At 59.3% G+C, this 57671-nt stretch carries 48 protein-coding genes and 2 pseudogenes (1 of these 50 running past the window's edge); 22 read left to right on the plus strand and 28 right to left on the minus strand.

Annotation, left to right across the window (positions count from 1 at the left end; translation table 11 throughout):
- Positions 1-691 precede the first annotated feature (691 nt).
- Both ACPF7Z_RS14670 and ACPF7Z_RS14675 read right to left on the minus strand, forming a co-directional pair.
- Positions 692-1075 (minus strand): annotated as a pseudogene (locus ACPF7Z_RS14670) (transposase); the annotation flags it as partial.
- Between the two features lie 9 nt (positions 1076-1084).
- Positions 1085-1726: pseudogene (locus ACPF7Z_RS14675) on the minus strand (tyrosine-type recombinase/integrase); the annotation flags it as partial.
- 309 nt (positions 1727-2035) lie between these two features.
- On the opposite strand from ACPF7Z_RS14675, the gene ACPF7Z_RS14680 reads away from it, so the two are divergent.
- Positions 2036-2614 (plus strand): phage integrase N-terminal SAM-like domain-containing protein, encoded by a 579-nt coding sequence (locus ACPF7Z_RS14680; protein ID WP_425193998.1) that lies wholly within the window; start codon positions 2036-2038, stop codon positions 2612-2614.
- A gap of 231 nt (positions 2615-2845) precedes the next feature.
- Here ACPF7Z_RS14680 and ACPF7Z_RS14685 read toward each other — a convergent pair whose 3' ends face one another.
- From ACPF7Z_RS14685 to ACPF7Z_RS14705, 5 genes are all read right to left on the minus strand, one after another.
- The gene (locus ACPF7Z_RS14685; protein WP_425193999.1) at positions 2846-3844 is read right to left on the minus strand and encodes a cyclodeaminase; all 999 of its coding nucleotides are present in this window, start codon (positions 3842-3844) and stop codon (positions 2846-2848) included.
- A gap of 44 nt (positions 3845-3888) precedes the next feature.
- Positions 3889-5361 (minus strand): sodium:proton antiporter NhaD, encoded by a 1473-nt coding sequence (gene nhaD / locus ACPF7Z_RS14690; protein ID WP_425194000.1) that lies wholly within the window; start codon positions 5359-5361, stop codon positions 3889-3891.
- A gap of 170 nt (positions 5362-5531) precedes the next feature.
- Entirely contained in the window at positions 5532-6536 is a 1005-nt protein-coding gene (gene eutB / locus ACPF7Z_RS14695; RefSeq protein WP_425194001.1) for a hydroxyectoine utilization dehydratase EutB, read from the minus strand.
- A 126-nt stretch (positions 6537-6662) separates the two neighbouring features.
- A complete protein-coding gene (locus ACPF7Z_RS14700; RefSeq protein WP_425194002.1) occupies positions 6663-8066 on the minus strand; it encodes an aminotransferase in 1404 nt (467 codons plus the stop codon).
- A 174-nt stretch (positions 8067-8240) separates the two neighbouring features.
- Positions 8241-9710: an NAD-dependent succinate-semialdehyde dehydrogenase gene (locus ACPF7Z_RS14705; RefSeq protein ID WP_425194003.1), complete on the minus strand. Its 1470-nt coding sequence runs from the start codon at positions 9708-9710 to the stop codon at positions 8241-8243.
- Between the two features lie 252 nt (positions 9711-9962).
- Here ACPF7Z_RS14705 and ACPF7Z_RS14710 point away from each other — a divergent pair, with 252 nt between their 5' ends.
- Both ACPF7Z_RS14710 and ACPF7Z_RS14715 read left to right on the plus strand, forming a co-directional pair.
- Positions 9963-10916 carry a DnaJ C-terminal domain-containing protein gene (locus ACPF7Z_RS14710; protein ID WP_425194004.1) on the plus strand — a complete coding sequence of 318 codons (954 nt, stop codon included), beginning with the start codon at positions 9963-9965 and terminating at the stop codon, positions 10914-10916.
- A 3-nt stretch (positions 10917-10919) separates the two neighbouring features.
- Positions 10920-11237 (plus strand): chaperone modulator CbpM, encoded by a 318-nt coding sequence (locus tag ACPF7Z_RS14715; protein WP_425194005.1) that lies wholly within the window; start codon positions 10920-10922, stop codon positions 11235-11237.
- Between the two features lie 12 nt (positions 11238-11249).
- Here the strand turns inward: ACPF7Z_RS14715 and ACPF7Z_RS14720 are convergent, their stop codons facing one another.
- From ACPF7Z_RS14720 to doeA, 7 genes are all read right to left on the minus strand, one after another.
- On the minus strand, positions 11250-14039 hold the full coding sequence (locus tag ACPF7Z_RS14720; RefSeq protein WP_425194006.1) for an aminotransferase class I/II-fold pyridoxal phosphate-dependent enzyme: 2790 nt from the start codon (positions 14037-14039) through the stop codon (positions 11250-11252).
- Between the two features lie 113 nt (positions 14040-14152).
- On the minus strand, positions 14153-15151 hold the full coding sequence (locus ACPF7Z_RS14725; protein WP_425194007.1) for a C45 family autoproteolytic acyltransferase/hydolase: 999 nt from the start codon (positions 15149-15151) through the stop codon (positions 14153-14155).
- 30 nt (positions 15152-15181) lie between these two features.
- Positions 15182-16648, minus strand: coding sequence for a biotin carboxylase (locus tag ACPF7Z_RS14730; RefSeq protein WP_425194008.1), 1467 nt, complete (start codon positions 16646-16648; stop codon positions 15182-15184).
- Positions 16649-16708: 60 nt separating this feature from the next.
- Complete coding sequence (locus tag ACPF7Z_RS14735; RefSeq protein WP_425194009.1) at positions 16709-17578, minus strand: carbon-nitrogen hydrolase family protein; 870 nt, start codon at positions 17576-17578, stop codon at positions 16709-16711.
- A gap of 190 nt (positions 17579-17768) precedes the next feature.
- The gene (locus tag ACPF7Z_RS14740; RefSeq protein WP_425194010.1) at positions 17769-18239 is read right to left on the minus strand and encodes an Lrp/AsnC family transcriptional regulator; all 471 of its coding nucleotides are present in this window, start codon (positions 18237-18239) and stop codon (positions 17769-17771) included.
- Positions 18240-19256, minus strand: coding sequence for a N(2)-acetyl-L-2,4-diaminobutanoate deacetylase DoeB (doeB, locus tag ACPF7Z_RS14745; protein WP_425194011.1), 1017 nt, complete (start codon positions 19254-19256; stop codon positions 18240-18242).
- A gap of 30 nt (positions 19257-19286) precedes the next feature.
- Positions 19287-20486 (minus strand): ectoine hydrolase DoeA, encoded by a 1200-nt coding sequence (gene doeA, locus ACPF7Z_RS14750; protein ID WP_425194012.1) that lies wholly within the window; start codon positions 20484-20486, stop codon positions 19287-19289.
- Positions 20487-20779: 293 nt separating this feature from the next.
- Between doeA and ACPF7Z_RS14755 the strand changes: the two genes are divergently transcribed.
- The 3 genes from ACPF7Z_RS14755 to yejK all read left to right on the plus strand — a co-directional run bounded on the left by ACPF7Z_RS14755 (position 20780) and on the right by yejK (position 24507).
- On the plus strand, positions 20780-22414 hold the full coding sequence (locus ACPF7Z_RS14755; protein ID WP_425194013.1) for a methyl-accepting chemotaxis protein: 1635 nt from the start codon (positions 20780-20782) through the stop codon (positions 22412-22414).
- A gap of 135 nt (positions 22415-22549) precedes the next feature.
- A complete protein-coding gene (locus ACPF7Z_RS14760; RefSeq protein ID WP_425194014.1) occupies positions 22550-23479 on the plus strand; it encodes a 2-hydroxyacid dehydrogenase in 930 nt (309 codons plus the stop codon).
- A 23-nt stretch (positions 23480-23502) separates the two neighbouring features.
- Positions 23503-24507, plus strand: coding sequence for a nucleoid-associated protein YejK (gene yejK, locus ACPF7Z_RS14765; protein WP_425194015.1), 1005 nt, complete (start codon positions 23503-23505; stop codon positions 24505-24507).
- A 9-nt stretch (positions 24508-24516) separates the two neighbouring features.
- Here yejK and ACPF7Z_RS14770 read toward each other — a convergent pair whose 3' ends face one another.
- The gene (locus tag ACPF7Z_RS14770; protein WP_425194016.1) at positions 24517-25281 is read right to left on the minus strand and encodes an NAD(P)H-dependent oxidoreductase; all 765 of its coding nucleotides are present in this window, start codon (positions 25279-25281) and stop codon (positions 24517-24519) included.
- A gap of 94 nt (positions 25282-25375) precedes the next feature.
- Between ACPF7Z_RS14770 and ACPF7Z_RS14775 the strand changes: the two genes are divergently transcribed.
- The 3 genes from ACPF7Z_RS14775 (at position 25376) to ACPF7Z_RS14785 (ending at position 27592) form a co-directional block, all read left to right on the plus strand.
- Positions 25376-26260, plus strand: coding sequence for a LysR family transcriptional regulator (locus tag ACPF7Z_RS14775; protein WP_425194017.1), 885 nt, complete (start codon positions 25376-25378; stop codon positions 26258-26260).
- A 102-nt stretch (positions 26261-26362) separates the two neighbouring features.
- Positions 26363-26950 (plus strand): hypothetical protein, encoded by a 588-nt coding sequence (locus ACPF7Z_RS14780; RefSeq protein WP_425194018.1) that lies wholly within the window; start codon positions 26363-26365, stop codon positions 26948-26950.
- Positions 26951-27592 carry an RES family NAD+ phosphorylase gene (locus ACPF7Z_RS14785; RefSeq protein ID WP_425194019.1) on the plus strand — a complete coding sequence of 214 codons (642 nt, stop codon included), beginning with the start codon at positions 26951-26953 and terminating at the stop codon, positions 27590-27592.
- 2 nt (positions 27593-27594) lie between these two features.
- Here ACPF7Z_RS14785 and ACPF7Z_RS14790 read toward each other — a convergent pair whose 3' ends face one another.
- Entirely contained in the window at positions 27595-27927 is a 333-nt protein-coding gene (locus ACPF7Z_RS14790; RefSeq protein WP_425194020.1) for a cupin domain-containing protein, read from the minus strand.
- A gap of 97 nt (positions 27928-28024) precedes the next feature.
- Here ACPF7Z_RS14790 and ACPF7Z_RS14795 point away from each other — a divergent pair, with 97 nt between their 5' ends.
- Positions 28025-28666 (plus strand): LysE family translocator, encoded by a 642-nt coding sequence (locus ACPF7Z_RS14795; RefSeq protein WP_425194021.1) that lies wholly within the window; start codon positions 28025-28027, stop codon positions 28664-28666.
- A 4-nt stretch (positions 28667-28670) separates the two neighbouring features.
- Here the strand turns inward: ACPF7Z_RS14795 and ACPF7Z_RS14800 are convergent, their stop codons facing one another.
- The gene (locus ACPF7Z_RS14800) at positions 28671-29186 is read right to left on the minus strand and encodes an N-acetyltransferase family protein (RefSeq protein ID WP_425194022.1); all 516 of its coding nucleotides are present in this window, start codon (positions 29184-29186) and stop codon (positions 28671-28673) included.
- Positions 29187-29302: 116 nt separating this feature from the next.
- Here ACPF7Z_RS14800 and ACPF7Z_RS14805 point away from each other — a divergent pair, with 116 nt between their 5' ends.
- The 4 genes from ACPF7Z_RS14805 (at position 29303) to ACPF7Z_RS14820 (ending at position 33240) form a co-directional block, all read left to right on the plus strand.
- Positions 29303-29509: a DUF6494 family protein gene (locus tag ACPF7Z_RS14805; RefSeq protein WP_425194023.1), complete on the plus strand. Its 207-nt coding sequence runs from the start codon at positions 29303-29305 to the stop codon at positions 29507-29509.
- Positions 29510-29605: 96 nt separating this feature from the next.
- A complete protein-coding gene (locus ACPF7Z_RS14810; protein ID WP_425194024.1) occupies positions 29606-31498 on the plus strand; it encodes an ABC transporter ATP-binding protein in 1893 nt (630 codons plus the stop codon).
- 57 nt (positions 31499-31555) lie between these two features.
- Entirely contained in the window at positions 31556-32482 is a 927-nt protein-coding gene (locus ACPF7Z_RS14815) for an ABC transporter ATP-binding protein (RefSeq protein WP_425194025.1), read from the plus strand.
- The gene (locus ACPF7Z_RS14820; RefSeq protein WP_425194026.1) at positions 32479-33240 is read left to right on the plus strand and encodes an ABC transporter permease; all 762 of its coding nucleotides are present in this window, start codon (positions 32479-32481) and stop codon (positions 33238-33240) included. Before ACPF7Z_RS14815 ends, ACPF7Z_RS14820 begins: the two co-directional genes overlap by 4 nt.
- Here the strand turns inward: ACPF7Z_RS14820 and ACPF7Z_RS14825 are convergent.
- Positions 33230-34558, minus strand: a complete 1329-nt coding sequence (locus ACPF7Z_RS14825; RefSeq protein WP_425194027.1) for a sensor histidine kinase — start codon at positions 34556-34558, stop codon at positions 33230-33232. The two genes, ACPF7Z_RS14820 and ACPF7Z_RS14825, sit on opposite strands and share 11 nt — an antisense overlap.
- Positions 34555-35241, minus strand: a complete 687-nt coding sequence (locus ACPF7Z_RS14830; protein WP_425194028.1) for a response regulator — start codon at positions 35239-35241, stop codon at positions 34555-34557. The genes ACPF7Z_RS14825 and ACPF7Z_RS14830 overlap by 4 nt, the downstream gene beginning before the upstream one ends.
- A 185-nt stretch (positions 35242-35426) precedes the next feature.
- Between ACPF7Z_RS14830 and ACPF7Z_RS14835 the strand changes: the two genes are divergently transcribed.
- Positions 35427-36014 carry a Spy/CpxP family protein refolding chaperone gene (locus ACPF7Z_RS14835; protein ID WP_425194029.1) on the plus strand — a complete coding sequence of 196 codons (588 nt, stop codon included), beginning with the start codon at positions 35427-35429 and terminating at the stop codon, positions 36012-36014.
- Positions 36015-36115: 101 nt separating this feature from the next.
- On the opposite strand, the gene ACPF7Z_RS14840 is transcribed toward ACPF7Z_RS14835, so the two are convergent.
- From ACPF7Z_RS14840 to ACPF7Z_RS14850, 3 genes are all read right to left on the minus strand, one after another.
- Positions 36116-37414 carry an NTP/NDP exchange transporter gene (locus tag ACPF7Z_RS14840; RefSeq protein WP_425194030.1) on the minus strand — a complete coding sequence of 433 codons (1299 nt, stop codon included), beginning with the start codon at positions 37412-37414 and terminating at the stop codon, positions 36116-36118.
- Positions 37415-37418: 4 nt separating this feature from the next.
- On the minus strand, positions 37419-38366 hold the full coding sequence (locus ACPF7Z_RS14845; protein WP_425194031.1) for an aldo/keto reductase: 948 nt from the start codon (positions 38364-38366) through the stop codon (positions 37419-37421).
- Positions 38367-38510: 144 nt separating this feature from the next.
- On the minus strand, positions 38511-39071 hold the full coding sequence (locus ACPF7Z_RS14850; protein WP_425194032.1) for a DJ-1/PfpI family protein: 561 nt from the start codon (positions 39069-39071) through the stop codon (positions 38511-38513).
- A gap of 149 nt (positions 39072-39220) precedes the next feature.
- Between ACPF7Z_RS14850 and ACPF7Z_RS14855 the strand changes: the two genes are divergently transcribed.
- Together ACPF7Z_RS14855 and ACPF7Z_RS14860 are read left to right on the plus strand one after the other, a co-directional pair.
- A complete protein-coding gene (locus ACPF7Z_RS14855; RefSeq protein ID WP_425194033.1) occupies positions 39221-39925 on the plus strand; it encodes a hypothetical protein in 705 nt (234 codons plus the stop codon).
- Positions 39926-40006: 81 nt separating this feature from the next.
- On the plus strand, positions 40007-40933 hold the full coding sequence (locus tag ACPF7Z_RS14860; protein WP_425194034.1) for a lysine exporter LysO family protein: 927 nt from the start codon (positions 40007-40009) through the stop codon (positions 40931-40933).
- Positions 40934-40940: 7 nt separating this feature from the next.
- On the opposite strand, the gene ACPF7Z_RS14865 is transcribed toward ACPF7Z_RS14860, so the two are convergent.
- Positions 40941-42902: a methyl-accepting chemotaxis protein gene (locus tag ACPF7Z_RS14865; protein WP_425194035.1), complete on the minus strand. Its 1962-nt coding sequence runs from the start codon at positions 42900-42902 to the stop codon at positions 40941-40943.
- A gap of 283 nt (positions 42903-43185) precedes the next feature.
- Between ACPF7Z_RS14865 and ACPF7Z_RS14870 the strand changes: the two genes are divergently transcribed.
- Entirely contained in the window at positions 43186-44667 is a 1482-nt protein-coding gene (locus tag ACPF7Z_RS14870) for an ATP-binding protein (RefSeq protein WP_425194066.1), read from the plus strand.
- Positions 44664-45362: a response regulator gene (locus ACPF7Z_RS14875; RefSeq protein ID WP_425194036.1), complete on the plus strand. Its 699-nt coding sequence runs from the start codon at positions 44664-44666 to the stop codon at positions 45360-45362. The genes ACPF7Z_RS14870 and ACPF7Z_RS14875 overlap by 4 nt, the downstream gene beginning before the upstream one ends.
- A 29-nt stretch (positions 45363-45391) precedes the next feature.
- Here the strand turns inward: ACPF7Z_RS14875 and ACPF7Z_RS14880 are convergent, their stop codons facing one another.
- Both ACPF7Z_RS14880 and ACPF7Z_RS14885 read right to left on the minus strand, forming a co-directional pair.
- On the minus strand, positions 45392-46147 hold the full coding sequence (locus ACPF7Z_RS14880; protein ID WP_425194037.1) for a phosphatase PAP2 family protein: 756 nt from the start codon (positions 46145-46147) through the stop codon (positions 45392-45394).
- Between the two features lie 118 nt (positions 46148-46265).
- A complete protein-coding gene (locus tag ACPF7Z_RS14885; RefSeq protein ID WP_425194038.1) occupies positions 46266-47576 on the minus strand; it encodes a D-alanyl-D-alanine carboxypeptidase in 1311 nt (436 codons plus the stop codon).
- Between the two features lie 418 nt (positions 47577-47994).
- Between ACPF7Z_RS14885 and ACPF7Z_RS14890 the strand changes: the two genes are divergently transcribed.
- Entirely contained in the window at positions 47995-49260 is a 1266-nt protein-coding gene (locus tag ACPF7Z_RS14890; RefSeq protein ID WP_425194039.1) for an HD-GYP domain-containing protein, read from the plus strand.
- Positions 49261-49437: 177 nt separating this feature from the next.
- Positions 49438-51111: a methyl-accepting chemotaxis protein gene (locus ACPF7Z_RS14895; RefSeq protein WP_425194040.1), complete on the plus strand. Its 1674-nt coding sequence runs from the start codon at positions 49438-49440 to the stop codon at positions 51109-51111.
- Between the two features lie 94 nt (positions 51112-51205).
- On the opposite strand, the gene adhP is transcribed toward ACPF7Z_RS14895, so the two are convergent.
- The 3 genes from adhP to ACPF7Z_RS14910 all read right to left on the minus strand — a co-directional run bounded on the left by adhP (position 51206) and on the right by ACPF7Z_RS14910 (position 55750).
- A complete protein-coding gene (adhP, locus tag ACPF7Z_RS14900) occupies positions 51206-52234 on the minus strand; it encodes an alcohol dehydrogenase AdhP (protein ID WP_425194041.1) in 1029 nt (342 codons plus the stop codon).
- A gap of 66 nt (positions 52235-52300) precedes the next feature.
- On the minus strand, positions 52301-53821 hold the full coding sequence (exaC, locus tag ACPF7Z_RS14905; protein WP_425194042.1) for an acetaldehyde dehydrogenase ExaC: 1521 nt from the start codon (positions 53819-53821) through the stop codon (positions 52301-52303).
- A 132-nt stretch (positions 53822-53953) separates the two neighbouring features.
- Positions 53954-55750 (minus strand): NAD(P)-binding domain-containing protein, encoded by a 1797-nt coding sequence (locus ACPF7Z_RS14910; RefSeq protein WP_425194043.1) that lies wholly within the window; start codon positions 55748-55750, stop codon positions 53954-53956.
- 334 nt (positions 55751-56084) lie between these two features.
- Between ACPF7Z_RS14910 and ACPF7Z_RS14915 the strand changes: the two genes are divergently transcribed.
- A protein-coding gene (locus ACPF7Z_RS14915) for a sigma-54-dependent Fis family transcriptional regulator (protein WP_425194044.1) crosses the window boundary here: on the plus strand, positions 56085-57671 show its 5' portion. 369 nt of this gene lie beyond the right edge of the window; 1587 of the gene's 1956 nt are visible here — the first part of the coding sequence; it begins with the start codon at positions 56085-56087; its stop codon lies off the right edge, out of view.

Genomic DNA, 57671 nt, shown 5'->3' on the forward strand with positions numbered 1-57671 from the left:
GCTTTGACTTTGAACTCAGTGCTGTACTGCTGAGTTTTCTTCCCCGTGATCATCTCCGGCATCGGTGTTCTCCTGTTGCGGAGTTATCGATGCGTGTCTACTAGATCGGGGGAAGTCCAGCATCCGGTGCATGGCCTGGTTATGCGCTCTCACGGATAGCACGGATATCCTCGATATCCACTGGACGTGAAAGAGCAGATTTATACTTGACCAGATCGTCCTTCAGCATAAGTGGAAGCTCAAGATCCAGCAACGGCACGGTCGCGTAGCGAGAAAAATCTATGTCGAGTGGAACCCAGGTCTCGCTACCTGCATCGAAGATTTTGGGACCGTCAGCGCTACCTACCTCGACTTTGATGCCTTCATATTGGAACTGGACGTAGGTTAGGTCCCAGCCTTCCTCTTGGCGGTGAGCGGCAGCTTTGGATACAAATTCCTTACCGGCCTGAACCACCAACGAGAAGTGTTCACCAGGGACGAAAAGGTCAATGTCATTTAGTTCGCGCCCAGAGCCATACCCCTTTGAGGCGAGTCCTCCACAGATTAAAAAAGGGATGTTCCTTTCTCTCAGTAACCCCACAATCCATTGGGCTGCTTTATGGTGCACGCCTCCTCCTTTTGCGCATAACTGTTCAGCATTTCTTCGCCGTGCGGAGCATGGCGTATAAATGTCTGTTGGACTAAGAATTTGTCCGTAAATAATATTCACCTTAAGCGGTACCTTCCGAAAGGCGATAATGGCCGCCGACAACTGGTTAAGGGCTCGAAAGCTGCGCTCCAGCTTTTCGTAACGCACCAGGAGCTTGCGAAATCGGTTGAACCAGCTGTGAGCGACTTCGACGATCCAGTGCCGGGCTCGTTTACCAGGGCACTGCTTGAGCTGTTGCGCTTCATCATGCCGTCCCTGGACATGCGGGATGTACCCATGATCCAGAATTGCCGTCATGGCTGCCTTTCCTCGGTAGCCGGCATCGGCACACAGATGTTTGGAACGGCGAACAGGCGGGTTGGGGCGTTTGACCTGAATCGCTTCGAGCACGGCCTCGATCTGGGTAACATCATGCCGGTTCGCGCCGGCCCCCGCCTGGCGCTTGGCCTGGGTAAAGGCCCCCTGCGGCGCGCTCGGGTGCAGCGCGCGGTCCGGGAACAGGGCGCTCGGAAACAGCCATGTCGGCGGCCGATAGGCACGCCAATAATCACGCAAGTGATCGAGTAGTGTCGCCGGCAACAGGACCATGCGATCCTTCGCCCCTTTGCCCTGCGCGACACGGAGCTGACCGCGCTGGCCGTCGATATCACTGACCCGCAGGTGGCAGACCTCGCTCACGCGCAGTCCGCAGCCGTAGCACAGTTCGAGCATCACGCGATGCTTGGGGTTTCGGCACGCGGCCAGGATCCGCCGGACCTCGTCGCGAGTCAGCAGTTCCGGAATCCGTTGCGGTGTCTTCGGCACCACGGGGGATACCTCAACCGACGGCCAGTGCAACACCTGCAGGTACAGGAAACGCACGCCGTGCAGATAGACGCGGCAGCTGGCAGCGGACAAGCCGCGCTCCTGGACCAGATGATTGAAGAAGCGTTGCAGGTCATCGGTGCTCAAGGTGTCTGGCGGCCGGTGGAAATAGCGCGCCAGGTCCGTGATCACCCTCAGGTAGGTGGTGTGGGTGCGTTGCGCGAAGCCACGTTGACGCATGGCCTCGATCATTGTCTGTCGTAAGGCAGTCATCGTCGTCACTCCTGTTCGTTGACCCAGGTGGGTCAACGAACAGTGTGGTGCGATGAGGCGAAAGACGTGATTCGACGACAGCTACCGCGGAGCGGTTTAGTTCAACAGGTATTAGACGGAACGCTCTGACATTGAATGAACGCGCTGGCATGTCCAATAATGTTATCTAGCACGTATTTCTTCACCTAAGCCATTGATATCAAAAATTACTAAGAATAGCTCGGCAGCCTATGCAGAATGCGCGCGCTTGCGCGTTTTGCCCGGACCAATAATACAGTATGCATATCCATACATTGTGAGAAGCGCCATATGGATACGCACAGCAGACCGCCGAAGCTGATGGATCGGGTAAAGGCCACCATGCGAGTGAAACGCTACAGCCCACGTACCGAGAAAACCTACTGTTACTGGATACGCTTCTTCATCCGCTTCCACGGCATGCGGCATCCCGCCAGCATGGGAGCTCCCGAGGTAAAGGCTTTCCTGGAACATCTTGCAGTGGAGCGCCGTGTGGCGGCGGCCACACAAAATCAGGCCCTGAACGCCCTCGTTTTCCTCTACCGCCACATCCTCGAACAGCCCTTGGGAGATATCGGTGAGTTTTCGCGCGCCAAACGCCCGCGCCGGCTACCGGTGGTGCTTTCCCACGAGGAAGTGACGCGCGTACTATGCCATCTATCAGGCCCCATGTATTTGATGAGTGCGCTAATGTACGGCTCGGGGTTGCGACTCCTTGAAACGTGTCGTCTGCGAGTCCGGGATATCGACTTCGAACGCCAGGTTATTACGGTGAGAGCGGGCAAAGGCGATAAGGACCGCACTACCTTGCTCCCGACCAGCTGTATCTCCTACTTACAGCAGCAGATTTCCTCTGCTAAAAGAGCCTAGAAACCACCCAGATCTATACGCATGTGCTGGGCAAGGGCTTTGCCGGCGTGCGCAGCCCCCTCGGGTAACGGAATCGGGATGTCGGTGCCGGGCACGCTACCGCCCCTATCTGCCCGTGCATGATAGTGATTTCCAACGCTTCAGAGTCCAAGCTGCTCTATTGCATGAGGATGCACTTGCCGCGTAATGCAGTAGGCCGCTATTTTCCACTTTTATGGATTTGCACCCCATTCACCCCATCAAACGCCCCAGCGCAAAGTTGGCGATCGCCGTGTCCTGCACGCCGGTGCCGGTCAGGTCACAGACCGTGATGCTGGCATCCGAGAGGCGCAGGCGCTGGCCTTCAGCGATAATTCTTCCCAATTCATAAACCTTGAACGGTGGCTTTCCATCGGCGCCGAAGTCCGCCGGGCCGCTCGATGCTCTCGAATCCGAACGCGCGCGCCGGGAAAAGATCTTGAGTTCGCCGTTGGTTTCGCTCTGGGCACGAGTATCGCAGACGAAGGCATCGGCGCGAGTCATCAGCGATTCATCCAGCTCGCGTTTGTCGGGGCTGTCCGAACCCATGGCGGTGACATGCGCCCCTTCCGGTACGTCCTGGGCGGTAAGAATGGGAGTTCGTGCGGGGGTGGTAGTAACGATGATGTCGGCCTGGGCACAAGCGGCCTTGACGCTGTCATGTACGTTGACCTCAAGACCTAGGGTACGCATGCGCTCGGCGTAGGCCTCAGCGGAGTCGCGCTTGCGCGCCCAGACATCGACGGTGTCGATATCGCGCACCAGTTGCAGCGCCCTCACCTGCAATTCAGCCTGTTCGCCGGCGCCAAGAACCGCTACTCGGCGGCTGTTTTCCCGGGACAGATGCTTGGCAGCGATGGCGCCGGCCAGGGCGGTGCGTATCGCAGTGAGATAGCCTTCATCGAAAAGCACCGCATCCACCAGCCCGGTCTTGGCGGAGAACACCATCATCAAGCCATTCAAACTCGGCAAGCCGAGCTTGGGATTGTCGAAGAAACCAGGGCTGACCTTGATGGCAAAACGCTCGAAGCCGCGAATGTGCGCGGTCTTCACATCGACCTCGCCATTGGACTCCTCGATGGCCATCGACAGGATGGGCGGCTGGACCACGTCACCGCGGCCCAGCGCCCGAAACCCCTCCTCTATTGCCGCCAAAGCGTCACGGTCAAGTGTGACAGCACTGCTGATGGCATCGCGATTGAAAAGCTGCATGAAGAAGACTCCTGATCATGTCGATGTCTCTCCATTGTCGCCAATCAACCGCTGATCGCAAAACTCCCCGCATTCAGCCACAAATGCGTCAGGATGCTGGCAACGTAGCCCAGGAAGATGGCCGGCGCCCATTTCAAATGTCCCATGAAGGTATAGGAGCCCCGAGCATGCCCCATCAATGCCACGCCCGCGGCGGAACCGATGGAGAGCAGGCTACCACCGACCCCGGCGGTCAGAGTGATGAGCAACCAATGACCATGAGACATGTCTGGCTGCATGGTGAGTACGGCGAACATCACCGGGATGTTATCGACCACCGCCGAAGCGAGCCCTAGAAAGACGTTGGCCCAGGTGGCATTCCATTCGGTATAGAGTAGCTCCGAAAGCATCGATAGATAGCCTAGAAAACCCAGGCCACCCACACACATGACCACGCCGTAGAAAAACAGCAAGGTGTCCCATTCGGCGCGCGCGACACGGCTGAACACATCGAAAGGCACGACGCTACCCAGCCGCTCAAGCCGCTCCTGATCGCCCCGCCGCGAATAACGCTCCCGCTTGCGCTCCAGGGAGCGCGGCAGACTCTGGCGCAGGTAGTAACCGAAGAACTGTAGATAACCGAGCCCGGTCATCATGCCCAATACCGGCGGCAGCCCCAGAAATGTATGACACGCCACCGCGGAAGCGATGGTCAGCAGGAACAAGGCAATGATACGTTTCCAGCCACGCTTGAGATCGACAACGTCATCCTGTGCTTGTGGCCGACGTTTTTTCACGAACAGGTTCATGATGATTGCCGGTACCAGAAAGTTGACCAGCGAGGGCACCAACAGCTCGAAGAACTCGTAAAATTTGATCAGGTCGGCCTGCCAGACCATCAGGGTGGTGATATCACCAAATGGGCTGAAGGCGCCCCCAGCGTTGGCGGCGACCACGATGTTGACACAACACAGATTGATGAAGGCTCGATCGCCCTCGGCGACCTTGATCACGACGGTGCACATCAAAAGCGCAGTAGTCAGATTGTCCGCCACCGGGGAAATGACAAAGGCCAGTATGCCGGTCAACCAGAACAGGCTGCGATAGCTGAACCCCCGATCCACCATCCAGGCGCGCAAGGCGTCGAATGTCCTCCGCTCATCCATGGCATTGATGTAGGTCATCGCCACCAGCAGGAACAACATCAGCTCGGCAAATTCCAGGAAGGTCTCGCCGAAAGCCTCTTCAGCGGCATGCGGCATGCCTGCCTGAACGTACACCCAACCGATCAGCGCCCAGATGATCCCCGCCGCCACCAGCACCGGCTTGGACTTGCGCATGTGGATCTTTTCTTCAAGCATCACCAGGGTGTAAGCCAAGACGAACACTACCAAGGCTATCATACCCACCATCGAGCCGGTCATATCCAGCTCGCCGCTGACTGCTAGCGCGGCGGGAGAAACCAGCCATAAGGTAAGTAACGACAACAACCAGAGAAGAGAGCGAGAGCGGGCAGGCACAAATAAGCAACGAGTCATGGGCACATTCTTACGCCAAGGAGAAGGAAGACGCTATCTTGCCCAAGATACTAACAAGCTGAAATACCATGAAAGTTGATGATGATCACTCTTTTCCTACTTTTGTTCATCGTCGTTCAACAAAATTGACACGCCCTCGGCAACGCTCATGGCCACCGAAGGCATACGAATCAAGCAGTTCCAGCCAAGGTGCGCGCTCTGTCGAAGGTCTCGAGCGATACACCATTGCCCGACACGATCAGCGCCACCTTCTGGCCCTGCACGTTCACTCCGTGCTCCTCGATGGCTGCAAGACCGATAGCGGCGGCACCTTCAACCAGCATCTTCTCGTGCTCCAGCATGTCGATCATGGCCCGAGCGATGGCCGGCTCGGAGACCTGATAGTGATTGTCCATTACCTCGGAGACAAGATCGAAGGTATAGCGATTGCTCAGACCAATGCCGCCGTTGAGGGAATCTGCCAGACTGTCGCTTTCCTCGACATCGACCGGGCGCCCCGCTTCGAGGCTTTCCCACATTGCCGCTCCCTGAGATAAGCTCACACCGGTCACCCAGGTATTGGGGCGGATCGCCTTAAGCGCTGCTCCGATACCCCCCAACAGACCACCCCCCGAGAGTCCGACGATCACCCGGTCGAGATAGGGTTGATCTTCCAACAGCTCCAGGCCGATGGTGCCTTGACCGCTAGCGATCAACGGATCATCGAAGGGCGGAATCAGCGTCATGCCCTGCTCCTCGACCAGTCGTGCGACTTCCTCGAAGGCATCATCCTGACTTTGGCCAACACGCTTCACCTCGGCCCCCAGTGCTTCGATGGCGTGCACCTTGTTGTCTGGCACCCGTTCCGACAAACAGATCACCGCCGGCACTCCCAGGCGCGCCGCGGCAAACGCCACCGCCCGGCCGTGATTGCCGGTGGAAGCGGTCGTCACACCCCGGCTAAGTGAATCCTTGCCATGCTTTTCGATCAAGGCGGCGATCATGTTGGTCGCACCGCGCAGCTTGAAGGCGCCGGTCGGCTGGCAGTTTTCCAGTTTTAGGAATATCTCGGCATCGAAACGCCGGGATAACTCCATGGAGCGAATCAAGGGCGTGCGAACTACCTGCCCGGCGATCCGCGCACGGGCCTGATAGATCGCCTCCAGGGTAACGTGATGATGACCGGAATCGGGCATGAGCAACTCCTTTTCTTATAGGCGCTATGTTACTGCCATAGTAGCGTCGGAAACGGTAAAAAAGCCAAGCCCTCTTGAGGACTTGGCTTTCGAAAGCCTGACTTTTAATCGCTGAAAGAATGTCGCTTATTTCAGATCGCCGGAACGGGTTAGCTCGTCGGTGACCTTGTCCACGGCGCGCTTGGCCCGGATGATGATCTCATCGACCTCGGTACGGCTGACCACGAGCGGCGGCGCGAAACCAAGGATGTCGCCATGCGGCATGGCCCGGGCGACGAGGTTTTCCTCCATTGCCGCGGCACTGATGCGCGGGCCAACCTTGAGATTCGGAGCGAAGTGCTCGCGGGTCGCCTTGCCGGGAGAGAATTCCAGCGCCGCGAGCAGACCGACGCCGCGCACGTTGCCCACCAATGGATGATCGGCAAACGTTTTCTGCATCTGCTGCTGCAGATAAGCACCGGTCTCGGCGGCGTTCTGGGTCAAGCCTTCACGCTCGATGATGGCGAGGTTGGCAAGCCCCGCAGCGACGCCCAGCGGGTGGCCGGAATAGGTCCAGCCATGGCCGATCGGGCCGTATTCGCCGGTGCCTTGCTCGAGTACCTGCCACACCTTGTCGCCGACGATTACGCCGGACAGCGGCTGGTAGGCACTGGTCAGGCCTTTGGCCACGGTGATCAGGTCCGGCTTCATGCCGTAGAAATGCGAGCCGAAATCGGTACCGATGCGTCCGAAGCCGGTCACCACTTCATCGGCGATCAGCAGCACGTCGTACTTGGCCAGCACCTTCTGAATCTCTTCCCAGTAACCCTCCGGCGGCGGCACGATACCGCCGGTCCCGAGTACCGGCTCGCCGATGAAGGCGGCGACGGTGTCCGGCCCCTCATGGAGGATCATCTCCTCGAGCTTCGCCGCGCAGTCCTTGGCAAACTCGCGTTCGCTCATATTGGCCTGGGCATCGCTGCGCCGATAATAGTACGGCGCCTCGGTGTGGCGAATGGTCTCGATGGGCAGATCGAAATGATTATGAAAGGTCGGCAGCCCGGTCAGCGAACCGGAGGCGATGCCGGAGCCGTGATAGCCGCGGCTACGTGAAATGACCTTCTTCTTCTGCGGGCGGCCGAGCACATTGTTGTAGTAACGCACGATCTTGAGCTGAGTCTCGTTGGCATCACTGCCGGACATGCCGTAGTAGACCTTGGACATGTTCATGCCGGCGAGCTTGAGGATCTTTTCGGAGAGCTCGATCAGCGGCTCGTTGGAGTGGCCCACATAAGTGTGATAGTAGGACAGCTCCAGGGCCTGCTTGTAGATCGCCTCGGCCATTTCGGTACGGCCATAGCCGATGTTCACGCAGTACAGGCCGGCAAAGCCGTCGATCATCTCGCGGCCATCCTTGTCGACGATGTTGATCCCCCTGCCGCCGGTAATGACACGGCCCGGCGCATCGCCGTGAGCAAAATCGCGCAGATGAGTGGACGCATGGAACGTCACCTTGCGATCGCGATCGATCAGATCCTGATGGCTACTCATCAACTTCTCCCGAATAATCTTTTTAACTAATCAGTTATGAAAAACAATATTCTCTGACATGAAGAGCTCTGCGAGCGAAGACTAGACCAGGCGGACTTTGACTAGAGCAGCGGAGTTTACTGTTGTAAATGAGCATGCTCGAGTCAAAGTCCAACGCCGTATAGTCGAGCGCAGCTAGCTCCCGGATACAGAGCCGAGGCCGCCGAGGCAGTAGTACTTCGTCTCCAGATACTCCTCGATGCCCGTGGTGCCTCCCTCGCGGCCCAAACCGGACTGTTTCACGCCACCAAAAGGCACCGGGGGACCGGTCATCTTCACCGTGTTGATCGCCACCATGCCGTTCTGCAAGGCGCGCAGCATCTTCCAGATGCGACGGATATCGTGGGTAAACACATAGGCCGACAGGCCATACTCGGTATCGTTGGCCATCTCGATGGCTTCATCGTCGCTGGCAAACTTGGTGATCCCGGCCACCGGTGCGAAATTCTCTTCCCGCCAGATTTGCATGTCACCGGTCACATGGGTCAGTAGCGTCGGCATGAAGAAATTCTCATCCGGTGCCATGGACTGATCGCCATGAATCAAGGTAGCGCCCTTGGAGAGCGCATCGTCGACGATGTTGGACGCCTTCTCGACGGCCCGCTGATGAATCAGCGGACCGATATCGATCTCGCTGACCAGACCATTGCCGACCTTGAGAGCCTTCATGCGCTCGGCGAAGTACTCGACGAATTCGTCATGCACATCTTCATGAACCAAGATGCGATTGGCCGCTAGACAGTCCTGCCCCGCAGTCTGGAACTTGGCCGCCACAGCGGCAAGCGCAGCCTCCTTGGGATCAACGTCAGGGCCGACGATAAACGGTGCGTTACCACCGAGTTCCAGCGAGACTCGCTTGACGGTGCTGGCGCATTGCTCCAACAACAAGCGTCCGACCGGCGTGGAGCCGGTGAAGGACAGCGCCTTGACCCGTTCTTCCTTGCACAGCACCTCGGAAACTTCGGCGGCTTCGCCAAGCACCACGTTGAACACTCCCGCGGGAATGCCGGCACGCTCGGCCAGTTCCGCCAGCGCCAGTGCAGAAAACGGCGTCTCGCCGGCCGGCTTGACGATCACTGGGCAACCGGCCGCCATGGCTGCGGCGGCCTTGCGAGTGATCATCGCCAGCGGGAAGTTCCAAGGCGTGATCAATGCGGCTACACCGATCGGCTCCTTGAGGGTCCCGAGCGCCGCGTTTGGAATATGACTGGGAATGGTCTGGCCGAAGGTACGCTTGCCCTCTTCGGCGAACCAGCGCACGAAGCTGGCACCGTATTCGACCTCGCCCCGCGCATCGGGCAACGGCTTGCCCTGCTCGTGGGTCATGATGATGGCGAGATCCTCGCGGTTGGCCTGGATCAAGTCATACCAGGCCAGCAGGCGCTCACAACGCTCGTCGGCGCGTAATGCGCGCCAGTGGACGAAGGCGTTGTCGGCCGCCTCGATCGCGCCGCGAATCTGCTCGGTCTCGAGCAGGGGAATATGCCCCAGGGTCTCGCCGGTGGCCGGATCGATCACGGCCGTCTCGCGGCCGGCGTCGCCGTGGGTCCATTTGCCATCGATGTAGGCGTACTGGCGTAAAAGACGCGGATCGTCGAGTTTCATGCATGCCTCCTTGAAACGAAAAGCAGGCAGCGACCTGCCTGAACACAAGACACAGGATAGGGCCTGTCGCGGGCAGATACTTTTTGTCCCTGGCGGTTGCGACACGAGGTTTTTTTTGGAATCGCACGCCTGTCTTGCAACATTTTCTGGCGACACCTTGACGCAGCCGCGATGCTGACAAGCCGCCGCACTGGACAGACAAGGCAAAACAAGCTTGGATGCTGTTTAAGTAGGTTGAGAGGCCGCAAGCAAATGGAGTTCAAGGACTACTACCAGATCATGGGGGTCGCCCGGGACGCGACCCAGGACGAGATCAAGCGCGCCTATCGCAAGCTGGCGCGCAAGTACCACCCGGATGTCAACAAGGAGGCAGATGCCGAGACGAGGTTCAAGGAGGTAGGCGAGGCCTACGAGGTGCTCAAGGACCCGGAGAAGCGCGCCGCCTACGACCGGCTTGGCGCCGACTGGCAAGGCGGCCAGGATTTCCGCCCACCACCGGACTGGGACGAGGGATTTGCCTTTCACGGCGGTGGGTTCACCGATGCCGATTCAGAGCAGTTCAGCGACTTCTTCGAGAGCCTGTTCGGGCGCGGGGGATTCGGTGGCGGCCATGGACGACACACACAGCGTGAATTTCACATGCGCGGTCAGGATAGCTACGCCAAGGTGCTCATCGACCTGGAAGACGCCTATCACGGCGCCACCCGCAGCTTCACCCTGACCCAGACCGAGCTGGGCAGCGACGGTCGACCACGAAGCCGCGAGCGCACCTTGAGCGTCAAGATTCCCAAGGGAGTGCGCCAGGGCCAGCATATCCGCCTGGCTGGACAGGGCGAGGCCGGCCTGGGGAAGGGTGACCCCGGTGACTTGTACCTCGAAATCGAGTTTCGCCCCCACCCCTTCTACCATGTCGAGGGCAAGGATGTGTTCCTGGATCTGCCTGTCGCGCCCTGGGAGGCGGCGTTGGGCGCCACCGTCAAGGCACCCGTGCCCACGGGCTCGGTGGATCTCAAGATACCGGCCAGTTCGGCAGCGGGACGCAAGTTGCGGCTGAAGGGACGCGGGCTGCCCGCAAAATCGCCGGGGGATCTCTATGTCGTATTGAAGATTGCCCTGCCACCTGCGCAAAACGATGCCGCCAAGGCCGCCTATCGTGAATTCGAGAAGGCCTTCAAGTTCAACCCGCGTGCGCACCTGGGGGGATGAACCGTGACGAACAGAAAACTAGAGACGTTATTGTCCGGCGAAGTGCTGGAAGAGGACATCGAGCTGACCCTGGCGGAACTGTGCCGAGCCTGCCAGTTGCCGGCGGAACAGATCGTCGACCTAGTCGACGAGGGCGTCATCGACCCGGTGGGCCGCGACCCCGCACGCTGGCGCTTTTACGGCGTCAGCGTGCGCCGGGTACGCTGCGTACAGCGGCTCAGGCAGGACCTGGGGATCAACGCCGCCGGCGCCGCCCTGGCACTCGAGTTGCTCGAGGAGCTGGAGCAACTGCGTGCACGGCTGCGACGGCTCGACGACTAGCCGGGCCAGCCGTCAATCGATGCACTCGCCGGTGGCCTGAAGCGCCGCCTCGGTAAACACGAGCAGCCCGAGCTCCGGACGGTAGCCATGGATTTCCTTGACGTCCAGGGCCTGGAGAAAATGCAGGATCTCCTCGCTGATCACCTGGCCCGGCACCAATACCGGGAAGCCCGGCGGATAGGGAATCACGAAGGTCGCCGAGACCACATCGCGGCCCTTGTCCATGGCGCGCTGCAGTTCGCCATTGTCGAAGCGCAGATATTCGGTGTTGTCCTCGTCGTAGCTCAGGAAATAGGCACGGCGAATGTCGCCGTCCGGAGTGCCCTCCGACGCATGGGGTCGGAAGGCGGCATGGAAGCGGCTGAAATCCGGTAACGGCGGCAGGTCCTGGGTCAGCGACCTGATCTGGTGCTCGATGATCTTGCGCTCGGGGCGACTGCTTTCCTCCCAGCGGCGATCGAAGGACTTGGCCAACTTGATCAACACATCGAGCAGGTAGGCGATCGACCCACGGCTGGTGCCGATGTTGGTCATGAACAGCACGGTGTTGCGCGAGGTCTTGTTGATCTGGATGCCGAACTGGTTCATCAGGTAGTCGTTCTTGAAGGCATCGCCATCGATCCCGGTCTTGCCAATCGACATGGTGATGCGCGTCGGGTCGACCACGAACTCATCGTGGGCCCAGGCCTCCTCCATCTTGTTCCAGCCGCTGTTGGCGTCGTAGAAGGTCTCGACCCCGGACTGGCGGTACTCGGCGGGCACCAGATCGCTGTTCTTGAGTATCTCGAAGTACTTCTGCAGCAGTGGATTGGTGTAGAGCTGCTCACGCAGCGACAGCGCCGCCTCGACCTGGGCATGAACAAGCTCGAAGCCTTCCATCTCGGCCTGCATGCGTCCCACGTCCAGCGATGCCAGGATCTGGTAGTTCGGCGAGGTCGAGGTATGGGTCATGTAGGCTTCATGGAACGGCGCCTCGACCTTCTGGCGGAAGTCCTGGTCGTAGACATGGATCATCGAGCCCTGACGCAGTGAGGTCAGGGTCTTGTGGGTCGAATGGGTGGCATAGGCGCGCACCCGCACCGCCCCGGGATCCGGAAGCAGGCGACGCTCCAGCCAGGTGGCGTCATCGTCCGGGTCGAGCTGTTCGAACTCGGCCTTCCAGGCCGCGTACTCCCTGGCATACTCCTCGCTGCGGTAGCGATCTCGAAGATGGCGCGCGGCGTGCATCGCGGTGCGCGGCCGGTAGGTCGGGTTGAAGGTGGCGAAGGCAAACCAGGCCTCGTCCCACAGGAAGACCAGGTCGGGCTTGATGGCCAGGCACTCCTCCATGACTCGGCGAACGTTATAGACTACGCCGTCGAAGGTGCAATTGGTCAGCAACAGCATCTTGACCTTGTCGAGCTGACCCGAACGCTTGTAGGCCAGCAGGGTCTTCTTGATCTCCTTGAGCGGCACGGCACCGTACATGGAGTAATCGTTGAGCGGATAGGAATCCAGGTAGGCGACATGGGCGCCGGCCAGCACCATGCCGTAGTGGTGCGACTTGTGGCAGTCGCGGTCGACCAGCACGATGTCGCGGGGCTTGACCAGGGCCTGGACCACGATCTTGTTGGCCGTTGAGGTGCCATTGGTGACGAAGAAGCTCTGACGCGCCCCGAAGGCACGGGCGGCATACTCTTGAGCCTTCTTGATCGGCCCGTAGGGTTGCAGCAGCGAATCCAGGCCGCCGGAGGTCGCCGAGGTCTCGGCAAGAAAGATGTTGATGCCGTAGAAGTCGATCATCTGCCCGGCCCAGTGAGAGCGGGTGACCGACTTGCCCCGGGAGATCGGCATGGCATGGAAGACCCCGGTGGGCTTCTTGCTGTATTCGCGCAGGGCATCGAAGAACGGCGTGCGGTAACGATCGTCGATGGCACGCAGGATGGTGTGATGCTGCTCGATGTAGTCGGTTTCGCGATAGAAGATCCGGTTGAAGTGGCGAATGTCGCCGCTGGCCGTGGCCTCGACATCGCCGCTGGTGACCAGGAACTGGTCGATCTCGGGGCGAATCTCGCGAATCATGGAACTGAGCAGCAGGCTGCGCTCGGCCTCGGACTTGGTCTCCAGCTCGGCCTCCGAGATTCCTTCCAGGTAGTTGCGCAGGGCACTCAGGTTGTACTTCGACTTGTAGGGGAACTCATAGCGGATCAGGCAGGCCTGAATGTTGGGATTGACCAGGATGGCGATCAGGGCATCCTCGAAGCTTCTCACCGTGACCACGTCATAGACGAAGCGATCCTCGGGGCGGCGCAGGTTATGAAAGGCCTCGCGCACCACTTCCTCCTCCTGGGTCGACATGGCGTCGACGATCAAGAGCTCGAAGTAAGGCTGCGATGAACTGTTGGAGGCCGGGTGGCCCCGCCGAAGCTGGGCCAGGGCGTCGAGGGCCTCCAGATCTTCGGCATCGGCGTCGGTCTCGCTGAGATCGACGTTTCGGCGGCGATAGGATTCGCTGATCAGCGCGCGCACCAGGCGCTTGACCACCTTCTCGAGCAGCGCGAATTCCTCGCGATCGAACAGCGACCAAAGATGGCGAAAGTCCTCCTTGGACGGAAAGGCATGGTAATCCTCGATAATCTCCAGCCGCGTCAGCTTGACGTCGATGGACTTGACCAGGTTGCGCACCTGCCCTTCGTTGTTTACCCGTACCAGCCGACCCAGATCGCGTTTCAGGGCATTCCAGGTATCCGCTCGAAGCTGTGAAATCTTGTGATAGAAGCCCAGCGCTGTATACGGCGTTTCCGATCCAGTCTTTTCGTTCATGTTGTCACCTGGTTCTGCCGTTCGTTGTTATCAGTATATCGTGCTTGTGCTGCCTGCCAGCCGTTACCCACCAAGTGGCCGACAAGGGGAAATCGCAGTGTCACATCCTGTCATCAGGCCGTGTGGGTGACCCGACTGGTGTAGTGAATGCCAAGCGTGGTCTCCTCGAAATGCGTGAAGGAAAGGTCCAGGTACTGGCAGGGCCAGCGAAACTGAACACGGCCCTGACGTGGCCAATAGACCGAGGTATAGATCGTGCCCAGGCCACGTCGGTAATCGCTGCGATACAGCGGTGGTGCCGCAAAGGCCGAAATCAGGCGCGACTCGGTGGTGGTATCGTCGCTGACCAGAATCGATAGCTGCCGCTCGCGGATCAGGGTCTCCGAAGCCAGCGCATGGGCATACCACTCGATCTTCCGCTGATGATTGGTGGCCACCTGCACCCGGCGGATGGACGCTGGCCGATCCGGAGCGATCATGGCTGTGATGTAGCGACCCTGGGCATCGGTGACGGTGATATTGTAAGCCATGTGGGTGGGCACTCGAGCCAGCACCTTGGCTGCCTCGGGGGTGGAGTCGCAGAACTCGAGCAGGTACCGCAGGATGATCGGTGCACCGAAGCCGTCACCCACCACCGTGCGACCACCGAAGGCCAGCGATACCGACAGACCACTGTCGTTGATGCCATCGAGCACCCCCCACAGGCAGTCGGTCATGGCGATGACCCGCCGCTCGTTCCAGTGGCTATAGAGGATGGTGCCCTCGCAGAGCTCCGGCGGGTAATCGTAGTTGCGCACCAGCAGATGGGCATCGGCTCTGGCCAATACGGCCTGCGAGCAACCGGTGATGTAGGCCGGCGGGCGATAAAGGCTCAGCATGCGCGATGCCAGATCACCGCCGCCGGCCAGCCTGCACAATCGCTCGTAGGTGGGTATCAGCTCGGGCATGTGCCGCTCGAGCGCATTGTAGCAAGCCAGATACCCCGGGCGCTCGCGCTCACCTTCCGACAGATACCAACGCTCGTATGCCGGCCAATGCAAGTCGAAGAGCGACTGCCATTTCTCGCCTGCCACGGGCTCATGTACGGCACGAAATACGAGCTGCTTGTCCATGTGTCTGCCCCGCCCCGGCGGGTTTTCTCCTTAAAGGATCTTGAAGTTGCCGCCGCCGATTGCGTGACTGACCGCTACCTCTTCGACCACCGGGTCCTGCAAGGCCTGACCGGCGAACTGGCCGCGAATGCCCTCGATCCAGGCCTTGGCGCGCGGCGTAAGCTGGAAGTCATCGTCCATCAGGCGGCCTCGAGTGATCAGGATCCCCAGATCTGCGCCCTCGTAACGGAAGTCGCCGACGCCACTGATACGCAGGAAGAAGGCCTCCTGCTCACTCTCGGCGGCATGCGGGTGCGGATCGTAATGGCCGTAGGCGATGCTGCCGTCTTCGGCCATTCGCCAGACACCGGACTGTGGCGCCTGGGTCAGCAGGTCTACCGATTCTTCGGTGTACTTGATCACCAGTTGGCTCCAGCTGTCGATGCTGTCCGGATGCGCCCAGCGATCGTTGATATCCTCGATGTCAAGATCGAAATCCTGATCGGAGAATTCCAGCAGATGAAACAGGAACAGCGGCACATCGGAATGAGCGAAGGCCGCCACGTTGGTCAGCGAACTGGCACCGGTGACCCGTGGATTGAGTTCGCCCAGGTAGACATCCTGAGTATCCATGTCGATCAGGAAGTCGAGCTCGAAGTAACCGCGATAGCCCTCCTCGCGCAGCGCTTCGCCGAAGAGGAAGGTGTACTCGCGGGCCTTGTCGCGCACCTCCTGGGAAAAGGCACCGGCGAACATCTCGTTGCCGCACCAGCCGCCCTTGTAGGGGGTCAGCGACTTGAAACCCACCAGTTCGGTCATCAAGGGGCCCACCACGGTACCACAGCGGGTCGAACAGGCCTCGATGGCGGACCCGCGGCAGTTGATGCGCTTCATGATCTTGACCTCGGGTTCGGCCTCGATCTCCTCGGCGTACTTGTAGTACTCGCTCTCGTTGGACACGAAGAAGGTGGTATGACCCGAGTCCCCATAGGCCGACTGGATGACCAGATCCTGGGTTCCCAGTTCCTGGCAGACCTCAAGCAGATGTTGATAACTGTCGACCTTGGCGAGTACGTTGGGCACGCTCGGCACCCCCACCTTGTTGCCGATGCGTACCGTCTCGATCTTGTTGTCCATCCGCGAGCGAAGCTTCGCCGGGGGAAAGGCCACCCGCAGCCCCAACTGCTCGCAGATCTCCTCGGTATGCTCGTCGAACATCAGGAAGGTGGCGACGCCCTTGCCGCCCCGCGACTTCAGGTAGTCGATCACTTCCTTGTGTTCCAGCAAATAGTTGTTGATGTCCTCGATACTTTCGAAGTCGCGAGGAAACTTTTCCCTGGGAACGAAGACGTTCTTCTGACGCCGATCGAAGCAGTCGATGTAATTGATGTGACGAAAGTTCCCCACCCAGTCGCCAATGCCCAACAGATTGAAGTTGGTCGCCGAGATGAAGTAGATAGGCTCCTTGTTGTTGTGAAAGTAACGCCTTACGTCAGAAATGCTGGTGATCTTGTTCATGTTATCCACTCCTGTCGTGTTGCATTCCACCGGCTGTGTCGCTCCACTCGAGCCAACGGTTCAGAACGGCTCGATATTCTGCCTGACCGGTTTGGCCAAAGGACCCAGGGTATCGAGGAAGGGGCTGGAGCCGGTCTCGCTGCGATACAAAGAGAATTCTACCTGGCGATCACGGAAGCTCTTGAGCGGCTGGCCGAGCCCGCGCAAGCCAGTCTCCCGCTCGCGCCGCACGCGCTGCAGGTCGATCTCGATGGGAATGATTTCCTCGCCGATGCCCGCCTGGTGAATGACATCGCCGGAGGGGCCGACCACTATCGAACAGCCGTTGCCCATGGCGCCGGCACCGTTGATATCGAAGAAGTAGCACTGGTTGATGACGGCGTTGGTTCGGGCGATCGACAGCTCGATATCGCGATCAATGGTGTCGGTCATGGTGGGGTGCAGGATCACTTCCGCACCCATCGCAGCGAGGGTGCGAGTGGTCTCCGGGAACCACATGTCGTAGCAGATCGAGACCCCGAAGCGGCCGATATTGGGCACGTCGAAGACCACGAACTCGCTGCCGCCCTCCACTCCCTCTTCATAAGGCCGGAACGGGAACATCTTGCGAAAGCGGGTGACCACCTGACCACTGGGATCGATCACACTCGCAGTATTATAGATCCTGTCCCCGACTCGCTCGAACATCGAGCCCGGAATCAACCAGATACGATACTGTGCAGCGATCTGACAAAACATCGCCTCCAGGGCACTCGGCATCGACTGGGCGTGCTGGGTTGAGGCCCCATTGGCCACCAGTTCGCTGAACAGCACCATCTGTACCTGCGGAAAACGCGCCATCAGCACATCGATGCGATGGCGCATGGCGTCGGTGTTGTCACCATGATGCAGAGCCTGCAGCTGGACACCGGCGATCGTGAAATATGACATTTATAACCTCTAATATGCGATAGCCTACTCTTTCATTGGCTGCATCGATTGCTGCCAAAACATCAAACATAGGCGATATCGCCATCCGCAAGCGCGCCATGGCATCAGCTTATGTCAAATTGGCATCCGTTGAAATCCGTGGCACCAGTTTGGCGAAGAAAGCGAGGCCATGAACCACCGGCAGAGCCGGTCAGTAGCCATCCAGCCGGATCGGCGGCACCCTGTCCTTGACCGTCTTGGTGACGATGTAGGTGAAGTAGCGCTCGATGCCCAGGTCGGACATCAACCAATCGTCGATCAGGCGCTGGTAGGCGTCGATGGATTCCGTCTCGACCTTGACCAGATAGTCCACGCCGCCTCCGACCGCCACGCATTCGGTGACTTCGGGGGTATCGAGAACCGCGCTCTCGAAGCGCATGAAACTTTCCGCACTGTGCTGTTTCAGTTCGATCTGCATCCAGACCGGCGTACGCTTGAGCAACACCCGCGCATTGATCCGCGCACTGTAGCCTTCGATGATGCCGGCCTTCTCCAGACGCTTGACCCGTTCCCAGCAGGGGCTGACCGAGAGATTGATCGCCTCGGCCAGACGCGACTTGGTGATCCGGCCATCCTTGGCCAGAATCTCCAGAATCTTGATGTCGTAACGGTCGAGCTTCATTCAGCCGTCCAATGAATCGACCACCTCGGCGATCACCGCGATGGTATCGCCCATGTTGACCTGGGCCGGAAAGCGACGCGCCACCAACAGCCCACTACGACTGGCACGATACTCTACCGGTGCGGCACCGGTGCGGGTCATGTCATAGACCCGAGCGATCACATCACCCTCGTTCACTTCGTCGCCGATGGCCAGCGTCAGTTCCAGCAGCCCGGTGTGTTCACTCTGCACGTAGCAGGAGGCATCGGGCATATCGACATAGATCTGGGGCGATTCTGGCCCCTCCAATTCGCCATCGATCAAACCGTAATGTATCAGGAAGTTGCGCACTCCCCGTTCGGCGATCGCCAAGCGTTCTGGCGTGGTGGTGCCCCCGCCGCCCAGTTCGGTGGCGACGAAAATCTTGCCCTGGCTCTCCACCGCCGTATCGAACAGCTTGGCGGCATCGAGTTCGAACATCAGCATCGCTGTCGGTGCGCCGAAGGCCTTGGCACCCTCCACGGCACGACGCTGCTGTTCCTTGTCATCCAGCAGGTGCGAGGCGGCAAACGGTATGATATCCAGGGTACGGCCACCGGAGTGCAGGTCCAGCACCACGTCGACCAGCGGCACCAGTGTGCGGGTGAAGTAATCGGCGATCTGTTCGGTGACGCTGCCATTCGGGTCACCGGGAAAACTGCGATTGAGATTGCCACCGTCCATCGGCGAGGTGCGCCGCCCAACCTGAGCCGCCGGCATATTCATCATCGGCACGATGATCACCCGACCCTGTACGTCCTCGGCCTTGAGTGTGTTGGCCAGCTTCATCAGCGCGGTGATGCCCTCGTACTCATCGCCATGATTACCGCCGGTGAGTAAGGCGCTGGGACCATTACCGTTCTTGACCACGGTGACGGGAATCATCACCGCGCCCCAGGCGGAATCGTCGTTGGAGATCGGTAGCTTGAGGAAGCCGTGCTGCACGCCATCGGCATCAAAATCGACGGTGGCGGAAATTGGGCTGGGCCGCTTGCTCATGACAACTCCTTGTTATGTGACGAACACGTGTTACTTGACGAACAGCTGGCGCGGGAAGTTTGCCAGCGGCTCGGCGCCTCGCTCAGTGATCAGAATGCTCTCGGTGATTTCGAGCCCCCAATCGTCCATCCACATTCCGGGCATGAAATGGAAGGTCATGCCAGGCTCGAGTATCGTCTCGTCCGAGGGGCGCAAACTCATGGTGCGCTCGCCCCAGTCCGGTGGATAGCTGATGCCGATGGGGTAACCACAGCGCGCCCCACCCCGGTCGAAGCCGTATTTATCCATGGCCATACCCAGCGCCATGGCAATGTCCGCGCACCGGTTACCCGGCTTGGCCACCGCCAGACCGTTCTCGATCCCTTCAAGCAGTGCCGATTCACCGCGCACGAATTCCTGAGGCGGCTTGCCGAGAAAGATAGTGCGCGACAGGGGCGCATGATAGCGCTTGAAACAGCCGGCGATCTCAAAGAAGGTACCCTCGCCTTCGCGGAACGGCGTATCGTCCCAGGTCAGGTGCGGTGCGGCGGCATCTGATCCCGTCGGCAACAAGGGCACGATGGCCGGGTAATCACCGCCATGCACTACCCCATCCGGCGCCGTCCAGCCCTCAATACCCACCCGATAGATTTCCGACACCAGCTTGCTCTTGGCAAGCCCGGGTTCGATCATTTCCAGGATACGCGAATGCATGCCTTCCACGATCTTGGCCGCTACCCGCATGTACTCGATTTCCTGGGGCGACTTGATCGCACGGCACCAGTTGACCAGGGCATTGGCATCCTGAAACCGCGCATGGGGTAATTCACGCAACAGGCTCTGATAGGCCTTGGCGGAGAAGTAATAGTTGTCCATCTCCATACCGATCACCCCGAGATGCCAGCCGCGATCCGGCATGATCGACTGGGCCAGGTAATCCATGGGATGCATGTCCGGATTCTGTACATAGTAATCCGGGTAGTAGGTGATGTTTTCAGGGTCGATCCAGCAGGTACGCAAAGCGCCGTTGCTGTCCTGACGCCGCCCGTACCAGACCGGCTCCCCTTCCAGGCCCAACAGCACACACTGATGCACATAGAACGACCAGCCGTCGTAGCCGGTCAGCCATGCCATATTGGAGGGGTCGCTGATAATCAACACGTCGATGCCACGAGTGGCCATCGCCGTACGCACCTTCAACAGGCGCTGAGCATATTCTTCACGCGTGAATGGCAGGGCAACCTGAATCATCGGTCTCGTTCCACCAGAAAATCACAAAACCGGCCATCCGCTTGCCTACGGATAAAGTCCGGACGTCATCATGAGCATTTATTGCATCAACTAGCGTTACTGTCGTTACTCGCGCTCATCATCTGAACTCGTTCCACTATTTATCAGTGTTCGTGGATCGATACTAGCACTCGTCAAGCATACAGCGTCAAAAGCGACTCCTGTCGCCAGGAATTGATGCTCAAGTGTTCAGCGGCATCGCCGATGTAGAAATTGGTAAACAACAACCCCAAATCAGCCACGAAGATAAGACAATGCTAAATAGTTTCCGAATCGGTACTCGCCTGGGCGTCGCCTTCGGCATTGTGTCGCTCCTGCTACTGGCCGCCATAGGAGTCGGATTGTATGGCCTTCAGGCCGTAAAGAATACTGCAGACAAGGCGCTGGACATGGATGCCGCTATTGCCCTGAACGCCTCATTGGTACAGCGTCTTGCTCTACAGGAGAGACGCTACGAAAAAGACACCTTCATCAACATCGATAATGTCGACAAGGTGCTCTCCTACCGGGAGAAATGGGACAAGGTACGTCTCGAATTGGCTGAAGCGTTCAGCGTCGGTGAAGCATTGACATCGAGCGCCGAATTGCGTGATTTATACTCTCAAGCAAGTGGCGCGCTGGAAGACTATGCAGCGGGCTTCACCGCGGTCTACGAGCGGATACGCAGCGGCGAAATTACTCAAACGGCTCAGGCCAACAAGGCCCTCGGTCAATACAAGGCGGAGGTTTATCGCTTGGCGGAACTGGCCGACGCCATCAGCGAGATCGCCGAAGCACGTATGACGGGCGCAGGCCAGACTATTGTCGATCAACATCGCACCGCCCTGGCCGGACTGCTCGGCTTTGCCGCCATCGCGCTGGCTCTGGCCATCATCCTGGCCTTCACCATCACCCGTAGCATCGTCGTGCCGCTGCGTCGTGCGCTGGATGTTGCGCAACAGGTTGCCCAAGGTGACTTGCGACAGGAGATTACCGTCACCAGCAAGGATGAAACCGGGCAGCTATTGATCGCCATGAACGAGATGAGCCGTTCGCTTTCCACCTTGGTGGCATCACTGCGAGGTTCCAGCGAAAGCGTCTATCTAGGCGCCAACGAGATCTCGCTGGGAAGCCAGGAGCTCTCTGCTCGTACCGAGCAACAGGCGGCTGCCCTGCAGCAGACCGCTTCCAGCATGGAAGAAATGACCGCGACGGTCAGACAAAACACCCAAGCGACCAAAGAAGCCGACAAGCTTGCTTCCGCCGCCTCCCAGAGTGCCCAAAGCGGTAACGCCGACGTTCAGCGCAGCATCGCGTTGATGCAGGAAGTCGCTGCTGGTTCCAGCAAGATGAACACGATCATCGAAACGATCGACTCCATCGCCTTTCAGACCAATATTCTGGCACTCAACGCTTCGGTGGAAGCGGCTCGGGCTGGGGAACAAGGACGCGGCTTTGCCGTGGTCGCTTCTGAGGTACGCAACCTGGCCGGGCGCAGTGCCTCTTCCGCCAGCGAGATTCGCGCCCTGCTCGATGAGATGCGCGACAAGATCACCGCCTCCGCCGAGCAGGCTGAACGCAGTGGCCGTACCATCGGCGATACCGAGACCTCCATTCAGCAGCTGGCCAGGCTGATGAACGACGTTGCCGTCGCCACCAATGAACAGATCGGCGGTATCGAGCAGATCAATACGGCGGTGTCTCAAATGGACGCCGTCACTCAGCAGAATGCCACTCTCGTTCAGGAATCCAGCGCCGCCGCTGCGTCCTTGGAAGACCAGGCTGGGTATCTCAAGAAACTGGTCGCTACCTTCCAGATCGATGAAACAAGCAGTGACTCTGAGCCGACGCAAGGAGAATCAACGACAACCGAGGAAATGAGCGAGATGGACGCTCAAATGACAGCATGATTGCCGCTTCTTGAAGGTCCAAGATGGCTGCCCAGTCGGGCAGCCATTTTACACTCAACACCTGTCATCCTTGCATCGAGTGACGCTTCCCGCCTAGCGTATCCTCAAGCCAATTTCATGGAACGAGGAAATCACATGCGCGTATTGGTGCATATTGATGACGCCGACACCTGGCGCGAGGCGTTGACCAAGCGCCTGCCGAATGCCGAAATCGTCACCAGCCAAGCTGACAGCACTACGCCGGCGGACTATCTGGCCGCCTGGAAGCCCCCCGCCGAGCTGCTCGAAAAACAGACACATTTGAAAGGCATCGTCAATCTGGGTGCCGGTGTCGATGCCCTGCTCAATAACCCCGCCCTGCCGAAAGATGTACCCATCGTCAAACTACGCGATGCAGGCATGGGGCCGTTGATTGCGGATTACGTGCGCTTTGGCGTGCTCTATTTTCAGCGGGATTTCGATCGCTATTTCGCACAGCAAGCCAATGCGCAGTGGCACGAATACCCATTGATCGACAAGGCGGACTGGCCGGTGGGCGTACTAGGGCTCGGCGCGATTGGTTCCCATGTGGCCCAGGCGTTGGCCGCGGACGGCTTTCCAGTTCACGGCTGGAGTCGTTCGCCCAAATCCTTGGAGGGCGTGACCTGCCACCATGGGGATGACGGCCTTGCGCAACTGCTGGGCAAGGTACAAACCCTGGTCACCCTGCTACCGAATACCGCCAGCACTCGCGGCATCATCAATGCGGACACGCTCTCCCAGTTGCCCGAAGGCGCCAGCCTGATCAATCCCGGTCGCGGTGCGCTGATCGACGAACAGGCGTTGCTCGATGCGCTGGGTCAGGTTCAATCATCAGGCCGATTGCGTGGTGCTTTGCTTGATGCCTTCGATGAAGAACCGCTACCTGCCGACAATCCGCTCTGGTTACATCCACGAGTGCGCATCACCCCGCACATGGCCGGGCCAACACCAGTGCGTGATGCCGCCGATCAGGTAGCCGAATTGATCAAGGCCATGGAGAATGGCGATCCTATCGATACCGTCGATCCTAAAGCCGGCTACTGACTCATCATTTCTAGCGACTACCTATGCCTATAAAGCGCAGCATCGTTCATCTCATCGACAAACAGCCCGACGGCCAACCCGCCACTCTGCACGCTCGGGACAGCGCCTTGCCCAACTCCTCTACTATGGAAACACTGCTGGACGAATTGAACGACAGCTACAACGCCAAACAGAAGGCCTGGGGCTTCTTCAATGCCGACCAAGAGACCTACCCGTTCAGCAACTGGCTGGGCCAGTACCTGGAAAGCAAAAAGGATTTCGTCGCCTTCACTCGCCAGGCCGCGGAGCACTTGAAGACGTTGATGGAAGGCAACAATCTTTCCGTGGGCGGGCATGTGCTTTTCGCGCACTACTCTCATGGTGACAGCGACTATCTGGCCATCGCTTTGCTGCATCACAGCGAGGGCGTAAGCGTCACCGACTCGCTGGAACTGACCCCGGCCCGCCAGCTCGATCTCGGCTCGTTGCATCTGGCGGCGCGCATCGATCTTTCCGATTGGCGCGGCGGCGAACCGTCGCGTCAGTACATCTCCTTCATCAAGGGCAAGGGTGGCAAGCGTATCGCCGACTATTTCCGCGACTTCATCGGCTGCGAGGAAGGCGTCGATGCGCCCAGCGAGACCCGCACCCTGCTCAAGGCCTTCAGCGACTATGTCGAAAGCGAGGACTTTGCCGAGGAGCAGGCCCGGGAGAAGACCGACACCTTGATCGACTACGCCAACAACCAGGCGCGATCAGGCCAGCCGATCACCCTGGATGAGCTTTCCGGGCTGGTCGACGACCAGAAATCCAAGGCCTTCTACGACTACATTCGCAACCAGGATTACGGCCTCGGCGCCGAGATCCCCCCGGACAAGCGCACCCTGCACCAGTTTCGCCGCCTGACCGGCCGCGCCAACGGCCTCTCGGTCAGCTTCGAGAGCCACCTGCTGGGCTCTCAGGTCGAATACGACGAGACCCAGGATCAACTGATCATTCACCAGATCCCGACCTCGCTGCGGGATCAGATCAAGCGGCGCAGGGAGTGATCAGTGACGTCAGGGATGCGCGCGAATGAAATAGTCATATCCCTCTACACCAGGCCTGAGGACACCGCGCTCATCCCAGTCATCCCAGCCAGTGAACGGAATTGGAGTGCTCTCTTCGAGCGTTTCCAATCGCCGGGCCCAGCCCGCTTTATAAGTCTCGAGCTGTGCCTTGAAGGCGTCCTGAGCCTGGTAGACTGGGCCACCGCCCTGAATGCCATGCGCAAGGAACGGCGGCAAGACGTCATAACCCATGTAATAGAGCGAATAGTGCATGGGCCAGAGGAGCAGGTTGATATCGCCACCGCGACCGTTATGGGCGAAGGTCGCCGCTGGCCCACCGGTGGTCACGCAGCAGATCGCCCGCCTGCCACGGAAATGCCCCCGGTCGTAGCGGCGTTTCCCGGTATACAGCCCGCCGTAAACGAACACACGATCCATCCATCCCTTGAGCATGGCCGGCTGGGCATGCCACCACAGGGGGAACTGGAACACCACCAGATCCGCGCGCTCCAACCGCGCGATCTCGCGACGTACATCCGGTGGCAAGCTCCCTGCCTCGCTGGCATGGCGCTGTTCGGTCAGGGCCGTGAATACCTCCGGATTCGCAGGCGCCCGATAATGACCCGGACCTTCCGCGGGATCAAAGCCCTCGGCGTAAAGGTCGGACACTTCTACGGTATATCCAAGCCGCTGCAGGGTTTCTACGGCCATATCCTTGAGAGCGGCATTAAAGGAGCGTGGCTCGGGATGACAGTGAACGATCAGTACGTGCATGGCCGGTTCCTCTTGTGAGTTAAATAGAGAGCACCGAGACTATGACCCTTGCAAAAAAGAACGAACATTCCCTATTCATGAAAGCCGACTTTGCATGAATGAAAAGAACATTCAATGGGACGACCTAAGAATCGTCCTGGCAGTCGCCCAGGAAGGCACTCTATCAGGAGCGGCACGCCAGCTGGGCGTCAGTCATGCCACGGTCTTCCGCCGCCTTGCCGATATCGAGCGGCGCCTGGGCACCCAGCTATTCGAACGGGCGCGCAGCGGGTACTCGCCGACGCCGGCTGGCGAGGATATCGCGGCGGCGGCACGACGCGTCGAAACCGAGGTACTCGCCGTCGAGCGTCGTATCGCAGGGCAAGATCTTCGACCCTCGGGGACGGTACGCGTCACCACAACGGATACCCTCCTGCTAGGGCTGCTATCGCCGATCTTCGCGGCGTTTCGAAGGTCTTATCCCGAGATAGAGTTGGAAGTCGCGGTTTCCAATCAGCTTTTCAGCTTGACAAAGCGTGAGGCAGATATCGCTATCCGCCCCTCGCTTGCTCCCCCTGAGAGCCTGGTTGGACGTAGGATCGGGACCATTGCCCAGGCAATCTACAGGGCAAGCATTCAAGACTCAGACACTGCGGATTGGGTCGGACCGGATGAACGCATGGCGTATCGAGCACTAGAAATCTGGATGGCACAATCCGGCCACGACTCGCGCTGTCACTATCGGATCGATACGCTGCTGGGGATGCTGGCGGCAGTGCGTGACGGCATCGGTCGAGCGGTGCTGCCCTGCTATCTCTGCGATGACGATGAACGACTGGTCCGAGTCGGCGAGCCGATTCCCGAGCTGGCCACCGACCTGTGGTTGCTGACTCACCCGGACCTGCGCCGGGTCGCCCGAATTCGCGCACTGATGGAGTTTGTCGCGCAGGCAGTCAGCAATCGGAGTAAACAACTTCTGGGAAATAATTCTCCGCCATAGCGACTCAAAAAACTGAATAGTGAAATGCCGCGAACAGCGTTATAGTGACGACATTAACGGTCACTATTTTTTCAAGCCAAAGCAAGTCGCGAGGTGAATGCGATGATTTCTCGGGACGATATGCACGTGCTGGAAAAGGCAGGTATTCCCGATATCGAGAGCCTTGCGGCGAGTGCAGCTGAATTCATTCGTGAGCACCCGGTATATGAACAGGCCAACCCGACCAATGCCTTGTCTGTAGATGAGGAGCGCCTTCTCATGGCAGGAGGCGCCGAGGGAGTTGGTGAGCCGAACCGCATGGCATCGCAGTACAATCTGCGCTCGGCGGTCGCGCAGTATGCCCAACTGGTCAAGCGTGCTTATCGCCAGAGCGAGGTCGCCACATTGCTGGGGGTCACGACCAGTCGCGTTCGGCAACGCACCGACGAAGGCTCGCTCTATGCGCTGACCTCCGCCAATAGGCGCGTTTATCCTCGCTGGCAGTTTGACGAATCGGCCACCCTGCCCAATCTCGAGCCGGTATTGAACGCCCTCAGTGTCAGCGCTCATCCTCTCGCCGTGGAGCGCTTCTTTCTCACCCCACACCCGGACCTCGAATCGGACCTGCTGGACGCCATACTCAGCCCCCGCGACTGGTTGCTGGCAGGGCATTCCCCGGAACCGGTGATACGGATGGCCCGCGAGTTGTAGATGATCAAGACCGACGAACCGTTGCCGTTGGAAGCATTGCGCGCCCTACTTCCGGTAAAGGCCACTCTGGAAAAAGGCGAGCAGGTCTATCGACTCTTCTTCGCGGGCGGTGAACATCCTACTACCTGGGACGCTTTTCGTCATTTCGGCCCCACCGCCTCGCGCTTCGATCATCACTTACCCGATCGGGACGGTGAGGCGCAGGAGCAGTCTCGGGGCATCATGTACCTGGCGACCGGGGCAGAGGCCATTCCTACCTGTCTCGCGGAAGTATTTCAGACAGCGCGGGTCATCGATACACGATCCCGCGCACCGGTGCTGTGCTGTTTCGCCCTGCAAGCCGATGTGACCCTCCTGGACCTGACCGGCGCTTTCGCCACCAAGCTTCGTGCCTCCACCATCGGAGGTTGCTATCGCGCTTTGGCCCGACGCTGGGCGCAACGGCTCTACGACGCCTACCCTGACACGGACGGAATTCTCTATACCTCCTCGATGTATCCTGGTCGACCCGCCATCGCCCTGTTCGAACGGGGAACATCAGCCATCGCCACACGTCCCCTCTTCCATCGTCAACTGCAGGACGTAGCACTCACCAGCGTCATCGAGCGAACCGCGCAGAAGATCGGTTATCTGGTAGTGTAAAATCAGTCACGCGGGGCCCCAAAAAAGATCACCCAGGTTCTGAAATCGTCGGAAGACTCGATGAAGCGATGCTCTACCCCCGCCGGCACGAAGAAGAAGTCGCCTTGCTCGAAATCGAAAAACTCATCTTCGAGGCAGAAAGTGCCACGACCCGAGGAAATGATATAGATCTCGTCCTGGGCATGGGGTGTTTGCGTATCAACGCCTCGCGGAGAAAACAGCTCGACGGAAACGTCGCCCCGCTCGAATAGAACCGCAAAGGGCTCGGGCAGGCTGGGAAGCAATGCAGCCGCCTCGCTTTCATCGATAAAGTTGACGTTCTTTGTTTGTGCCATAGCCTGCACGCCTCGTTATTGTTGACGGTCGAGAGTAGAGTTCTTTAGTGGACTTTATTCGCCATGACGAAACAAACAAGCGCATGAAGGTATTGCCATGATCGATTTAGGCTACTGGTCCGTATTCCTCGGCGCGGCGATCGTGCTCAATATCTCGCCGGGGCCAGATCTGATCTACATCCTGTCGCGCACCATCGCCAATGGCCGCCGGATCGGCATTGCCTCATCATTAGGCGTATGCTCCGGCGCCTTCGTGCATGTAGTGGCCGCCGCCGCGGGTATATCGGCAATCCTGATGACCTCTGCCGTAGCCTTTATGGTCGTGAAGTACATCGGTGGCGCCTACTTGATCTATCTCGGCATCCAGGCATTGCGCTCCAGCGGGGCGAGCTTCGATGCTGCCCGCGTAAGTAAAAAACCAGTCACCGCCTGGAGAGCCTACAAGCAAGGGGTCATGATCGATGTACTCAACCCCAAAGTCGCCATCTTTTTCATGGCCTTTCTGCCGCAGTTCGTGCGTGCCGATGCAGGGCCGGTGGCGCTACAGCTCATCCTGCTGGGGCTCGCGGTCAATATCATTGCCGTGATCATCGAGTGTTCGATCGTATTGCTGGCGGCACGCACTACCACCTTTTTCCGCAACAGCTCGAGACTGAGCAAGTGGCTCGATCGGGTGCTGGGGACCGTGCTGGTGGCATTGGGCGTGCGTCTTGCACTATCGGAGCGTGTTGCGACCTGAATGCTCATTCATCGGCGAGCGTCCTGGCATAACATAGCTCCCAGAGTGACTGTCCGTTCAGAAAGAACTTTTGCGGCGTTTCCGATTGGCAGACAAACCCCATGGCTCGATAGAAGCCAATGGCCTGCGCATTATCCGCCAGCACCCAGAGTCGCACTGTCTTGAATCCTTGCGCTATCAGATATTCTCGAGCCTGGCACCATAGCTGACGCCTCGCGCCCTTGGACCAGCAGGCTGGTTTGACATAGAGGGACCAGATTTCGCCCTCATCATCTTTCGCTCCTTCATCGCGGCATGGGCCGAAAGCAATCCAACCCACAATTTCATCTTCAATCCGGGCAACCAGTAGCTGAGGAGTTCCGCCAATGATTGCCTTACGCCATACCGAAGCCTTCTCCTCAATCGAGAGAGTGTCAAGATAGTCGGTGGAGACGATGGATCGATAAGCCGCGCGCCAAGCTTCTATATGAATATCAGCAATCGCTCGGGCATCCTCGATGGTCGCAGGTTCAATCTGCATGGAGTTTGCTTCGCCAAGTCAAAGAGATAGTTAAAAGTAATCTCGACGCAGACAAGCGCGCCGTCCAGCGTTAGGCTACTAGGATCATTCACGCCAGTATCTTAAAGGACGTCATCATGAACGAGGAAACCTTCAACCTCAGCATCCGCAAGTTTCTAAAGAAAGTCGGTATAGGCTCTCAGCGCGAGATCGAGCAGGCGGTGGGCAAGGCCATCGAGGAAGGACGCTTGAAGGGTAACGAGAGCTTGCCCGCCCGCATGACGCTGGAAGTCGGCGATCTCAACCTCAAGATCGATTTCGAAGGGAGCGTCGAACTCGAGTAATCGAAACGCGGTAAGCTAACGTCGTCTCCATGTCCACGCCATGGCAAGCTCCTGTCATGGCGCTCTTTTCGTTTCATCACGCCGCTACAGGTTGCCATGTTTCGTTTCTTCGAAAGGCTGGTCGATCCTTACCCCCAAGCGCAGCCCCGGACACCGCCCAAGGGCCTGCTGGCGTTTCTCTACCACTACTCCCGGCCGGTTCTGCCGCTATTGATCCTGATGTCGTTGCTGACGGCGGCGGTTTCGAGCGTCGAGGTGGTCTTTTTCGCCTATATGGGCAATCTGGTCGATTGGCTCAACGATACGCCCCGAGAGTCGTTCTTCGCCGAGTACGGCTGGGAACTCGCGGGCATGGCTGCGCTGGTGCTGGTGGTGTTCCCGCTGTTGGTACTGGCAAGCTCCTTGGTCACCCATCAAGGCGTCTTCGGCAACTATCCGATGATCGTGCGCTGGCTCGCTCATCGCTATGTGCTGGATCAAAGCCTGCCCTTCTTTCAGGACGAGTTTGCCGGACGCGTCTCCCAGAAGATCATGCAGACGGCGCTGGCCATTCGCGAGACGGTGATGAAGCTGATGGACGTCTTCGTCTACATCATCGTCTATTTCGTCGGCGCCCTGATCCTGATGGGCGGCACCGAACCCTGGCTGATGCTGCCGCTGGTGCTGTGGCTGACGGGCTATATCGCCATCCTGGTCTACTTCGTGCCGCGCCTACGCAGGATTTCCATGGCCCAGGCCGACGCTCGCGCCGAGATGACCGGCCGGGTCGTCGACAGCTATACCAATATCCAGACCATCAAGCTGTTCGTCCATACGCGCCGTGAACAGGCCTACGCGCGGGGCGCCATGGACGGTTTCATGGGCACGGTCTATAAACAGATGCGACTGGTGACCCAGCTCACCGTGTGCCTGCAGACCCTCAACTCCCTGCTGCTGGTCGCGATTGGCGCAATCGCCATACTCGCCTGGCATCAGACACTGATCTCCCTGGGGGCGATCGCCGTGGCCATCGGCCTGGTGATGCGCCTGCGCGGCATGTCGGACTGGATTCTGTGGGAGGTCGCCAGTTTGTTCGAGAACATCGGCACCGTGCAGGACGGCATCAACACCATCGCCCAGCCGGTCACGGTCGCGGATGCACCAGACGCAAAGCCGCTGATCATCACTCACAGCGAGATACGTTTCGAGCGGGCTGGCTTCCACTATGGTGAGTCCCTGTCGAGCCAGCAGCCACAGCGCGTCATCGAGGATTTGTCGTTGACCATCCGCCCGGGAGAAAAGATCGGCCTCATCGGCCACTCCGGCGCGGGCAAATCGACGCTGGTCAATCTGCTGCTGCGCTTCTACGATCTCGAAAGCGGGCGCATCCTGATCGACGGTCAGGACATCCGCCAGGTGACTCAGGAATCACTGCGCCGTCAGATCGGCATGGTAACTCAGGATACGTCGCTGCTGCACCGCTCGGTGCGCGATAACATCCGTTATGGTCGCCCCGATGCTTCGGACGAAGACGTCGTCGCTGCGGCCCGGCGCGCCCATGCGGATGAATTCATCGGCGCACTGTCTGACGCACACGGGCGCACCGGTTACGATGCCCATGTCGGCGAACGGGGCGTCAAGCTCTCCGGCGGCCAGCGCCAGCGCATCGCCATCGCGCGAACGCTGCTCAAGGATGCGCCGATCCTGATTCTCGACGAGGCTACCTCGGCGCTGGATTCAGAGGTCGAGGCCGCGATTCAGGAACAGCTCTATACCCTTATGAAGGGCAAGACCGTCATCGCCATCGCCCACCGCCTGTCGACCATCGCCATGCTCGATCGCCTAGTGGTGATGGAAAACGGCCGTATCGTCGAAGCGGGCACGCATGATGAACTGCTGCGTCAGAACGGTCTGTATGCCCGCCTCTGGCGCCGGCAATCCGGCGGTTTCCTGGATGATGTCCCCGATGCTGTCAAAGCGAAGGATTCAACGTCTCATTCATCCGCCTGACTATCCGTGATAAGGCGCCACGGGTTGGTCGCCCTCTGCACAGGACAAGGACACTGCATGTCATCGGTCATTTCCGTCTCGCATCTTTCCAAGACCTACGCTTCGGGTTTCAAGGCCCTCAAGCAGATCGATCTGGAGATTCATCGTGGCGAGATATTCGCCCTGCTCGGCCCCAACGGCGCCGGCAAGACGACCCTGATCAGCATCATCTGCGGGCTGGTCAATCCAAGCGAAGGCACGGTACTGGCCAATGGCCACGATATCGTCAAGGAGTATCGCATGGCCCGCTCCCAGATCGGTCTGGTACCCCAGGAGCTGACCACGGACGCCTTCGAGACGGTATGGAACACGGTGAGTTTCAGCCGCGGTCTGTTCGGCAAGGCGGAGAGCCCCGAGCATATCGAAAAGGTGCTCAAGGATCTGGCGCTGTGGGAAAAACGCGACGACAAGCTGATTACCCTCTCCGGCGGCATGAAACGCCGGGTACTGATCGCCAAGGCGCTCTCTCATGAGCCGCAGATCCTGTTTCTCGATGAACCTACCGCCGGTGTGGATGTGGAACTGCGCCGGGACATGTGGGAGGTGGTGCGTGGGCTTCGCGCCAATGGCGTGACCATCATTCTGACCACCCATTACATCGAGGAAGCCGAAGAGATGGCGGATCGCATCGGCGTGATCAGCAATGGCGAGATCATTCTGGTGGAAGAGAAGACTGCTCTCATGCAGAAGCTCGGCCGCAAGCAACTGACGCTGCAATTACAGGAACCGCTCGAGACCATTCCGGGCAACCTGAACGGCCACGATCTGGAACTTGCTGCGGACGGTCATGAACTGGTCTACACCTACGACTCTCAGCAAGATCGTACCGGCATTCCCGGCCTGCTCGGTGAACTCAATGCGGCGGGCATCCACTTCAAGGACCTGCATACCAATCAAAGCACGCTGGAAGAAATCTTCGTCAGTCTGGTGAGGGAGCGTCAATGAACATTCAAGCCGTGCGATCCATCTATCGTTTCGAGATGGCCCGGGCCCGACGCACCCTGCTGCAAAGCGTGGTGTCGCCGGTGATTTCCACCTCGCTCTATTTCGTGGTCTTCGGTGCCGCCATCGGCTCGCGCATCACCGAGGTCGAGGGGGTCAGCTATGGCGCCTTCATCGTGCCCGGGCTGATCATGCTGATGCTGCTGACCCAGAGTGTGTCCAACGCCTCGTTTTCGATCTTTTTTCCCAAGTTCTCGGGAACGATCTATGAGCTGCTGTCGGCACCGGTCTCCTACTTCGAAATCGTGCTTGGCTATGTCGGAGCCGCTGCCACCAAGACCATCGTGCTGGGTTTGATCATTCTGGCCACGGCCAGCCTGTTTGTGCCGCTGCGCATCGAGCATCCCTTCTGGATGCTGCTGTTCCTGGTGCTCACGGCGCTAACCTTCAGCCTGCTCGGATTCATCATCGGTATCTGGGCGGATACCTTCGAGAAACTGCAACTCGTGCCGCTATTGATCATCACCCCGCTGACCTTTTTGGGTGGCAGTTTCTATTCAGTCAACATGCTGCCGCCGATCTGGCAGACCATCACCCTGTTCAACCCGGTAGTCTATCTGGTCAGCGGCTTTCGCTGGAGCTTCTACGGCATCAGCGACGTCAGTCTGGGCGCGAGCGTGGCCATGATCGTGCTGTTCCTGGGCCTGTGCCTCGGCGTGGTGGCCTGGATATTCAAGACCGGGTATCGGATCAAGCCTTAGAAACTGGAATAGATAATGGCATGATCAGCCTGATCACCAGCCCACCCGAGGTGCTATTGGCTGCCTCGGCGCTCCCTCCATGAGCCGCGAGAATATCCTTGGCGATGGCGAGCCCTAGCCCCCAGCCTTTGCCGCCCCGGGCCTGATCCGAGCGGAAGAAGGGCTCGAACAGCTTGTTCAGGTCCTCATCCGGCACACCGGGGCCTTCGTCGCGAATCTCACAAAGCAGCCGTTGTTCTTCCAGGGTCACCTTGATATGGATCTCTGACCCTGAGGGTGAGTGATCCATGGCGTTTTGCAACACGTTATCCAGGGCGCGATGGATCAGATCGGCGTCACCGAGAATCGTCGCCTCGTCTGCATGCTCCTTTACGCTCAACTGGCAATCTACGCCACGCTGGGCGGCGTAATCCTTCGCGCCATCCAATACCTTCTCCAGCACGCCGACAAAACGCAGCGATTGCCGCTCGATTGTTCCGCCCTTCTCGCTCACCCTATACAGCGTGAGAAGCTGGGCGGTCATTGCCTCCAATCGTTCGTTCTGGCGCAGGATGGTCGCCATCAACTCCGGTTCCTGTCCGCCGTCCACGGCCAGCTCGATGGCCACGCGTTGGCGCGCCAGGGGTGTGCGCAAATCGTGGGAAACATCACGCAGGAGCTGATGCTGGCGGGTCAGCAGCGTGTCCAGGCGCGCCGTCATGGCGTTGAAAGCGCTTGCCAGAGCACCGATCTCGTCACGCCGATCGACGACGGAGGCGCTCACCCGCAGCGAGGTATCGCCCTCGGCAATGGCGCGAGCGGTGGTTTCCACCTGGCGCAGCGGCCGGCTGATGTGACGAGCAATCCACCAGCAGGCGAAGGTAATCAAGCCAAACGTCAGGCCCAATTCAAGCGAACGAAACCAGCGAGGATCGAGCCAGCCCTGGCCACGCCCACCGCGCGGCCAGGCCAATAACTGATATCCTTGGGGCGCGGCGATCACCGCCGGGCGCTGAGGATAGCCCTCTCGACGACTGCGTGGGCGACTCCTCGGACCGATGCCTTCAGTTTCGTCTCCTTCCAGCAGAATCAGCTGCAGTTGCAAACGCTGACCTTCCCGGTGGAGAAACCGCCGAGCCGCACGACGCTGGTTCGAGGTTTCCAATTCGACTGCTTGCTGGGCAAGACGCACGAGGTCTTCGCGCTGTTCGAGCTGGACACGCTCCCTTCGAGCCAACTCGTGCAGCGCCATGTTGCTGGCAAACACGGCGACGATCATGGCGATCCAGATCAGCAGGAAGATACGCCAGAACAGCGGCCAACTCAGACGACGCTTCATGCCGGGCTCCGGTAGCTGTAGCCCAGGCCACGCACCGTCTCGATACGGGATTCTTCCCCACCGTCCAGCTTGCGCCGCAGGTTGCTGACGTGCATGTCCAGGGTGCGATCATGCGGCGTCAATCGCCGGCCCAGGGCCCACTGCATCAGATCGGTCTTGCGCACCACCGACCCGATCCGGCTCAGCAGCACCTGGAGAATCTCATATTCAGTGGCGGTCAGGTCCAGCGGCTGCCCGTTCTGGAATACCCGACGCTGATCCGGTTCAACACGCAGATCGCCAATGGTCTGGGCGCCATCGATATCGGTTTCCCGATCCCAGGCAACGCGTCGCAAGATGGCCTGAATGCGCGCAACCAGCTCCCGCGGATTGCAGGGCTTGGGAATATAGTCGTCGGCGCCGACCTCGAAACCGACAATGCGATCGGTTTCCTCGCCACGCGCAGTGAGCAGGATCACCGGCAGGCGCGTTCTGACGCGCAGGCGGCGCAGTACTTCCAGACCGTTGATATCCGGCAGCATGATATCCAGCACCACCAGATCGACGAAGTCATCCTGGGCAATTGCCAGTCCCTCGAGACCATTGGCTGCCTCTCGCACGTCCAGTCCTTGCCCGCTCAGATAGCGCGCCAGCAGACTACGTAGTTCGTCGTCGTCCTCGATGAGTAAGATGCGGCTCTGCACTCGTTGTTCTCCGCTTGAGGCTCGTCTCGATTGTTCTGCCTAGATTGTATCCTGCTGCATCAGTGCCATTCTCCGCCTTTACTCAATCTTTACATCGTCCTGACGGCACCTGACATCCCGAGCGGTACGCTGTAACCAATCCAGAGCGATCGCCCTGGCCCACAGTGAACCACGAGGAGAGCATCATGAAATTTCCAACTTCAAGCAAGTTGATCCTGCCCCTGGCCATTGCCGCCACACTAAGCGCTAGCCCGCTGGCGTTGGCCTGGTCCGGCGGCGGCTACAACGGTGGTGGCGACGGTTACGGCAAGCAATCCCAGCGCAACTGCCAGCACGGCAAGCAGTCCGGCATGATGCGCGGCTCCCAAGGCAAGATGAGCCAGCACCGCTTCGAGCACATGGCCATGCGCCTTGGCCTAAGCGAAGACCAGCGCGATGCGATGCGCGATATCTTTGACGAAAAGCGCGAGGAGCGCCGTGACCAGCGCCAGCAGAAACAAGACCAGGACCGTCCACAGCTGTTCAGCGGCGACCCGACCAGCAGTGACTACCAGGCGAGGGTCGAAGAGGCTGCGGACAGGGCTGCCGAAATGGCCCGCCAGCGGGTTCAGTCCCGTGCGGATACATACAGCGCCCTCTATGAGGTGCTAGATGAAGAACAGCGTGACATCTGGGCCAAGATGCAATCCGAGCGTCAGGAAATGAAAGCCGAGCGCCGGGAGATGAAGGCCGAGCGCATGGAGCAGCGCAGGGATGGGGATCGCCGTAACTGATCCTGAACCGGCCGGGGGCGAATTCGTGTCGGTCCCCGGCCACCGTCTCGACTCATCGCAACGAGACAGAGGGTCATGAAACCTATCAAGTGGGTATTCGTCTAGTACATCCGTGTGCTTGCCATGACGCTCTGCGCTTCCCGTCGCCGCTGGGCGCGCCCCAGCACAAAGCCGGTACCGGCCCAGGTCAGGGCAATCCCGGCGCCGATGAACATGGCAAGCCCCGGCAGTTCGGCAAGCAGATCCAGCGCGCGCTTGAGCCAACCGCTGATGGCGTCGCCGCCACGATAGATAACGGTGTCGATGAAGTTCTTGGCTTTGAATTTCTGCTGCGGCGACACCACCGTGTAGAGCATTTCCCGCCCCGGCCGCACCAGGGCGTACTCGCCGAACCGGCGTGCCACCATGATCACCACGAATACGGCGAAGGTAGGCGCCAGAGCCAACCATATGAAACCGCCGGCAATCACCAGCGGCACCGCCACCAGCAGCACGCCGATGCCCAGGCGTTGGGCAATACGGCCGGTAAGAAAGGCTTGCGTGAAAATCGCCAGGGCCTGTACTGCCATATCGATCAGACCGAATACCTGGGTCTGCTGGACGGGGTCAGGGAAGCGCTGCGCCACCAGTTCGGCCTGCTCGAAATAGAGAAAGGTGCTGACGCTGGCCAACAGGACCACGAACAGGGCAATACCCATCAAGAAAGGGGTGCGCGCCACTTCCACGGCGCCATCGAAGGGGTTGCCCCCCAGGCTGACATGGCGCTCCTCCTCTGCGGGCCGTTCATCCTGGGCCAGCGGGTGTCTGTCACGCCAGCGGTAGAGCCACATGGCGGCACCGACACTGCCCGCCAGCAACAGGGCCGCCAACGTCAGCAGACCGCTATGCTGTAGAGGCGCGACCAGCAAGATCCCGGCGCTGGGCCCCACCAGACCACCAAGGCTTGCGCCCCCTGCCATCATGCCAAACAGGCGCTTGGCCTGTGCCGTGGAAAAGACATCCGCGAGCACGCTCCATGCCAGGGAAATCGCCACCAGATTGAACACGGATAGCCAGATATAGAAGGCGCGCGCCAGCCAGGGATTGTCCGGCTGCCCCAGAAACAACGCCGCGAACAGCAGCAGGTTGAGGATAAAGAAGCCGTAGGCGTAGGGCAGGATACGTCGTCGGGCCACCCGGGATGCCAGCCAGCCAAAAAGCGGCAGTACCAATAGCGTGGACACGAAGGTGCCGGTGAACAGCCATTGCAGGTTATCCACGCCACCCGCCACGCCCATGGTTTCGCGTACCGGCCGGAGCATGAAATAGCCGGTGAACAATAGAAAGAACAGGGTCAGGCCGGCCAACACCGGCGGGGTTTCTCCTGGGCGTAAATTGAACAGGCGCGTCAAGAAGCCCATTCACCTAGAGTTCCATGGCGATCAACTCGCGTTGCTGCGCCTCACTCAACAAGGGGCCATAACCGGCCCGGAGATTGTCCCGCTGATGGGTAGGCTTGCTGGTAGCCGGAATCACCGCAGTCACCGCCGGATGGCTGATGGCAAATTTGAGAAACAGCTGTGCCCAGCTCTGCGCGCCGACCTCCCCGGCCCAGCCGGGTAGGGGCTTACCCTCCACCTTCGAGAAAAGATCGCCGTCATCGAAAGCGCGGTTGATCAGGACCGCCACCCCCTTGTCCCGAGCCAAAGGAAGCACTTCCTGAGCGGCCTGGGGGGAACTGATGGAATAGTTGATCTGGATGAAGTCCAGCGGTTCCTGGCGCAGAATACGCGCCATCTCATCCAACCCATACGGCGTGTAATGGGTTATGCCCACGTAGCGCGTCTTGCCCTTTTCCTTGAGTTCATGGGCGTAGGCAAGCTGCGTTTGCCAGTCCCGCAGGTTATGGACCTGCAACAGTTCAACGCGATCGGTGCGCAGGGCTTCCAGGGAGCCCCGCCATTGTCGCTCCGCCGCCTCGCGGCTGTCTGCGGCGATCTTGGTCGCCAGGAAACACTGATCGCGCCAACCGCCTTCCTCAAGCAAGGCGCCAAGTATCCGATCCGCACCGGCGTAGTTCGGTGACGTATCGAACACCGTTGCGCCACTGGCGAAGAAGATCGTCATGACTTCGCGAAGACGCTGGTATTTGTCCGAGCCGATGTCCGCCACGAAACTGCCGGAGGTGCCTGCGCCGATAACCGGGAGCTGTTCGCCGGTGCCGGGAATCGCGCGAGTACGCAGCGTTTCCGAGGGAGGCAATGCATCAGCATCGTTCTGGCCATCGGAAGCGAGCGTCGAAAAAGACGTGCCGAATGCCAGACCGGCGCCCATCCAGAGAGAGGTAGCGAGAAAATCGCGACGTGATTGCATGACGTTCTACTTTCCTGCTGTCGGCAAAGATAATACTAGTTCTAGCCCATGCACTTTGTTGTTTCTACCATCGTCTCGAACTCGCATTGACCACGACAGTAGCCAGTAATGCTGTCTTGCAGCCTTCTTTATTCTTCGTCTTTCCTAACTCAGCAGCTCATTGAACTGCTTGAGCCACTGCGGATGCGCCGGCCAGGCCGGTGCGCTCACCAATTTGCCGCAGGTAATGGCTTGATCCACGTCGATATCGGCAAAATCGCCGCCGGCCAAGGTGACGTCTGGGGCGCAGGCGGGATAGGCGGACACTCTCAGGCCTTCAAGCGAGACCGCCGCTGCCAGCAATTGGGCGCCGTGACAGATTACCGCCAGCGGCTTGTCGTACTCCATGAAGTGACGCACCAACTCGAGCACTCGTTCGTTTAGACGCAGATATTCCGGGGCACGACCACCCGGCACGACCAGGGCATCATAGTCGGCAGGATCGGTTTCCGCGAAGGTCGCGTTAAGGGTGAAGTGGTGTCCGGGCTTCTCGGTATAGGTCTGATCGCCCTCGAAGTCGTGAATGGCAGTCTTGACGCTATCCCCCTCACGTTTCTCGGGACAGATAGCATGCACCTCGTGCCCCATGGCCTGTAGCGCCTGGAACGGCACCATGATCTCGTAATCCTCGACGAATTCACCGGCGATCAACAGTATCTTGGCCATGGGCTATCTCCTTTTTCACGACAACGGACAATTGACGATGATGTGTTTATCCATCCTAGTGGGCCAAAGCCCCTTGTGCACGGGAACGTTTACCACAATCGATGCGTCCTAGCGGGATGGCAACGAATAATGTAGTTGAGGAGAAGTTAATGAAACTGGCCGTGCATAGAGCACTTGCATTCGTCATTCTACTAATGGCAATTACTCAGACAGGGCTAGTTCAGGCGGCGCAAGCCCAGGCTGCGTTATCTCCTTTCGAGGCAACCTATTCGCTCGTCATCAAGGGATGGCCCGATGCACGCATCAGCCACCGACTCTCTCGCCTGGAGGATGCTTGGCAGAGCGAGATGAGTGCTTCAATCGCCACCGCGGAGGGCGATGAACTCAGTCGCTTTCGCCTTGAAGGAGATACTATCGATGCCCAGACCTATGCCAGCGGCTACCGTTTTCTGGGCTTCGGGGAACGTTATCAGCTGAATGCCGACGAATTGAGCTCTCTACCGGATCGGCAGACAGCACTGTTCATTCTCTCGCGTCAGGCCAACAATGCGCGCTGCACTCATAGCCAAGTTGCTCCCTGTCGACTGCACTTTCTGAACTATGAAGGGGAGGAAACGATACTCAAGTATCGAGTCGTCGGTCGTGACGAAGTCAGCCTGCCCGCCGGTACTTTTCCCCGCATTACCCTTGATGCTTGGAACCCCGACAAGCCCGATCGCCATCTGATCTTTGGCTTTCATCCGCAGATTCCAGGGCTCTTGTTGAGCCTTGAATATCAGCGTGAAGGTCAGCTGAAGAGTCGTCTCACGCTTCAGCGTCTGGCGCTTGAAACAGACAGGAATCAGCGCCCCTGATGGGGTATCAGCGAAACTCACTTACGAGTCGATGCGCTAACCGCTAAAGTAGACCGCCATATTCGCTATTGGAACATCTCGATGCTGGCTGGTCTGTTGCTAATTTTACTTCCCCTGATTCTGGGTTACCTGGTGCCGGTACGCGACAAGCGCGTTCTGGCGCTCATCAATCACGGCGTCAATCTATCCGTTTATGTGATCCTGGCCCTGATGGGCATCAGCCTGACCGGACTCGATAACCTCGGTGGCCAATTGACCCGGATGGGCGGTCAGGCACTCCTGCTGTTTGCGATCATCACCCCCATCAACCTGGCTGCGCTATGGTGGCTGTCCCGGCGCAGCCGACTACGCGCGGGCACCTCCCCGGTAGTCAAGGATGCCCCTACCAGCAAGCTGGCGGCCATGGCCGGCTCGCTTGCTCTAGCGGGTGTGGTAGCACTGGGTGTGGTGGTCGGTGTGCTGTTGGGCAGCCTGGGCTGGACGTCGGTGGCGGCGTTGGCCGAACAGCTAGCCGAATGGGTGCTCTATGTGCTGCTGGCACTGATCGGTTGTCAGCTGCGTAATTCCGGCATGAGCCTGAAACAGATTCTGCTCAATCGCCACGGTCTGGCAATCGCCATCACGGTAGCGGCCAGCTCCCTTATCGCCGGGCTGCTGGCTGCTCCGCTACTCGATTTGCGTTGGAATGAAGGTCTGGCGATGGCCGCCGGGTTCGGCTGGTATTCTCTGTCCGGCATCCTGATCGGCGATCAGCTAGGGCCAGTATTGGGAGGAGCAGCCTTCTTCAACGATCTGGCCCGGGAGCTGCTGGCCTTCCTATTGATACCGCTGGTCATTCACCGCGCCACGCCACTGGCGATCGGCTACGGCGGCGCCACCTCGATGGACTTCACCCTCCCGGTCATCCAGCAACACGGCGGCATCGCCTGCGTGCCTATTGCGGTGGTCAGCGGCTTCATCCTGTCGTTGTTGTCGCCGCCGCTGATCCTGTTTCTTCTTTCGTTATAGGCCTGTATCAGTAAGCCGCACAGGGCTCGTGACCTGCCGGTGCGGGCAACTGACCGGCCCGCTGCGCGACTGCCTGCGCCGCATCAGCACTGACCTTGAACTGCTCGATGACACCCGCCATCTCCTCGGACTGTTCATCCAGCGACTTGCTCGCCGCCGCCATCTGCTCCACCAGGGCGGCGTTTTGCTGAGTCACCTCCTCGAGCTGCGACATGGCCTGATTGATTTGCTCGATCCCTGAAGATTGCTCGGTGCTTGCGGCGGTAATATCGCTGACCAGATCGGCCATCTTCTTCATCTGTCCAGCGATGGTTTCCAGGATATTACTGCTGTTGGTGACCAGTGCCTCGCCTTCGTTGATGTTGTTGACGTTGTTCTCGATCAGTTGACGAATCTGGTTGGCTTCTTCGGCGCTGCGACTGGCCAGATTGCGCACCTCGGAAGCGACCACCGCGAAGCCACGCCCATGCTCACCGGCACGCGCTGCTTCGACGGAGGCATTCAAGGCCAGCAGATTGGTCTGGAACGCAATGCTGTCGATCGCCTTGATGATGGAGGTGACCTGCTGGTTCGATTCGTGAATCTTGGTCATCGCCTGGCGTGCCTGACCGGCTACTTCGCTGGCCTGATGCGCCTGACCGGTGACTTCTGTAGACATGCTCTGAGCCTGGCGGGCATTGTCGGCGGTCTGGTGCACGGTCGACGTGATCTGCTCCATGCTGGCGGCGGTTTCCACCAGGGAGGCAGATTGTTCCTCGGTACGCTGGGCCAGATCCTGGTTACCCATGGCGATTTCACCACTGGCGACCTTCACCGACATCGCGCCCTGCTTGACGTTGGCCACCAGTTGCTCGGTCGTGGCCGTGGAGTCATTGAAGGCTTGATAAAGCTGGGACAGCTCATCGCTACCCGCTACGTCGAGGCGCTGGGTCAGATCGCCGCCACGATTGAGAATGTCCTGTAGTGCACGCTTGAGGGGCACTACGATGCTGCGCACGATGGCAAACGCCAAAAAGATTGCCAGGCCTGCGGCCAGCGCTGCAATGACAACGTATTGTATCAGCGCATTACGTGCCCGCTGATACAAGGTTGCCGTGGTAGTCAGTATGTCTTCGGATACGGCATCCTCAATGCCCTTGAGCCGGCCAAGCTTGACGGTCTGCCACTCGAACCATTGCTGCGGATCGACATCGAATCCACCTTCGGCGGCTCGCTCGATCACCAGTTCGCGAAGACCCTGGACTCGCTCGATTTCGGGACCCGCCAAGCCTTCATCGAGACGCGCGACCATGGCATCCTCTGCCAGGGCTCGGAAGCTCTGAAGGAAGGCCGCTTCCTTGCCGATCAAGGTCATGAAACGTTGATACAGGACCGGACTGATCTGGTCAGCGCCGAACGCATTGGAGAGCAGAGCCCGCTCGATACCCGCCAGGTCCTTGGCTTCCAGCAGGCTATAATAGGCATCGAGACGCCGGGAGACGCTGGCCTCCTGAGTGATGTGACTCATTTGGGCAACGAGATTCATCAGCTCGCTGTTGATGCCGGTGTAATGGCCGAGGGCTTCGCTGGTGGATATCGACAGGGCATTCACCCGCTGACGAATCTGGGATGTTGCGTCCAATAGCTCGCCTACCGTTGCAATCCGTGTGGCGAACTCGCCCTGGAGAATATCGCCATCCAGTTTGTTCAGATGCGTCTGAAATGCTCCGACCTGAAGATCGGTCGCCTTGCGCTGCTCGGGTAGCTTGTCCTGAAAGTTGCGTCCCTGACTGCCTAGAAACCCTGCGGTCATGCCTCGTTCACGCTGCAGTTGGTGGATCAGATTGCCGCCCTGCTGGGCCAAGCCCGTAAGCGCTTGTAATTCAGACATGACGCTAGTCGTTCGCTGACGCTCGACGATACCGGTAATGGCGAAATAGGCCAGGGCCAGCAATGGCAGCGCCAAAACGAGCAGGAACTTCCTGCTCATGGGAATTCGGTGCAACAGGTGATTCATCGTAAGCCTCGGGATCAAAAGAGATTGTTGAGAAAGGCGATTCTGCTTGTGTCACAAACACAATCCACATGCTCTTCTTCTCTATATCGACGCCCCCTCGAGGCTCTTGAGTGCGCTATCAGATGATTTTGATCAATAATGACTAGAGTCAAGTCATGGACTCGCGAAAGACGCTTGCGCCTTGCTTACACAATTCACGGCCCATAGTGGTCGCCCCCAGTGGTACGCTAAGCCATCTTGTTCTGGAGATGTCGTGATGCGTTTTCACCGCCCAGCCATCTCCCGTTTGGGCGTCAAGCTGTTTGCCATCATTCTGGTCGTCAACGTGGCGATCTCGGGTCTTGTCTTCGTGGGTGTCTCGCGCAGTCTCGATCAGGGATTCATCGACTATCTGGAAAATACGCAGATCAATCGTGCGCAGACACTCGCCGATACCCTCGGGGAGCGATGGTCCCGGCGGGAAAGCTGGCAATGGTTACGCGAAGATGCCCGCGCCTGGGAAGACCTGGTACAACAGCTTCTTTGGCCCGGTTACAGTGAACCGCCTCAAAGCGTGGAAGGCAGCTTGGGCGATGCACGGGATTTCGTATTGCACGATGCGGGCAATCTACCGGTCATCGGCCTGGCGCCTCGGGGCGACAAGGACGATCCGGTCGTTCTCAACTGGCTGCCCATCGAGTACGAGGGAGAACGGGTGGGCACTCTGGGTTACCGCGCGCCCTATCAACTCATGGCGGACATGGACCGGCTCTTCCTGTCGCGTCAGCAGCGCAACCTGGCCGTTATCATAGCGTCCCTCGTGCTGGCTTCATTATTGCTGGCAGGCGGCCTTGGCTGGTGGCTTGGGCGGCGTATGCGCAGCATGACGATCGCTGCCCGCCGCTTGAGTGGTGGTGACTACAGCATGCGTTTGAGTGAGCGCGGCCAGGATGAGCTCTCGCGGCTGGCGAGGGATTTCAATGGCCTGGCGGTGACACTGGAAGCCAATCGTGCTGCGCGTCAACGGTGGGTAGCGGATATCGCCCATGAGTTACGCACCCCGCTGGCCGTGCTCAGAGGAGAGATCGAAGCCCTGCAGGATGGCATTCGCCCCTTGAACGAAGACAGCTTACACTCGCTGTCCCAAGAAGTGGGTCAGCTAGAATGGCTGATAAGGGATCTGCGCTTGCTTGCTCAAAGCGACGCCGGCTCCCTGGACGTACATCTTGAAACTATCGATCTTGCTGCCGTCCTCAAGGAGCGACTGGAGGAATCCCAAGGCTGGCTTGAAAGCGCCAATATCACCCTGGAAACCGCGATTGCCGGCCCCGCGTTCGTGCAGGGTGATCCGAAGCGTTTGCGTCAACTCTGGAACAATTTGCTGACCAACACCCGCGCCTATACTGACGCACCAGGACGCTTGAAGGTTAGTCTTTCATTGGTGGACAATCAGGCTCGAGTGATCTGGGAAGACAGCGCCCCAGGCGTCGATTCTGCGGAGTTACCGCGCTTGACCGAGCGTCTTTATCGCGTTGATGCTTCGCGCAACCGGCGTCGTGGCGGTAGTGGATTGGGGCTTTCGATTGCGGCGGCTCTGGTGCAGGCTCACAACGGTCATTGGCAGGCATCGCATTCGCCTCTCGGGGGTGTACGCTGGACGCTGACGCTGCCTTTGGCTGAACGGTTGATCACTGACCTTGCGTTGACCAAACCAGAGCCGGTAACACTGTCGCCGGCCAAACATGGGACGAAGATATGAGCGAGTCCATTCTGATCGTTGAGGACGAGATCAAGATTGCCAAGCTGATTGCCGACTATCTGGGTGCTAGTGGCTACACCACGTACCACCTGGAACATGGCAACGATGTTCTCCCTTGGCTCCAGGATCGCCCCACCCATGCGCTGCCTTCTCTGGTGCTGCTCGACCTTATGCTACCGGGCACCGACGGCCTGACCCTGTGCCGCCAGATTCATGATCATTGGCCTAGTCTACCCGTCATCATGCTGACCGCACGAGTCGAAGAAGTCGATCGACTTTTGGGACTGGAGCTGGGGGCTGATGACTATATCTGCAAGCCCTTCAGCCCGCGGGAAGTCGTTGCTCGAGTCAGGGCCGTTCTGCGTCGCGCCCAAAGCAGACAAGCAAGTGATGATGTCGCGGTCAATCAACTGGTGCTGGATGAAGAAGGCTGGCGAGCCTTGGCGGATGGCAAGGACATCGAGCTGACCGCCGTCGAATTTCAACTACTCAAGGTGATGATGAGTGCGCCGGGACGCATTTTCTCCAGAGAACAACTGATGGATCATATGTACCGCGACCATCGCATCGTCTCCGAGCGCACCGTCGACAGTCATATCAAGAAGCTGCGCCGCAAGATCGCCGATGCCTGGCCGGAGCGCGAGATCATCCGCTCGGTCTACGGCGTCGGCTATAAGTATCAACCCGAGGAATGAACCGCCCTGTCCTGCGCGAGCACCTCCGGTCATTCGACGTCATCCTGAGCGCTCGTCTCGACGGCGCCCCGCTGCTGTAGCCAACGCGCGATCAGCCAGCATAATGATGCCCATACCGCCCCGGCAGTCCAGCCGGCAAGCACATCGGTCGGCCAGTGCACGCCCATATAAACACGGCTAATGCCCACCAGCACGGTCACCAGCAATGCCGCCAGTAATAGATAGGCTTTCAGACGCCGCCGGGGCTGGATACGAATGAGCAAGGCGGCCAATGTCAGATAGGTCACCGCCGCCATCATCGAGTGGCCACTGGGAAAGCTGGCGGTATAGACGATAGAACCGTGAGAGACCAAATCCGGTCGCGGTCGATCGAAAAGCAGCTTGAGCAGCGTACTCGCCAGCAGTCCCCCGCCCACGGATGTCAGCAGAAATATCGACGCACGGTAGTAGCGGGACAGCAGTAGATAACCAAAGGTGATCAAGGTGATGAAGACCAGCACTCCGACACCGCCCAGTGCCGTGAAATCGCGCCCCAGTTCCTCGATCCATCCCGGTCCGAGCGGGTCGGCGAGATCACCGGGAGTACGAAAGGCCAGCAGGATTCGTTCATCGAGAGGGCGCGTCTCGCCTTCCATGACCGTGTCCGCCAGCTCGATGAATCCCCATATTCCGGCAAACAGTACCACGGCACTCAAGAGGATCGAGAATTCGTAGCGTCCCAGCCAGGAGAGAAAGACAACGGGGCGCCGACTCAACCGGCGGCACTTTTCCAGTAGGCGGGGCATGGGGCATCACTCCTTGATGTATCCATGAAACACGCCCTTGCCGTTACCGGCAAGGACGTGCATTGACTGTGTTTCGCGAATTAGCGCGCTTCAAGATGGGCAGGGGGCGAGCACTCTCTTAGCCGTCCACGTCGGCGCGCACCACCATACACTCCATGCCTCGCTCCATGAGTTGCGCACAGGAACGGCGAGCCTGCCCTTCTTCCATGTCGACGAGCTGGGCCCGAAACACGCCTTGCTCGCTGGTCGATGGCGTCACGGCGACGCGGGAATCGTTCAGAGAGGCATCGAGTTGCCTGACGGCCTGCGAGGCCAGGTCCCGGGCCCCGCTGGGATCACGGAACGCTCCGACCTGGACCGCCCAGCCGTCCATCGAGCGCTGACCTTGGCGATCGACCTGGGCGATCAAGCGCTGGATGGGATCGTCCATGCTCTGTTCGTTCCGTCCCGCAGCGGCCGTAGCCGTGTTGGCTTTATTCTCGGTCGTTGCCACGGCAAGCGTTCTTGTGGCTCTCGTCCGAGTGGGCCGCGATATTGCCTTGGTGCTATCGAAGACATCGGCGCTGGCGATCCAGTCGTTGCGATTCAACAGGCCGGCGCGCACGAAGCCGCGATCGAGCAAGTCCGCCGTATGAGCGTCCCGCGATTTTGCAGTAAAGCCCCCCATTACCACGGTGACGATACGCCGCTCGTCGCGAACCGCCGAGGTCGCGACATTGAATCCCGATGCACGAATGTAGCCGGTCTTGAGCCCATCCGCACCGGCGTAACTATCCAGTAGATTGTTATGCCCGGTATGGGTCTTGCCACGATAGACGAAGCTAGTCTGGGAAAAGTAATCGTAGTACTCGGAAAAATCCTGCATCAGACTCAAGGAGAGCTTGGCCATGTCCTTCGCGGTGGTGACCTGCAAATCATCCGGCAAGCCCGAAGCGTTACGGAAGGTGGTCGCATCCATACCAAGCGCTCGGGCCTTGTCGGTCATCTGCCCGGCGAAGGCACGCTCACTCCCCGCCAAGCCCTCCGCTACCACCACGGCCACATCATTGGCAGAACGCACGACCAGTGCAGGAATTATTTCCTTGATACTGATCCTGTCACCGGGACGTACCCACAGCTTGGAAGGTGGCTGCGCCGCGGCATGAGAAGAGACCGGGAAGGTATCCTCCAGTGTCAAAGTGCCATCTTCCAATGCCTCAAACAGAAGATAAAGCGTCATCATCTTGGTCAGAGATGCCGGATAACGCGGAGCCTCAGCATTGGATGCGGACAACACCTCACCACTCTCCACATCCAACACGATGGAAGCGTAGCGCGGGTTGGGACCGGCCTGCGCCTGTAATGGCGCGAGGAGTGACGTAGCGATAACCATGAACGCGATGACGCTGCCAAAGCCACGCGAGAGGATGGAAAAAGAGTTGGATGCCATGATTCTTCCCTTGCGCTTTTTTATGTTGATGGTGAGTACCGCCGCCGTGGTGGCATCTCATCGAGTTATCAATTTGTAACTATTTTGTTACACAAAACAGCATTGTCGCTGGTTTGTCAATGCTGCAACTCTGTAGGACTTAAAAGACGACATTGTCCTGATATATGCGTAACTACTCAAGCCTCCCTTAGACTCCTCTCCCCATTTACTTCAGAGAAGCATTCAACTTTTTCTAAGCGTGGTCGTTATTGAACAAAAGAGTTAGGAATCCTGAGATTGTCGAGCGTCTCGTCGGCGGATAGCCCTCATTTCAGCATATAGAGGCTGTTGAGCATGCCGTGAACAGCGCCCTCTGACGAGGCTTATTCAGGATTTCGAAGACTTATCAATTGCAATTGATCGATATGAGGCAATGGCTATGCAGCAGGTCAGCGAGCCCGACAGCACTCTTGAACACTTGATTGGCGTGCCGGTTGAGCAGCTTCAGTCCGGCATGTACGTGGCTGCGCTCGACCGCCCCTGGATCGAGACCCCCTTCATGCTCGAGGGGCTGCTACTGCAAGAAACAAAAGATCTTCAGGCGTTACGGCATTTCTGTAAAAAGGTGTACGTCGACCCCTCTCGCTCCAGTCCCGAAGCGGTGCGTCGGCTACGCACACTGAGCGTCCCTTCACGTTCACAAGCATCCTCTGCCCCTGCCACGCCTCGTCTTGTATATCCCATCAAGCGCACGGTCGAACAGGAGTTCAGCCATAGCCGGGGTGATTATCAGGAAGCCAAACAAATGGTGCATCGTCTGCTGAGGGATGAGCAGAACTGGCACCGCAACCTGCCCGACGTCAAGCATATGGTCGGTCGTTTTGCTGACTCTATACTCTCGAATCCCAGTGCACTCAACTGGCTGGCGCGTATCAAGCATGAAAGCGAATATACCGCCGAACACTGCCTCAATGTTGGCGTCGTGGCGATGATCTTCGGCCGTCATCTGGGTTTCGAGCGATCACAGATAGAAGAGTTGGGGCTTGCCGGCATGTTGCACGATGTTGGCAAGATGAAGCTCGATCAAACCATTCTGAACAAGCCCGGCAAGCTGACCGAAGAAGAGTTCGCCCACATCAAGACCCATGTGCTCGAAGGCTACGCCATGCTCAAGGACGAGCAACTATCATTGACGATAAAAGAGGCTTGCCGCGATCATCATGAACGTCTGAACGGCACGGGCTATCCGTCTGGCAAACGACAAGAAGAGATCGACTGCACCGCAAGGATCATCGCGATTGTCGACACTTACGATGCCATCACCAGCGATCGTGTTTATGGTCCGGCGCGCCCCACCGCGGAAGCGCTCGATATTCTTTATAAGCTACGCTGTACCCACTACGACGAAGAACTCGTCATACGTTTCATCGAATGCATCGGCATCTACCCACCGGGCTCCATTGTCGAATTGCATAACGGCATGATCGCCGTGGTGCTGTCCGTGGAACCAAATAAACGCCTGAAACCGAAGATCCTGGTGATGCTAGACGAAGACAAGAATCCGATACATCAGACAACCCTCGATTTGGCCGATCCCAAAGTATTCGACGACAAACGCCTGAACATCAAGAAGGTGCTACCACCGGGCTCCTACAACATCCATCTGGAAGGATTGATGGAGCGACTGCTTCAGCCGACCGCTTGAGCATGGACATAGCGCTTCCCTATTACATCCATACACAATTCAAATAAACAAATAGTTACATAAACCATCACTACCGCCGATATGAGTCAGCATGGATAGCAACGCATCCTCATGGTTTTTCTGACCCATTGGACTCGGAGTGTGGTAGTGAACAGAATTTTCTCAGCAGCAAGAAACATGACGCTCAAGTCACGTCTGATAGCGGGTTTCTCTGCCGTCATCATGCTCATGGTCGTGTTGACCGGTATCGGCATCATCCAGGTCAAAGCCATCGATCAAGGACTGACGACCATCAATGACGTGAATAGCGTGAAGCAGCGGCACGCCATCGACTTCCGCGGTAGCGTACATGATCGTGCCATCGCCCTGCGCGACATCACTCTCGTTGAAGACAGCGCCTCCCTCGATGCCTTGCTGGCGCTTATCGCCAAGCTCGAGGCTGACTACCAGGCAGCGTCAGCGAGCATGCAGACCATGTTCGATGAACGCAGCGATATCACCGCCAAAGAACGTACTGCACTCGCCGCCATTCAGGAAGTCGAGAACGCCGCCAAGCCGCTGGTGGAAACGTTGATCGAGCAGCGCCTTGCCGGTGACATCCAGGGCGCTCAGACGCTTCTGCTGAGCGAGGTCGGTCCCCTCTTCGCCAACTGGCTAAAGGTCATCAACGTGTTCATCGACCTCCAGGAAGCGATGAACCAGATCGAAACGGCCTCGGCCCGCGATATGGCCAGCGGCTTTCAACTGCTCATGCTGCTCCTCTGCGGTGCAGCCGTCGCCATCGGCCTACTAGTGGCCTTCCTGCTGACTCGCTGGCTGCTCCGCGCCCTTGGCGCCGAACCTTACCAGGTCAAGGCCTTCGCCGAGGCCATCGGTCATGGCAAGCTGGCCACGCGTGTCGATCTGCGTCCCGGAGACCGACACAGCATCATGGCAGGCTTGGTGAGCATGGCGCAGCAGCTGCAGTCGACGGTTTCCAACGTGCGCAACTCGGCACAATCCGTGGCCGAGAGCAGTCGGCAAATCGCCGATGGCAACAACGAACTCGCCTCGCGTACCGAGCAACAAGCCAGCGCGTTGGCACAGACCGCCTCTTCCATGGAGGAGCTTGGCAGTACCGTGCAGCAGAATGCCGACAACGCCCGTCAAGCCAGCGAACAGGCCAACAATGCCTCTCAGGTCGCAATGCGCGGCGGTGAGGTTGTGGGACAGGTCGTCGACACCATGAACGATCTCAATCAGCGCTCCCGGGAGATCGTCGACATCATCGGCATGATCGACTCAATCGCCTTCCAGACCAACATTCTGGCACTCAACGCTTCGGTAGAGGCCGCACGGGCCGGCGAACATGGACGCGGCTTTGCCGTGGTGGCCAGTGAGGTGCGCCTGCTCGCCCAGCGTAGCGCCGAGGCCTCCAAGCAGATCAACACCCTGATCACCGGTAACCTCAAGCGTGTCGAGGAAGGCTCTCAACTGGTGGCCGAGGCCGGCCGTACCACCGACGAGATCGTCGCCTCGATCCAGCGCGTTACCCAGATCATGGAGGAGATCAGCAACGCCAGCGCCGAACAGAGTGACGGTGTGCAGCAAGTCAGCGAGGCGGTCACCCAGATGGACCAGACCACCCAGCAGAACTCTGCCCTGGTGGCGGATAGCGCCAGCGTCGCCAATCATCTTAGCGCACGTGCCCAGCAACTCATCGAAGCGATGGCGATCTTCCAGCTGGAGCAAGGTACTTCACACACCCCTGATCTTCAGGCGTCAAAAAAGGCCTCTCCCGCTCCAAGGCTCACCCAGGCGGTTTCTCGCCATAGCCCGGCCGCACGAGAGGATGATTGGCAAAGCTTCTAGACAACCGGGCTGAGATGTTGCGGAAAATCAATTGTAAAAAAAGAACGCGGCCTCGGCCGCGTTCCTGTCGTCCACGAGTCGTCTTTCGCGATTCTCAACTCGCCAGATCCATCACCACCCTTCCTTCAATCTTGCCCTCCATCATACGCGAGAAGACGTCGTTGATGTTTTCCAGCTTATCGGTGGAAACCGTTGCCTTGACCTTGCCGTCCGCGGCGAACTGCAGCGACTCCTGCAGATCGCTACGGGTACCCACGATGGAGCCTCGCACGGTGATGCCGTTGAGTACCGTCTCGAAGATGGGCAACGGGAAGTTCCCAGGCGGTAGACCATTGAGCGAGATGGTGCCGCCGCGACGTACCATGCCCTGAGCCTGTTCGAAGGCCTTGGGCGAGACCGCGGTGACCAGTACGCCGTGAGCGCCACCAATTTCCTTCTTCAGATAGGCGACCGGATCGGTCTTCATTGCATTGACCGTGACCGTGGCACCCAATCGCTCGGCCAGGGCCAGCTTGGTATCGTCGATGTCCACGGCGGCCACGTTCAGACCCATGGCCTTGGCATACTGCACCGCCATGTGACCCAGCCCGCCGATACCGGAGATCACCACCCACTGCCCCGGCTTGGTGTCGGTCATCTTGAGTCCCTTGTAGACCGTCACCCCGGCACACAGTACCGGCGCGATCTCGACGAAATCGACGCTGTCCGGCAGATGGCCGACATAAGCCGCCTCACCCACCGCATAGTCGGCAAAACCGCCGTTGACCGAGTAACCGGTGTTCTGCTGGGACTCGCACAGCGTCTCCCAACCACGCAGGCAGTGCTCGCAGTGGCCGCAGGCGGAATAGAGCCAGGGAATGCCGACCCGATCGCCTTCCTTGACGTAGTCGACGCCTTCACCCACCGCCGCCACATGGCCGACCCCTTCGTGGCCGGGAATGAAGGGCGGTGACGGCTTGACCGGCCAGTCGCCGTGGGCGGCATGTAGATCGGTGTGACAGACCCCGGAGGCGGCGATCTTCACCAGTACCTCGCCCTTGCCGGGACGTGGTACCTCGACCTCCTCGATCTCCAGGGGTTGGCCGAAGGCACGCACGACCGCGGCTTTCATCGTCTTATCCATGATACTTGCTCCAGGCGTTGAAGGGGGCGGCTGAAACGCCGCCCCCAAGGGTGGATCATCGATACATCAGAAGAAGCCCATCGGATTGATGTCGTAGCTGACCAGCAGGTTCTTGGTCTGTTGGTAGTGCTCTAGGGCCATCTTGTGGGTCTCGCGGCCGATGCCGGACTTCTTGTAGCCACCGAAGGCCGCATGGGCCGGGTACTGGTGGTAGCAGTTGGTCCAGACGCGCCCGGCCTGAATGCCGCGGCCCATGCGGAAGGCGACGTTCATGTCCCGGGTCCAGACGCCGGCGCCGAGGCCGAACTCGGTGTCGTTGGCGATCGCCAAGGCCTCCGCCTCGTCCTTGAAGGTGGTCACGGAGACTACCGGGCCGAAGATCTCCTCCTGGAACACGCGCATCTTGTTGTTGCCCTTGAGCAGGGTCGGCTGGATGTAATAGCCCCGCGAGAGTTCCGGATCGAGGCTCTCCTTGCCGCCGCCGGTCAGGAACTCGGCGCCCTCCTCGCGAGCCACGTCCATGTAGGACATGATCTTGTCGAACTGCTCCTCGGAGACCTGGGCCCCGACCTGGACGTCGGTATCCAGCGGATTGCCGCGCTTGATGGCCTGGGTGCGCTCCATGACCTTGGCCATGAAGGCGTCGTACATGCCTTCCTGCACCAGCGCCCGGGACGGGCAGGTACACACCTCGCCCTGGTTGAGGAAGGCCAGCACCAGCCCTTCCACCGCCTTGTCGATGAACTCCGGCTCGGCGTTCATGATGTCGGCGAAGTAGACGTTGGGCGACTTGCCGCCCAGTTCCACGGTGGAGGGAATGATGTTCTCCGCGGCGCACTTGAGGATATGCGAGCCGATCGGCGTGGAGCCGGTGAAGGCGATCTTGGCGATGCGCTTGTGGGTGGCAAGCGCCTGGCCGGCCTCCTCGCCATAGCCGTTGACGATGTTGAGCACGCCCGGAGGCAATAGATCGCCGATCAGCTCCACCACCTTGAGGATCGACACCGGCGTCTGCTCGGCGGGCTTCAGTACCACGCAGTTGCCTGCCGCCAGGGCCGGTGCCAGCTTCCAGGTGGCCATCAGGATCGGGAAGTTCCAGGGGATGATCTGCCCCACCACGCCGAGCGGCTCATGGAAATGATAGGCCACGGTGTTGGCGTCGATGTCGGCGGCAGTGCCCTCCTGGGCGCGAATGCAGCCGGCGAAGTAGCGGAAGTGATCCACCGCCAGGGGCAGGTCCGCGTTCAGCGTCTCGCGCACCGCCTTGCCGTTGTCCCAGGTCTCGGCGACGGCGAGCATCTCCAGGTTCTGCTCTATACGGTCGGCGATCTTGAGCAGGATGTTGCTGCGTTCCGCCGCCGAGGTCTTGCCCCAGACCGGCGCGGCCTGGTGCGCGGCCTCCACGGCCTTGTCGATATCCTCGGCGGTGGAGCGTGCCACCTCGCAGAATACCTCGCCGGTGACCGGGGTGACGTTGTCGAAGTACTGACCCTTGACGGGATCGACGAACTCACCGCCGATGTAATTGCCGTAGCGCTTGTCGAAATTGACCAGCGAATCGCTGGTGCCGGGGTTGGCATAGATCATGACGATGCTCCTGAGAGTGTTATGGTTGTACAGGTCCACTGACAGTGTTGGACACGCCAGCGAAACACGACATACTACCTTGGCAGGAACACGCCTCCTCCTTTGGTAGGAGCTGCCAGGAAGCAGGGTCAATCAAGATAAGTGGTGCACTTCCTGCAGACCGTAGACCGGCGTGGGAATTCCTTCCATCCGCGCCTTGAGCTGCAGCGCCAGATAGTGGGAGTAGTGACGGGACTGATGCAGGTTGCCGCCGTGAAACCACAGCGCTTCCTGCTGGGTCGGCTTCCACATGTTGCGCAGCTCCCCCTCCCAGGGCCCGGGGTCCTTCGGGGTATCGGAGCCCAGTCCCCAGCACTTGCCGACCTTGTCGGCCACCTCCTGGGAAATCAGCTTGGCCGCCCAGCCATTCATCGAGCCGAAGCCCGTGGCCAGCACGATCAGATCCGCGGGCAGTTCGGTGCCATCGGTAAGCGTGACGGAGTGCTCGTTGATCTTCTCGATCGTCACTCCGCTGGCAAGCTTGATGTCGCCATTGGCGATCAGCTCCGAGGCCCCCACATCGATGTAGTAGCCGGAGCCCCGCCGCAGGTACTTGAGGAACAGCCCGGAGTCGTCGGCACCGAAATCCAGCAGGAAGCCGGCGTCCTCCAGCCTCCGGTAGAACTCGGCGTCCCGCTCGCGAATCACGTCGAAGGCCGGCCTCTGGAAGTCGGGTAGCACCTTGTAGGGAATCGAGGCGAAGGTAAGATCGGCTTTCGAGGTCGTCATCCCGGCCTCGACGGCTTTCTCGGAATAGAGCGGACCGAGAACCTCCTCCATCAGCGAGTCGGACTTGACGATGTGGGTCGAGGAGCGCTGCACCATGGTCACATCGGCCCCGTTCTCCCACAGGTCGCCAGCGATGTCGTGGGCCGAGTTGTTGGCGCCGAGCACGATGCACCGCTTGCCGCCATACTCTTTACCACCCGGGTGTCGACTCGAGTGATGAAGCTGGCCCTTGAAGGATTCGGCCCCGGGAATCTCGGGAATGTTGGGCATGCCGGACATGCCGGTGGCCAGGATCAGCTGCTTAGGGCGCAGCACCACCTCCTCGCCATGGCGGTCGACCCGCACCACCCACTCGCCGGCGATCTCATCGAAATAGGCGGACTGGCACTGGGTCGAGCTCCAGTAGTTGAGTTCCATCACCTTGGTGTACATCTCCAGCCAGTCACCGATCTTGTCCTTGGGCGAGAACACCGGCCAGGTCTCGGGAAAGGGCATGTACGGCAGGTGGTCGTACCACACCGGGTCGTGCAGGCAGAGAGACTTGTAGCGGTTGCGCCAGGAGTCTCCCGCCCGGGCGTTGCGCTCGATGATGAGGGTGGGCACGCCGAGCTGCTTGAGTCGTGCCCCCAGGCCGATGCCGCCCTGGCCGCCACCGATGATCACGCAGTAAGGCTGATGTTCGTACCCCAGGATGCGCTCCTCTTCCTGCTTGCGCTCAAGCCAGCTGCGCCGATTCTTGGTCGCGCCATGCTCGGCGCCCTTGGGGCGCTTGTGGCCCTTGGGCTCCGGGAAGTCCTTGAGTGCCGACATGGTGGTCAACAGCGTCCAGCACTTGCCATCCTTCAGCCTGAGCAGGCCTCTGCCGTTCGCCACAGCGGTCTCGAAGGTCATCCAGGCCTCTACCACACCCTCCGACTTGCTGGCCTCACCCTCCACTTGCCAGTTCATGGGTCGCGCCTCGTCGAGGGTAGCTTTGAGCATGGACTGGATCTCATCCTTGCCCTCCACTGTCTTGATGTTCCAGGTGAAGGCGATCAGATCTCGCCAGTAGCAGTCGTCCTGAAACAGGTCCATTACCCCCTGGAGATCCTGCTTGCGCAGGGCAGTGTCGAAATCGGTCAGCCATTGACTTACCTGCTGGGTCGGTGTGCTTGTTGTCATCGTTGTTCTCCGTCTCCTGTCATGGAATTGATGCCCATAACTCATGGCAGGATTCATGCCAGACCACGGCGATGATCAACAAATCTTTTGCGTGCGATTGATTTAACAGGTTTTTTCCTGGCACCCGGCGGGAGGTGTCCAGGCTCCCGTGGTGTAACGCTCCCGGGCTGTACATGACAGCTGTCACGGCCATGACAGCAAAAGCGTTACACCTGTAACCCTCGACCAAGGGTGAAGCCTTTGCTGATTGACTTCACCTAGGAGGGGCATAGGCTGAGGGCAGGATTGCCAAACCGCCGGTTTCCAGCCAGGTGAGCGATTCTCGGAGACAGTGATGGACCTGCGAGCTGAAAAACGCCAGCATATCGATACCCTCATCCAGATCAGCGAGGGTAAAGAAAACAAGACAGGCTCCTTAAGGGACGTGATCCGTCGCTCCTGGGAGCGTTGCATGGGCGAATACCGGCTCGACCCCAGTCGACCCCGGCCTGCCAGAGTGGTCACCCATCAGACCCTGCGCGAACATCAGGAGACCGTCGACGAGCTATTGCATGTCGCGCGCGTCGGCGTCGATCGGCTCTATGCCCAGATCGCTCAGCCCGGCTATGTTCTGCTGCTCACCGATAATCGCGGTATCGCCGTGGAATTTCGTGGTGAGCGCCAACAGGATCGCGCGCTGCGCAAGGCCGGTCTTTATCTTGGCGCCGACTGGGATGAGCGCTATGCCGGCACTTGCGCCGTGGGGACCTGTCTCCACGACGCTCAAGCGATTACCTGCCATCAGAGCGAACATTTCGATGCGACCCACATCAGCCTGACCTGTACGGCGGCTCCCATCACCGACCCTCAGGGCCAGGTGATCGCCGTACTGGACATTTCCGCGCTGCAGTCGCCCCGCTCCCATGACAGCCAGAACTTCGTGCTTCCGCTGGTGAATCTGTATGCGCGAATGATCGAAGATGCCTATTTCATGCATCGCTATCGCGATTGTCTGATCCTTCGCTACGACACGGCCCGGGAGTTCGTGCATCTCAATGGCAGGGGGCTCATCGCCATCGAGGAAAACGGCAGCATCATCGCCGCCAACGGCAACGGACGTCTCCTGATCGACGCTCATTTACACCGCTGGCCCGCCTGGTCGCCGGGCTGGTCCCTCTCGATCACCGAAGTGTTCGACGTCGAGATCACCGAGGTACTGGGCATCCTGTCGACAAGCGATGATCATCTCCGGGCCTTGCGCGCTCGCGCCGGCGACGTCACCTATTTCGCCACCCTGGTCGAACCCCGGCGACGTCGAATAGCCGGCCAGCCATTGCCCACGTCGCCGACGCCGGTCCCGGCACTGGATGTACTCGCCACCGACGATCCGGCCATGCACAAGGTGCTCAAGCTCGCCAGGCGCTTGCGCAACGAAGAGGTGAACGTACTCATCACCGGCGAAACCGGCACCGGCAAGGAGGTGCTGGCCCGCGCCCTGCACGAAAGCGGCAGCCGCGCCAAGGGGCCTTTCATCGCCGTCAACTGTGCCGCCATCCCCGAATCATTGATCGAGAGTGAATTGTTCGGCTATCTGCCGGGAGCCTTCACCGGCGGTCGTCGCAAGGGCATGCGTGGGCTGATTCAACAGGCCGATGGTGGCACGCTCTTCCTCGACGAGATTGGTGACATGCCACTCCCCCTGCAGACGCGATTGCTGCGGGTTGTCGCGGAGCGTGAGGTAATGCCACTGGGCGCCGAACGGGCGACCCCGGTCGACCTGCGCGTGATCACCGCCACCCATCGCGACACGAGCAAACTGGTCGTCGATGGCCATTTACGCGAGGATCTCTATTACCGGATCAATGGCGCCCACCTGCGGCTGCCGCCCCTGCGCGAGCGAGCGGATCGCCACTATATAATTCGCAGCGTCTTTGACGCTCTG

The sequence above is a fragment of the Halomonas sp. GXIMD04776 genome, assembly GCF_049808615.1.
Taxonomy (GTDB): Bacteria; Pseudomonadota; Gammaproteobacteria; order Pseudomonadales; family Halomonadaceae; genus Modicisalibacter.

Excerpts from the sequence above, each read along its gene's own strand:
- ACPF7Z_RS14885 (WP_425194038.1), bottom strand. The coding sequence starts at position 47,576 with ATGGCATCCAACTCTTTTTCCATCCTCTCGCGTGGCTTTGGCAGCGTC.
- ACPF7Z_RS14870 (WP_425194066.1), top strand. The coding sequence starts at position 43,186 with ATGCGTTTTCACCGCCCAGCCATCTCCCGTTTGGGCGTCAAGCTGTTT.
- ACPF7Z_RS14865 (WP_425194035.1), bottom strand. The coding sequence starts at position 42,902 with ATGAGCAGGAAGTTCCTGCTCGTTTTGGCGCTGCCATTGCTGGCCCTG.
- ACPF7Z_RS14845 (WP_425194031.1), bottom strand. The coding sequence starts at position 38,366 with ATGCAATCACGTCGCGATTTTCTCGCTACCTCTCTCTGGATGGGCGCC.
- ACPF7Z_RS14760 (WP_425194014.1), top strand. The coding sequence starts at position 22,550 with ATGCGCGTATTGGTGCATATTGATGACGCCGACACCTGGCGCGAGGCG.
- ACPF7Z_RS14735 (WP_425194009.1), bottom strand. The coding sequence starts at position 17,578 with ATGTCATATTTCACGATCGCCGGTGTCCAGCTGCAGGCTCTGCATCAT.
- ACPF7Z_RS14785 (WP_425194019.1), top strand. The coding sequence starts at position 26,951 with ATGATCAAGACCGACGAACCGTTGCCGTTGGAAGCATTGCGCGCCCTA.
- ACPF7Z_RS14875 (WP_425194036.1), top strand. The coding sequence starts at position 44,664 with ATGAGCGAGTCCATTCTGATCGTTGAGGACGAGATCAAGATTGCCAAG.
- adhP (WP_425194041.1), bottom strand. The coding sequence starts at position 52,234 with ATGGATAAGACGATGAAAGCCGCGGTCGTGCGTGCCTTCGGCCAACCC.
- ACPF7Z_RS14740 (WP_425194010.1), bottom strand. The coding sequence starts at position 18,239 with ATGAAGCTCGACCGTTACGACATCAAGATTCTGGAGATTCTGGCCAAG.
- exaC (WP_425194042.1), bottom strand. The coding sequence starts at position 53,821 with ATGATCTATGCCAACCCCGGCACCAGCGATTCGCTGGTCAATTTCGAC.
- ACPF7Z_RS14775 (WP_425194017.1), top strand. The coding sequence starts at position 25,376 with ATGAATGAAAAGAACATTCAATGGGACGACCTAAGAATCGTCCTGGCA.
- ACPF7Z_RS14890 (WP_425194039.1), top strand. The coding sequence starts at position 47,995 with ATGCAGCAGGTCAGCGAGCCCGACAGCACTCTTGAACACTTGATTGGC.
- ACPF7Z_RS14685 (WP_425193999.1), bottom strand. The coding sequence starts at position 3,844 with ATGCAGCTTTTCAATCGCGATGCCATCAGCAGTGCTGTCACACTTGAC.
- ACPF7Z_RS14730 (WP_425194008.1), bottom strand. The coding sequence starts at position 16,648 with ATGAACAAGATCACCAGCATTTCTGACGTAAGGCGTTACTTTCACAAC.
- ACPF7Z_RS14790 (WP_425194020.1), bottom strand. The coding sequence starts at position 27,927 with ATGGCACAAACAAAGAACGTCAACTTTATCGATGAAAGCGAGGCGGCT.
- ACPF7Z_RS14780 (WP_425194018.1), top strand. The coding sequence starts at position 26,363 with ATGATTTCTCGGGACGATATGCACGTGCTGGAAAAGGCAGGTATTCCC.
- ACPF7Z_RS14910 (WP_425194043.1), bottom strand. The coding sequence starts at position 55,750 with ATGACAACAAGCACACCGACCCAGCAGGTAAGTCAATGGCTGACCGAT.
- ACPF7Z_RS14840 (WP_425194030.1), bottom strand. The coding sequence starts at position 37,414 with ATGGGCTTCTTGACGCGCCTGTTCAATTTACGCCCAGGAGAAACCCCG.
- ACPF7Z_RS14710 (WP_425194004.1), top strand. The coding sequence starts at position 9,963 with ATGGAGTTCAAGGACTACTACCAGATCATGGGGGTCGCCCGGGACGCG.
- ACPF7Z_RS14895 (WP_425194040.1), top strand. The coding sequence starts at position 49,438 with ATGACGCTCAAGTCACGTCTGATAGCGGGTTTCTCTGCCGTCATCATG.
- ACPF7Z_RS14725 (WP_425194007.1), bottom strand. The coding sequence starts at position 15,151 with ATGGACAAGCAGCTCGTATTTCGTGCCGTACATGAGCCCGTGGCAGGC.
- nhaD (WP_425194000.1), bottom strand. The coding sequence starts at position 5,361 with ATGACTCGTTGCTTATTTGTGCCTGCCCGCTCTCGCTCTCTTCTCTGG.
- ACPF7Z_RS14705 (WP_425194003.1), bottom strand. The coding sequence starts at position 9,710 with ATGAAACTCGACGATCCGCGTCTTTTACGCCAGTACGCCTACATCGAT.
- ACPF7Z_RS14815 (WP_425194025.1), top strand. The coding sequence starts at position 31,556 with ATGTCATCGGTCATTTCCGTCTCGCATCTTTCCAAGACCTACGCTTCG.
- doeB (WP_425194011.1), bottom strand. The coding sequence starts at position 19,256 with ATGAGCAAGCGGCCCAGCCCAATTTCCGCCACCGTCGATTTTGATGCC.
- ACPF7Z_RS14850 (WP_425194032.1), bottom strand. The coding sequence starts at position 39,071 with ATGGCCAAGATACTGTTGATCGCCGGTGAATTCGTCGAGGATTACGAG.
- ACPF7Z_RS14810 (WP_425194024.1), top strand. The coding sequence starts at position 29,606 with ATGTTTCGTTTCTTCGAAAGGCTGGTCGATCCTTACCCCCAAGCGCAG.
- ACPF7Z_RS14720 (WP_425194006.1), bottom strand. The coding sequence starts at position 14,039 with ATGAACGAAAAGACTGGATCGGAAACGCCGTATACAGCGCTGGGCTTC.
- ACPF7Z_RS14755 (WP_425194013.1), top strand. The coding sequence starts at position 20,780 with ATGCTAAATAGTTTCCGAATCGGTACTCGCCTGGGCGTCGCCTTCGGC.
- eutB (WP_425194001.1), bottom strand. The coding sequence starts at position 6,536 with ATGCCCGATTCCGGTCATCATCACGTTACCCTGGAGGCGATCTATCAG.
- ACPF7Z_RS14835 (WP_425194029.1), top strand. The coding sequence starts at position 35,427 with ATGAAATTTCCAACTTCAAGCAAGTTGATCCTGCCCCTGGCCATTGCC.
- ACPF7Z_RS14770 (WP_425194016.1), bottom strand. The coding sequence starts at position 25,281 with ATGCACGTACTGATCGTTCACTGTCATCCCGAGCCACGCTCCTTTAAT.
- ACPF7Z_RS14700 (WP_425194002.1), bottom strand. The coding sequence starts at position 8,066 with ATGAGTAGCCATCAGGATCTGATCGATCGCGATCGCAAGGTGACGTTC.
- ACPF7Z_RS14855 (WP_425194033.1), top strand. The coding sequence starts at position 39,221 with ATGAAACTGGCCGTGCATAGAGCACTTGCATTCGTCATTCTACTAATG.
- yejK (WP_425194015.1), top strand. The coding sequence starts at position 23,503 with ATGCCTATAAAGCGCAGCATCGTTCATCTCATCGACAAACAGCCCGAC.
- ACPF7Z_RS14805 (WP_425194023.1), top strand. The coding sequence starts at position 29,303 with ATGAACGAGGAAACCTTCAACCTCAGCATCCGCAAGTTTCTAAAGAAA.
- ACPF7Z_RS14880 (WP_425194037.1), bottom strand. The coding sequence starts at position 46,147 with ATGCCCCGCCTACTGGAAAAGTGCCGCCGGTTGAGTCGGCGCCCCGTT.
- ACPF7Z_RS14800 (WP_425194022.1), bottom strand. The coding sequence starts at position 29,186 with ATGCAGATTGAACCTGCGACCATCGAGGATGCCCGAGCGATTGCTGAT.
- ACPF7Z_RS14825 (WP_425194027.1), bottom strand. The coding sequence starts at position 34,558 with ATGAAGCGTCGTCTGAGTTGGCCGCTGTTCTGGCGTATCTTCCTGCTG.
- ACPF7Z_RS14680 (WP_425193998.1), top strand. The coding sequence starts at position 2,036 with ATGGATACGCACAGCAGACCGCCGAAGCTGATGGATCGGGTAAAGGCC.
- ACPF7Z_RS14820 (WP_425194026.1), top strand. The coding sequence starts at position 32,479 with ATGAACATTCAAGCCGTGCGATCCATCTATCGTTTCGAGATGGCCCGG.
- ACPF7Z_RS14860 (WP_425194034.1), top strand. The coding sequence starts at position 40,007 with ATGCTGGCTGGTCTGTTGCTAATTTTACTTCCCCTGATTCTGGGTTAC.
- ACPF7Z_RS14795 (WP_425194021.1), top strand. The coding sequence starts at position 28,025 with ATGATCGATTTAGGCTACTGGTCCGTATTCCTCGGCGCGGCGATCGTG.
- doeA (WP_425194012.1), bottom strand. The coding sequence starts at position 20,486 with ATGATTCAGGTTGCCCTGCCATTCACGCGTGAAGAATATGCTCAGCGC.